The sequence below is a fragment of the Actinospica durhamensis genome (assembly GCF_018139695.1).
Taxonomy (GTDB): domain Bacteria; phylum Actinomycetota; class Actinomycetes; order Streptomycetales; family Catenulisporaceae; genus Actinospica; species Actinospica durhamensis.
The window spans coordinates 1-40488 of the sequence record NZ_JAGSOG010000050.1 but is presented as its reverse complement, the minus strand read 5'-3'; the positions used below and the strand labels follow the sequence as shown (position 1 = coordinate 40488).

Annotated in this window: 24 protein-coding genes and 1 tRNA gene; 15 read left to right on the top strand and 10 right to left on the bottom strand. The window is 70.7% G+C overall.

The annotated features are described in order from the left end of the window. Positions 1-186 precede the first annotated feature (186 nt). Positions 187-381, top strand: a complete 195-nt coding sequence (locus KDL01_RS13020; protein WP_212528708.1) for a hypothetical protein — start codon at positions 187-189, stop codon at positions 379-381. Positions 382-396: 15 nt separating this feature from the next. Here KDL01_RS13020 and KDL01_RS13015 read toward each other — a convergent pair. After that, positions 397-468, bottom strand: a tRNA-Cys gene (locus KDL01_RS13015). Positions 469-494: 26 nt separating this feature from the next. Here KDL01_RS13015 and KDL01_RS46770 point away from each other — a divergent pair. Then, positions 495-680 (top strand): hypothetical protein, encoded by a 186-nt coding sequence (locus KDL01_RS46770; RefSeq protein ID WP_212528707.1) that lies wholly within the window; start codon positions 495-497, stop codon positions 678-680. Between the two features lie 213 nt (positions 681-893). On the opposite strand, the gene ppgK is transcribed toward KDL01_RS46770, so the two are convergent. The 4 genes from ppgK to KDL01_RS12990 all read right to left on the bottom strand — a co-directional run bounded on the left by ppgK (position 894) and on the right by KDL01_RS12990 (position 3893). Continuing rightward, positions 894-1709 (bottom strand): polyphosphate--glucose phosphotransferase, encoded by an 816-nt coding sequence (ppgK, locus tag KDL01_RS13005; protein WP_212528706.1) that lies wholly within the window; start codon positions 1707-1709, stop codon positions 894-896. Between the two features lie 94 nt (positions 1710-1803). Continuing rightward, positions 1804-2379, bottom strand: a complete 576-nt coding sequence (locus KDL01_RS13000; protein ID WP_212528705.1) for a hypothetical protein — start codon at positions 2377-2379, stop codon at positions 1804-1806. A 52-nt stretch (positions 2380-2431) separates the two neighbouring features. Continuing rightward, positions 2432-3304, bottom strand: a complete 873-nt coding sequence (locus KDL01_RS12995) for a tetratricopeptide repeat protein (protein WP_212528704.1) — start codon at positions 3302-3304, stop codon at positions 2432-2434. A gap of 163 nt (positions 3305-3467) precedes the next feature. Then, positions 3468-3893 (bottom strand): hypothetical protein, encoded by a 426-nt coding sequence (locus KDL01_RS12990; protein ID WP_212528703.1) that lies wholly within the window; start codon positions 3891-3893, stop codon positions 3468-3470. Positions 3894-4105: 212 nt separating this feature from the next. Between KDL01_RS12990 and KDL01_RS12985 the strand changes: the two genes are divergently transcribed. Continuing rightward, positions 4106-7027 carry an AfsR/SARP family transcriptional regulator gene (locus tag KDL01_RS12985; protein ID WP_212528702.1) on the top strand — a complete coding sequence of 974 codons (2922 nt, stop codon included), beginning with the start codon at positions 4106-4108 and terminating at the stop codon, positions 7025-7027. 93 nt (positions 7028-7120) lie between these two features. On the opposite strand, the gene KDL01_RS12980 is transcribed toward KDL01_RS12985, so the two are convergent. Continuing rightward, the gene (locus KDL01_RS12980; protein WP_212528701.1) at positions 7121-8638 is read right to left on the bottom strand and encodes a glycosyl hydrolase family 28-related protein; all 1518 of its coding nucleotides are present in this window, start codon (positions 8636-8638) and stop codon (positions 7121-7123) included. Between the two features lie 520 nt (positions 8639-9158). Between KDL01_RS12980 and KDL01_RS12975 the strand changes: the two genes are divergently transcribed. Genes KDL01_RS12975 through KDL01_RS12965 form a run of 3 tightly spaced genes read left to right on the top strand, consistent with a single transcriptional unit; the run spans position 9159 to position 27485 of the window. Beyond that, on the top strand, positions 9159-10088 hold the full coding sequence (locus KDL01_RS12975; protein ID WP_212528700.1) for a hypothetical protein: 930 nt from the start codon (positions 9159-9161) through the stop codon (positions 10086-10088). A 30-nt stretch (positions 10089-10118) separates the two neighbouring features. Further along, on the top strand, positions 10119-19634 hold the full coding sequence (locus tag KDL01_RS12970; protein ID WP_212528699.1) for a Tc toxin subunit A-related protein: 9516 nt from the start codon (positions 10119-10121) through the stop codon (positions 19632-19634). A gap of 6 nt (positions 19635-19640) precedes the next feature. After that, positions 19641-27485, top strand: coding sequence for a SpvB/TcaC N-terminal domain-containing protein (locus tag KDL01_RS12965; protein ID WP_212528698.1), 7845 nt, complete (start codon positions 19641-19643; stop codon positions 27483-27485). Positions 27486-27512: 27 nt separating this feature from the next. Here KDL01_RS12965 and KDL01_RS12960 read toward each other — a convergent pair whose 3' ends face one another. Further along, positions 27513-27854, bottom strand: a complete 342-nt coding sequence (locus KDL01_RS12960) for a DUF5713 family protein (RefSeq protein WP_212528697.1) — start codon at positions 27852-27854, stop codon at positions 27513-27515. Between KDL01_RS12960 and KDL01_RS45895 the strand changes: the two genes are divergently transcribed. The 4 genes from KDL01_RS45895 (at position 27805) to KDL01_RS12940 (ending at position 34263) form a co-directional block, all read left to right on the top strand. Then, entirely contained in the window at positions 27805-28587 is a 783-nt protein-coding gene (locus KDL01_RS45895; RefSeq protein ID WP_368861556.1) for an SET domain-containing protein, read from the top strand. The genes KDL01_RS12960 and KDL01_RS45895 overlap by 50 nt on opposite strands. 104 nt (positions 28588-28691) lie before the next feature. Continuing rightward, positions 28692-29192: a zinc ribbon-containing protein gene (locus tag KDL01_RS12950; protein ID WP_212528695.1), complete on the top strand. Its 501-nt coding sequence runs from the start codon at positions 28692-28694 to the stop codon at positions 29190-29192. A gap of 122 nt (positions 29193-29314) precedes the next feature. After that, positions 29315-33292, top strand: coding sequence for a P-loop domain-containing protein (locus tag KDL01_RS12945; RefSeq protein WP_212528694.1), 3978 nt, complete (start codon positions 29315-29317; stop codon positions 33290-33292). A gap of 41 nt (positions 33293-33333) precedes the next feature. Continuing rightward, a complete protein-coding gene (locus KDL01_RS12940) occupies positions 33334-34263 on the top strand; it encodes a hypothetical protein (protein WP_212528693.1) in 930 nt (309 codons plus the stop codon). Between the two features lie 14 nt (positions 34264-34277). Here the strand turns inward: KDL01_RS12940 and KDL01_RS12935 are convergent, their stop codons facing one another. Then, complete coding sequence (locus tag KDL01_RS12935) at positions 34278-35543, bottom strand: permease (protein ID WP_212528692.1); 1266 nt, start codon at positions 35541-35543, stop codon at positions 34278-34280. A gap of 192 nt (positions 35544-35735) precedes the next feature. On the opposite strand from KDL01_RS12935, the gene KDL01_RS12930 reads away from it, so the two are divergent. From KDL01_RS12930 to KDL01_RS12920, 3 genes are all read left to right on the top strand, one after another. Next, positions 35736-36098, top strand: coding sequence for a PadR family transcriptional regulator (locus KDL01_RS12930; protein ID WP_212528691.1), 363 nt, complete (start codon positions 35736-35738; stop codon positions 36096-36098). Continuing rightward, positions 36095-36745 (top strand): hypothetical protein, encoded by a 651-nt coding sequence (locus KDL01_RS12925; RefSeq protein WP_212528690.1) that lies wholly within the window; start codon positions 36095-36097, stop codon positions 36743-36745. Before KDL01_RS12930 ends, KDL01_RS12925 begins: the two co-directional genes overlap by 4 nt. A 63-nt stretch (positions 36746-36808) precedes the next feature. Beyond that, on the top strand, positions 36809-37057 hold the full coding sequence (locus tag KDL01_RS12920; protein ID WP_212528689.1) for a hypothetical protein: 249 nt from the start codon (positions 36809-36811) through the stop codon (positions 37055-37057). Between the two features lie 43 nt (positions 37058-37100). Here KDL01_RS12920 and KDL01_RS12915 read toward each other — a convergent pair whose 3' ends face one another. Continuing rightward, positions 37101-37706, bottom strand: a complete 606-nt coding sequence (locus KDL01_RS12915; RefSeq protein WP_212528688.1) for a hypothetical protein — start codon at positions 37704-37706, stop codon at positions 37101-37103. Between the two features lie 307 nt (positions 37707-38013). Here KDL01_RS12915 and KDL01_RS12910 point away from each other — a divergent pair, with 307 nt between their 5' ends. Next, complete coding sequence (locus KDL01_RS12910; RefSeq protein WP_212528687.1) at positions 38014-38763, top strand: class I SAM-dependent methyltransferase; 750 nt, start codon at positions 38014-38016, stop codon at positions 38761-38763. A gap of 138 nt (positions 38764-38901) precedes the next feature. Here KDL01_RS12910 and KDL01_RS12905 read toward each other — a convergent pair whose 3' ends face one another. Further along, positions 38902-39636 carry an alpha/beta hydrolase gene (locus KDL01_RS12905; protein WP_212528686.1) on the bottom strand — a complete coding sequence of 245 codons (735 nt, stop codon included), beginning with the start codon at positions 39634-39636 and terminating at the stop codon, positions 38902-38904. 153 nt (positions 39637-39789) lie between these two features. Between KDL01_RS12905 and KDL01_RS12900 the strand changes: the two genes are divergently transcribed. Further along, entirely contained in the window at positions 39790-40182 is a 393-nt protein-coding gene (locus tag KDL01_RS12900) for a hypothetical protein (protein ID WP_212528685.1), read from the top strand. Positions 40183-40488: the final 306 nt, after the last annotated feature.

The window sequence follows — 40488 nt, the reverse complement described above, 5'->3', positions numbered from 1 at the left end:
CGACCGGTCACCCCGACCACCTCCCGCGAGAATCAGACACCACCCTTCGGCAGCGTCCACCCGCTGACCGGCAACGTCACGCGAACGCCACCCTTCGCTCGGCGGTCCGAGGCGTAAGCCTCTTTAGTCGAGAGCGGGGAAACGCAGGAGAGGCGTCGACTGGGCCTGGGTGACACCTTCGACCACGTGCAGATTGACGTCGAGGTGACCGACTCCGTGATCTTGTTCAGTCTCCACCCCTACTCTGGGGAATCCGATTGGCACGAAGCATCCGTCGGCAAGGAAGAGTTCCTCGCCGTCTGGAGACAAGCCGCGGCACGTATCGAGACGATCCTTGCCATGGCGGCCCCGGAGGCCGGGAACCCCGTTGCGGGGTCATGAAGAAGGTAACGGGTGAGGCGGAGGCGGGAATCGAACCCGCGTGCGAGGCTTTGCAGGCCCCGTCCTAAGCCACTCGGACACTCCGCCGTGCGCGCATCAGCAGGTGGATACGCGTGGGCACGATGCGCAGGCTGCTTGTTTTCTCAGCAGCAGGGCGCAAGAGCGAGGGCTTCGGTACACAGAGCGCTGGCCTGCCGTCGCAGATCGACGTGCAGGCGCTCGGTGAAGCGCTCGTGGCGGGCCATGCCGTCACTCTGGCAGATCGTCGTTCCGAGTGTCAACGCGTGTCTTTAGAGTGAGACGGGCCGATCGGGACGGCGCACCAGGCCATCAGTTCGCGCACATGGCGCACCTGAACTCGCGCGGAACCAACAGCTATCTGCTCGTCGCCGGCCGCTCGCCGCCGCTGACGGCGCCATCACCTGGGGCATGTGCATCAATGTCGCCAGCACGCGCCTTGCTTGAGGAACGCTGTGGCGGGCGCCGTACAGGTCGAGTGTCCGTTTCTGCCCTCAGGCGTGCAACGACGGCACAGCTCCGGCGGCCGCGAATGCGGCACCGATGATGCCCGCGTTGTTCGCCATCTGTGCCGGAACCATGTGGGCGTGCATACGAAGCAGCGGAAGGAACTTGTCCGGGTGCTTCGACACGCCGCCGCCGAAGACGACGAGGTCGGGCGTGAAGAGCATCTCGACCATTTCGAGGTACTCCTGCAGGCGCTTGGCCCACTTGGCCCAGCTGAGGTTCTTGTCCTCCTTCACCTTCGCCGAGGCTCGGCGCTCCGCGTCCTTGCCGCGCACGCGCAGGTGGCCGAGTTCCGTGTTGGGCACCAGATGCCCGTCGGTGAACAGGGCGGAGCCGATGCCGGTGCCGAGGGTCAGCATCAGCACCACGCCGTTCTGCCCCAGCGCCGCACCGTGCGTGATCTCGGCCAGGCCCGCCGCGTCCGCGTCGTTGATCACGAAGGGCGCCTGCGCACCGGAGCCGAGGGCCGGGCCGAAGACCTCGGCCGCCGACAGGCCGACCCACTCCTTGCTCACGTTCGCCGCGGTGTGGATGATCCCGTTGGAGACCACGCCGGGGAAGGTCACGCCGATCGGCCCGGACCAGTCGAAGTGGCCGACGATCTGGCCGACCACCTCGGCCACGGCCTTGGGCCGCGCGGGCTGCGGCGTGGGCACCCGGAAGCGCTCCTCCTTCAGCGTGCCGGTCTTCAGGTCCACCGGCGCGCCCTTGATCCCGGTGCCGCCGATGTCGATGCCGAGGGCCACGCCACCGGAGTGGGCCAGGTGGCGTGCCGGAGATGTGTGGAGCGAGGGTACGGCCATGATTGCCAGGTTGCCACCGGAGGCCGGAACATGCGCGTTCGTTGGGCCACCCGCGTGAACACCCCCGCGTGAAAACCCCGGCGAGAACCGCGCCTCATCCGGCAGTGTGTCCACTTCGGCCGAAGTCATAGGCGTCGCCTCGCAGCGGCAGTGCCTCGAGGGGGTTGCCTCCGCCGAGTGTGAGGAGCCAGATGAGTGTCTGGGCGATGTCGTTGCCCACGGTGGGCATCTCGCCGACCAGTCCGAAGGTGTCCCAGCTCGTCAGGTAGCAGTGTCCGGCGCGGTCTGGGTGGAGATCGACTACGACGTGGAAGCCCGCGGCGGTGCAGCTGGCGTCCGTGGCGAGGACGTAGCAGCCGTTCGTCAGATCTTCCGGCGATTCGGCGTGTATCTGTGATGCGGTGGGTTCCCCGAGCAGGACGGGGCCGGCGTGGACCAGGCTGGTGTGTACGACCCAGCCGTGCTCGCTCTCGGTGTGGAGCCTGATTCGGCTGCATGCTGCGCGCAGCTCGCGCAGTTGGGCAGGCTCGACCAAGTCGGCCTGGGGTTGGAAGCCGGTGTGGGACCGCGCAGCGGTGACTTCGCAGCCTGGCGACGCGGAGATCGCTGCGATGACGTGGGTCATGAGGGTCATGTGGGTCACCGCGTCGGTCGGGCCTCCCGTGTTCATTTCGTGCAGAGTAGTGTTCGAATGATCGCTGCTCCACTCGTGCGCAGAGAGCTCAAGAACCCTTGCGGTCACGGTTCCTGGTGAGAGTGGCGACCGTGGTTTCGGCCTCGACCGGGTGTCCCGAGAGCCGTCCCGCCTCGCGGATCTGTTCGTCGGTCATGAGCTCGCCGAGCTGGTGGATTGCGTGCACCGCGTCCATGTTCGGCTTCGCGGTCAGCGGCAGGAGCCAGCGCAGCGCCTGGACGTTGTCGACGGGCGTGCCGATGCAGTCGCGGTACCAGGAGCCCGCCGCGTTCATCGCCCCGTCGTGGCCGCGCTCGGCGGCCCACACGAGCCAGGTCAGGGCCTCTTCATCGCGGTCGACCGCGGCGAGCTCGTCGGCGAGCCGCGCGCCGGCCGGGACGATCCCGCTGTCCGCGGCCTGTGTCAGTAGACGGATGCATTCGTCGTGGGTGGTGAACTTGACCTGGGCCGAGCGGGCGAGCACGCCGAGGTTGAACGCCGCGTAACCGTCGCCCTTCTCCGCGGCGGCCTGGTAGAGCTCGATGGCGCGCGCTTCGTTCGCTTTCTGGCCCATGCCGTTCTGGACCATGAACCCGTAGGTGCGGAGCCCGGCGGGATGCCCGGCCTTGGCGGCGGCCTTCGCGTAGCCGATCGCCGTCGGCAGCGCGTCCGCGGCGTAGTAGTCCATCAGGATCCCGGCGATGAGCGCCTGGGCGTCGATGTCGCCGGTATCCGCCAAGGACCTGATGTGCGGGGCCGCGACCCGGCTGACCGCGTTCGCGCCGTCGAGGCTGCCCAGCTTCGCGGCCTCGATCCACGCCGAGCCGGCGGCCACCCACGAACCCGCTTCGGCCGCATCCTGGCCCGCGACGAGGAACTCTTGTATTTGTGCGGAGCGCGCGTCGGGCGTGCCGGAGGTCAAGGGTGGCTCCTGGATGGTGTCGGACGAGTGTGGTCGCCCATTCAACCAGCGGATGTCCTTGTGTGCTGTCGGTGGATCACGTGGCGGGCAAAGAGCGGGTCCGGGCGGCCCGCGGGCCCCGCACGCTCGCGCGTGCGGGGCCCGCGGAAGTGTCGGCGCGGCATCATCCAGGGTTGTTGGTGAAGCCGCAGACTACTGTGACGGACCAGCCGTTGGAGTCCTGCGCGGCGGTGGTGACGTAGTGGTCGTAGACCCACCCGTAGTTCCACCCGCCGTTGAAGTAGGCCTCGACGTAGTCCCAGGTCTTGCTGTACAGGCCGTCGTAGGGGTCGGTGCTGCCGTTGTTGCGCTGGCAGAGCACCCCGACCGGCGCCCCGTTCGGGATCCCGCCGATCACGTTGTTGACGCCGTCGGTGTTCTGCACGGCCAGGTTTCCGGTGCTGCCGGAGACCGTGTACCATCCCGGCTCGCTGCAGCCGCCGTGCCCGTCCGGGCAGTTGCCGGTGGCCGCCGAGGCCGCGCCGGTGGAAAAGGTCGCGATGGCGCCGGCCGCGGCCAGAGTGACCGCGACTGCGGTGATCCTGCGCATGTGATTCGCTCCTTGGGTCGGGGAGACTTCTCGCTCCGGCTGACCGGTGCTTTTCTCCGTACCGACCACTGTTCTCCGCGCTGTCCTCACGGCGCTCTCACCGCTCTCTCACCCCGCCCGGCTCCGGCTTGCGCACGGCGGGGGCATGCGAGCACTGCCTGCAGTATTCTGATAACCGGGACTGCCGACGGCCGATCCTTGGGGGTCTCGGATTGCTGATCTATCGGATCCTCGGCGAACTGGCCGTGCACGGCGCGGCGACGCCCGTGGCGCTGTCCGGGCCGCGGGAGCAGCGATTCCTGGCCGCGCTGCTGCTCAATCCGGGCGCTGCCGTCTCCGACGGGCAGTTGGTCGACGCGGTGTGGGGCGAGGCTCCTCCGGCCGGTGCGGACAGCCAACTGCACAACGTCGCCTATCGGCTGCGCCGCTCGCTCGCGCCGGCCTCGGGGCCCGCGGCGGTCGCCCGCACCAGCGGCGGCTATCGGATCGCGGTGGGGGAGGACGAGCTGGACGCCGCCGTGTTCGCCTCGTTGACCGACGAAGCGCGGCGGGAGAAGGCCGCGGGCCGCGTCGCCCAAGCGGCGCAGACGCTCGATCAGGCGCTGCGCTTGTGGCGCGGCCCGGCGCTGGCCGGTTTGACCGGGCCGCCGTTCGAGTCGGCGGCCGTGCAGTGGAACGAGCGGCGGCTGATGGCGACCGCGCTGCGGGCGTCCTGCCTGATGCGCTGCGGGCAGCCGGATCTGGCCGCGGCCGAGCTCGCCGCGCCGGTCGAGGCCCAGCCGGAGCGCGAGGATCTCGTCAGCCTGCTGATGACGGCGCTGTATCGGACCGGCCGTCAGTCGCAGGCGCTGGCGCTGTTCGACCGCACGCGACGGTACCTGGCCGAGGAGATCGGCGTCAGCCCCGGCGAGGCCCTGCGCGAGGTGCATCGCCGGATCCTGACCGACACGCTGGAGCCGGAACCAAGGCCCGAGCCGGAGACGGAGCCGGCGCCTGAGCCGGACGTCGCGGCTGCCACCGGCTCCGACTCCGGTGCGGGTCCTGGCACGCCCGCGTCGTCGGCTTCGTCGTCTTCATCTGCTTCGTCGTCGTCCGCGGACGGCCCGGGCGCCGCGGGGCGCCCGCCGTTCCAGCTGCCGCCCGCCGCGGTCGGGCTGCGTGGCCGTCAGGTGGAGCTGGATCTGCTCAGCGACCTGGCCACCAGTGTGCCCGGCAGTGTCCTGCTGATCACCGGCCCGGCCGGCGTCGGCAAGAGCGCGCTGGCCTTCCACTGGGCCAGGCGTAACGCCGCGCTCTACCCCGACGGGGTGCTAATGGCCGACCTGCGCGGGTTCGACCCGGCCGGGCAGGCGGCCGATCCCGGCGAGCTGCTCGAGGCGATGCTGCGCTCGCTCGCCGTGGCCCAGGAGGCGATCCCGCGCGCGCAGGACGAGCGCACCGCGCTGCTGCGCACCAGTCTGACCGGCCGCCGCGTGCTGATCGTCCTGGACAACGCGGCCGGGCCCGGCCAGGTGCGGCCGCTGCTGGCCGGCGCCGACGGCTGCCAGACCCTGGTCACCAGCCGGGACGCGCTGTCCGGTCTCGTGGTGCGCGACGGTGCGCGGCGGCTGGCGCTCTCGCCGCTGCCTCGCGAGGCCGGTCTTGCGCTGCTGGCCGACGCGATCGGGCCGAGCCGGCTGGCCCGGGAGCCGTCGACGGCCGAGACGGTGCTGGCCGCCTGCGGCGGGCTGCCGCTGGCGTTGCGGATCGCCGCCGAGCGGCTGGCCCGGCTGCCCGGCCCGGCGCCGGCCGACCTGGCCGAGCGGCTGGCCCCGGGCACGGCGGTACTGGACTTCCTGTCCATCGACGGCGATCAGGCCTCGAGCATGCGCTCGATCCTGTCCTGGTCCTACGAGGCCCTTCCGGCCGCGGCGGCCCGGATGCTGCGTCTTGCCGCGCTGTGTGAACTGCCGGAGCTGGGCGTCCCGGCCGCGGCGGCGCTGAGCACGGCCCCGACCGCGCAGGTTCGGGCACTGCTGGACGAGCTCTGCGACGCGCATCTGGTGCAGTGCGTGGGCCCCGAACGGTACGGGATGCACGATCTGGTGCGTGCCTTCGCCCGGGACCGCGCGGAGGCCGAGGAGCCGCAGGAGGCCCGGGCGAAGGCGGTGGCCCGACTGGCCGGATGGTACGCCCATGCGGTGGCCGCGGCCGACAGCGTGCTGATGCCGCAGCGCCGTAACGTCGACCCGGGGCCGGTGCCGGACGCCGGGGAGCCGGCTCGCTTCGCCGAGCCGGCGGCGGCCATGGCCTGGTGCGAGGTGGAACGGGCCAACTTCGCACCTCTGCTGCGCACCGTCGTTCGCTACGACAGACCCGACGCGGCCTGGCGCCTGGCCGCGCTGCTCAACGGGTTCTATCTGCAGGCCAAGTACTGGACCGAGTGGGAGGCGGTGTGCCGGGCGGGCCTGTCCGCGGCGGCCGCGGACGGCGCCGGGACCGGGCAGGCCCTGCTGGCCAACAGTCTGGGCATGGTGTGCGGCGAGACGCACCGCCAGGACGACGCGCTGGAGTATTTCGCGCTGGCCGCCGGGCTGGCCCAGGCCGCCGGCGACCGGGAGCTGGAGGCCAAGGCCGCCGCGAACGTCGCGGTGATCCACCATCTGCGCGGCGAGTACGACAAGGCCGTGGAGCAGCTCGTCGACGTGCTCGCGATCCACCGGGCCCGGGGTTCCTCCTTCAGTGAGGCGCTGACCCTGCTGAACATGGGGGCGGCGCTGATGGAGCTGGGGCGGCACGATGAGGCGCTGGCGGATCTGCAGGGAGCCGTGGCCCTGATGCGCCCGCTGGACAACGTCTACGTCTTGGGCATGAGTCTGGACACATTGGGCAAGCTGCTGCAGGCGATGGGCCGGCCGAGCGACGCGCTCGAGCTGCACCGCGAGGCGCTGGGCATGTTCCGTGCGGCCGGCGACGGATTCAACGAGGCCGGCACGCTGCACCTGATCGGCACGGCACTGCTCAAGGCCGGCGAGCCGCAGGAGGCGCGCCAGGCGCTGGCCGCGGCGTTGGCCCTGTTCGAGCGCATCGGCGCGGGCGACGCCACCGAGGCGCGGCAGGTGCGCTCACTGCTGCAGCCGCCCACGCTCGGGTAACGGGCGGCGGGGCAGCGCACAGTCTGCGCACTGTCGGCAGAGGCCTGATCCCGAGCGCCGCGCCGACGCCGCGCTCGGGACCGGACCGCTCGCTCAGCTGGTCGCCTGCCAGTAGAACCCGTAGTGGGTGTTGGCCTGATTCGCCGTCGGGGCGCTGCCGGCGAACAGGCTGAAGCCCGTCGTGGACACGGACTCCACGGCGCACAGCAGGCCGGCCGTCGGGCCGTTGGCCGGGGTGATCATCACGGTGGGGGCGACGGCGAACGGCGTGCCGAACGTCACCTGCACCAGTCCGCCCGTCGTGGGCGCGGCGCCGGTGCCGAAGGTGACCAGGCCGGAGCGGTCGTTGGACCCGGTGGCCACGGGTGTGCCCGCCGGGCTGCCGGCTCCGGCCAGCGCCGTCGCCGCGGTCGTGGTCGCCGTGCCGTAGACCTTCATGTAGGCGGAGCCGCCGATGATGGTCGGGGTGGTGCTGCCGCCCAGATTGATCAGCGCCCCCTTGGAGGGGTGGACGATCGTGGTGTGCACGGTGGTCGCGTCCAGGCTGATGTCGTAGGCCGGGACGGCGGGGGCCACCGCGTGCGGGTAGTCGGATGCGGCCGTGGGCCCGCCGATGATCAGCGTGTCGGTGCAGACGCCGCCGACGACGGCGGTGCCCTTCACGGGGTCGGTGCCGCTGTAGCGCTCGATGGAGATGAGCGAGTTGGCGATCCCGTTGTACGAATCCCAGGCCATGCACATCTGGATGCGGGTCCGGGTGGCGGACTGCAGGTGGATCATGCCGCCGAGAGGATGCTCGAACGTGACGTTGTCCCAGGTGTTCGCCTCGTTGGTCGCGTTCGCCCCGGAAGCGGTCACCTCGTACCAGTACTGGGTGTCGTCCGCCACGACGGTGCCGTCCGGTTCCACGACGCCGTTCCAGCACACGTTGTCGCGCCACGTGGCGACGTTGATCCCGCCCGCCGCCGCGTTCAGGGCCCAGGCCGGGTTGGTCCGGGTCGCCCCGATGGCGAACTCGAGGTTGCGCTCGAAGACGCACTCGAGGAGCAGCTTCGCCCGGCGGTCCTCGCCGGTGGTCGCGTCGTAGTCGGCGAACCAGATCGAGTGGTTCGGCGAGTCCTGTCGCAACTGGCAGTCGTGCAGGTACAGCGCCTTCAGGTCGGCGCCCGTGATCAGGTGCGTCTGGGCCGGGGTGAAGGTCGGATCCGCGGTGTACGTGTCCAGAGACGCGTGCAGGGTCAGGTAACCGATCTCCATGCCGCTGATGAAGGAACCGTCCATCAGGAGCACCGGCGTGGAAGCGCTGTTGGTCAGGATCGCGGACGACGAGGAGTGTGCCCCCAGCAGGCGCACGCCGGAAGCGCCCTGCAGCGGCGTCAGGACGCGGTAGGTCCCCGGCGGGAAGTAGACCACGCCCCCGCCCGCGGTGGCCGCATCGGTCATCGCGGCCTGGATGGCCGCCGAGTCGTCCGCGCCGGAGTTCGTGGCTCCGTCCCCCTTGGCGCCGTACGTCGTCACGTCGTACCACCCGGCCGTCCCGGTGGCCGCCGCCGACGCCCTCTCGACCGACGCGATCGTCGCTGCCGCCGCGATCCCTCCCGCGCCGACCACGGACCTCAATACTGCTCTCCGCGAAGACTCCATCGTGTTGTGCTCCCCGTTGTCCACGTTAGTCCATCATGCTTCTTGCATCGACGGGCACGGTATCAGATTTCGTAGGAGAGCACTTATTAAATACACTGATATGTATTGGATGTCGAACTCCGGCTCAGGTGGTGCGGCCCTCGCGACTGTCAAGTCTGCTTGACAGCCCGAGGGCGGGCTGCGGCGCGGTGGCTGCCGGAATGTGTGATCGACCCTGATCGAGAACGGAACTCCACAGCTCACGGCTTGATTCATCCAAGCCGGGCGGCATTGTCCCATGAGTGGGTGATCATATCTCTGCCACGGGGGTTTCCGGTCCTCCGATTGCGGCCAAGACCATTAAGGATGGGGGAGTGCGTATCGGAGATCACTGTGAGACGATGCCGCTCATCGGCTCTGGGGTGGATCCGCTTTCGAAAACGCGGGAGGGCACGTGAGCACTGGTGTGGCGCTTGTGGTGGTATTGCATCCACCGAAGGTGATCGGGTTGGGGACCGACTTCGAGAATTACCTTCACGAGCTGACGGTGACGGCGTATCAGGTGGATTTCTCCAGTCCCGACACCCTCGCCGCGCCGCCGCATCAGGAAATCGGATCAGCGGTCTACAAGTCGGCCAATGATCCGACGAACACGATCTATCAGCTGACCGACGCGTTCGAGACGACGCTCTATTCGGTGGCGGCCGCGGTCATCGACGTCGACCCCTCGATCCTCGCCAAGTACACCGCTCCGCAGAGCCTGGTGAACGTCGTGCTGTCGGTGACGCGCAACGGCCGGCAGTTGCGCGAGGACGACCTCGACTACGACGTGCAGCTGTGGGGGACGCCGGGGACGCCCTACGCCGTGCCCCACACCGTCGCGGATGGCATCGCGGGCGCCTACCTGACCTTGGACGGGTCGCAGACGGGCGGCGTCGTCGGGCTCTACCTGCCCTTGGCCGATCCCGCGTTCGACGCCGGTTCCGGCGAAACCTACCTGGTGCCCTCCTCGGACGGCAGCCCGCCGGACTTCACCGACCTGGGCACCGCGGTGAACGCGATCCTGGCCGAGGATCCCACCGGCACCTCGAATCCGACCGACCTCACCGCGCCGCAGTGCCTGCACATCGCGCGCGAGCTGGTCGGCAATCGGTACGCCGACCCGCTGCCGACGCCGTCGAGCCAGGTGGCGACCCTCTACACCACCGGCAGCGACGACGACCGCCAGCACTTCGAGTCGGCGCTGCAGGCCTACTACGCGAAGCTCGAGGCCGAGGCGACCCGGCTCGCGGGCTACATCTACGCCTGGTCGGCCGCGTTGGCGTGCAAGGCGCTGACCGAGGCGGCGGCGCAGGCGGCACTGACGTTCCCGGTGCGGGTCACCTCGGCGCCGGGTGTGGGGCAGGCCGCGCAGGCCACCGTCATCGTGCACAACTGACCGGCATTTCCACGTGGGGGAGATCATTCCATGGCAGGGCTGACGCCTGGCTTCGTTGTTCCCGCAGAGTACTTCTACGCCCTCGGCGCCGCGATGCCCATGTCGATCGACGCGGCCACCCGGCTGACGATCGCGGGCGGCCAGTCGGAGTCGGCGCTCACCGCGCAGATGCAGCAGGCGCTCGACGCCGGCACGATCGCGTCGGCCGGCCTGATCACGCCGCTCCAGGCGGCCCGGCGCATCCTGGCGGTCACCGCGGTCAAGGGCACCGAGCCGCCGTGCCGGATCGGTCCGTCCGACGACGCGTCCACGCTCGTCACCGACTGGCTGGCCGGCACCGACCCGGACGACAAACTGTGGTCGAACCTGCTGACCACGGGCTCGGCCTCGGCCAAGGCCAAGCACCGCCGCGGGCAGTTGAAGCTCATCCTGTGCGCGCTGACCGGGTTCGACGACACCTCGGCCTCGACCGTGCTCAGCGACCTGGTCGCGGCCGTGCAGCAGCCGCTGGGCAGCCCGCCCGGCAGCACCGGGCTCGGGGTCTCCGACGCCGACGGCCTCGCCCAGGTCACGGCCGACGCGTGGACCGCGTTCCTCACCGCGCACCCGCAGTTCCTCGCGCCGTTCACCAACCCGCCCGGCGCGTACACGTCCACGACCGACCGGATCCGCGCGTTCCTGCGCAGCGTGCAGCACTTCTACACCACCGGCACCGCCACGCCCGCGGACCTGACCCTGGCGCCCGGCAGCGCGCCGATGCTCGACCGCTACGGCTTCGACCCGCTGCAGTCCTTCCTCGTCGAGTACTACGACGCGACCGGCGTCGCCTTCACCTTCGGCACCAGCGCCGCGGCCGACGCCTCCGCGCAGGCCGCGATCGCCGCCGTGTTCCCCACCGACGCGGCCGCGGCCGCCTGGCTCACGCTCGCCGTGGCGGCGATCAGCGACCTCGCCGCGGTGACCGCGGGCCTGGTTCCGGCGGCGTCGAAGAACGCGGCGAGCCTCGAGTTCTCGATCATCGAGGCCTTGTACGCACGCGGCTTCACCTCGAAGAGCGCCATCGCGGCGCTCGACCAGGCGGACTTCGGCGCGGCCGTCGCCGGGTCCGTCGCCTTCCAGTGGGCCGCCGCGATCTGGACCAACGCCGGCGGCGTCGCCGGCGGATCCGGCGGCCAGCCGGGCCCGTTCGTCCCGGTCAATCCGGACGGCACGCTGACCGACTGCATCCCGCCGGAGCAGCTCTCCCCGCTGGGCCCCGTCGCGTACCTCAGTGAGCTGTTGAGCGCCGGACCGGACTCGACCTGCGACGCGGTGCGCTCGCCCTCGGGCAACGACTTCGCCTCCGCCCTGCTCGACCGGCGCGGCGACCTCGGCGGCCTGCTCGCGACGGCGGCCAACCTCAGCACGCGGCTTCCGGTCGTGGACCTGGTCAACGAGTGCCTGGAGAACATGGCGAGCGCGGTGGCCACGAGCGCCGGCCCGGTCTGCGGCAAGGAGTACGAGACCGCGGGTGACGCGGTGGGCGACCATCGGCTCGCGCCCCCCGGCAGCGACGGCGAGCCCGGCGCGGCGCCGGGCGACCCGTACCGGCACGGCCCGGCCGCGCTCTTCGCCGCGCTGCCCGAGCATTCCTCCCCGGCGAGCCCGGTGGCCGCGCCCGGCGGTTACGCGGCCCTGGCCGCCGACTTCTCCAGCCCGCTGCTGCCGTACAGCCAGCCGCTGGACGTCTCCCGTTCCAGCCTGCGCGCGGCGGGATCGAGCCGGTTCGCGTTGCTGCGCCACTTCCGGGCTTCGATCACCGAGTTCGTCCTCGATGTCACCGATCCCGCCGGCTTCGACACCACCCTGTGGCGCCTTCCGGTCCGGCGCGACATCGCGATCGAGTACCTCGGCCTGGATCCGGCCGAGTACCAGCAGCTGTTCGCGACGCCGATCGCCACCGCGACTCCGGTCCCGGCGGGCGAACTCGCGGCCTGGACCCTGTACGGATTCGCGCAGAACGCCGACCAGGACGTCGACTGGACCTCGACCGCGCTCACGCTCAGCGAATTCCTCGCGCGGACCGGGCTGGACTACTGCGAGTTCGTCGAACTCTGGCGCTCGGGGTTCGTCCCGTTCCACCGCCTGCCGTCGGACGACGGGAACCGCCAGGGTGACGGCAAGGGCGACGGGGGCTCGCGGAGCACCGACTTCGGCGACTGCCCGCCGTGCGACCTGAGTCGGGAGCGGATCGTGTTCGGGCAGCCGGGCACGGACGGCTCGGACGGCTCGGACGTGCCGACCGTGGCGACGCAGCTGGTGCAGCTCGCCGTCTTCATCCGCCTGTGGCGCAAGCTGCGCACGCGGGGGTGCGAGGGCTACACCTTCACTCAGCTCGCTGATATCTGCACGGTGCTCGGTCTGTTCACGGGCGGCGGCGACTCAGTCGATGCAGGTTTCCCGGCCCAGCTCGCCGCGTTCCAGATGCTGCGCGACGACCTGTGCCTGCCGCTCGGCTTCGTCGAGGATCCCTCGGCGTCGGTCTCGGGGGCCGGACGTACGAGGCTGCTCGCGCTGTGGGCACCGGACCCGGCCGCGGTGCAGGACGCGTGGACCTGGGCACTGGCCCAGGTCATGTCGCGCCTGCAGGCGTACGCGGCGGAGCGCCACGCCTGCGAACGCCGGGCGCCCGAGTTCCTCAAGGTCCTGACGGACAACCTGGATCCGCTCTCCGTGCTGGCCGGCTTCGACCCGGCCACGCCGACGGACACGTGGCACGCCTCGCCGACGCGTACGCAGCGGATGGTCGAGGTGCTGGCCAAGGTGTACGCGTCGCCGTTCACGGTGGGCGACCTCGAGCTGTTGTTCTCGGGCACGCACGTGACCGGGGAGGACGCGTTCCCGCTGCAGACCGAAGGGGACGCGATCGACGATCCGCTGGAGCTGCCCGACGACGAGCACGAGCACTCGTTGTGGGTGTTGCGCAGGCGGCTGCTCGACGCGGAATCAGACCTCGATGAGGACGAGCTGCCGCGGTGGACGTGGCCGCGGATCCAGTCCTCCTTCAGCGAAGAGTTCGGATACGCACCGTCGAGTGGCACGGACCCTCTCACCGCGTTGGCCGAGCACGCGTTCCCGAACGTGCTCGAACGCGAAGGACAGTCCGTACCGCCGGTCGCCCGCCGCTATCGCAGCCCGCTGAGCGCGGCGGCCACGACACCCGGGATGTGGAACGGCGATCCGGACGGCGCGTTCCACTACGACGCCGCGACCGAGTACCTGTGGAGTGAACTGCCGCTCTCCGACGAGCGGGTGCTGCAGAGCCTGGCCCGGCTGCGGCAGCTCAAGGGCGGCGCGGCCGGCGCCAGCGAACTGCTCGCGGTGCAGGAGGTCTACTGGCAGGCCAGGCAGCAGCTCGCCGCGCTGGGCTTGCTCTTCCCCGACCTCGCCGAGGCCGACCGCCAGCTGCTCCAGCACGGCGACGAGGAGGCACGCTGGCACTACTTCCGGCGCGCGTTCGTGCTGGCCCGCCGACGCTGCCTGATCATCGCGGAGCACCTTGCCCGGCACGCCGACCCGGCCGCCCGGGCGGATGCGGACAGGGACGGCGATCACGACCGGCACGAGCACGACCGGCACGAGCACCGGCACGATCACGATCGGCACGAGCACCGGCACGATCACGATCGGCAGGAGCGGGCCTGGCTGGTGCTGCGTACCCTGCACGCCGACGAGAACTTCGCCGCCGGCTCGTGGGAGCAAGCCGACGGCTCGGCGCCGCCGCTTACCTGGGCGCAGCCGACCGGCGGCGCCTTCGCCGCGCTGCTCGGGCTGTGCGGCACCGGCCTGCTCACCGAGTACGCCGCGGCGGGCGCGGCGCCGCTCTGGCGTGAGACCTCGGGCGCGCTCGACGCGTTCGGCGCGGACCGGAGCCACTGGAACGCCCCGGTGCCGACGCTGCTGCCCGCGCTCGACACGCCGACCCCGGCCGGGGGAGAAGTCACCGTCCAGAACGGGATCGCGCGCTCCGACGAGCGTGACGTGCGGCTCGGCGGCGCGCAGGGCTTCACCGTCACCTGGACCGGAGTGCTGTTGATCGAGCGCCCCGGACGGCATCGCTTCGCCGCTGGTGCCCCAGCCCCGCGCGGGCACCGCCCCGACCTCGAACGGGCCGAGCGGTGCGCGTGGCGGATCCGGCTGAGCCGGGGGCAGCGTTCCTGGGTGCTGCTGAGCCACGGCTGGAGCGGGCCGGGGCCCGACACCGCGCCTGAGACGGAACTCGACCTCAAGCGCGGCGCGTACACGCTGACCATCGAGCTCGAGCGCCCGACTCCGGCCTACCATCAGCCGGACGACGTCCGCGGGCAGCACGCCGGGTTCGAGCTCGCATATGCCGGCCCGGACACGGACGGCGAGCTGATCCCGATCCCGCGCACCCGGCTGTACCTGGCCGAGAAGACGGCGAGCCTGGGGGACCGGATCGAGCTGGCCTCGCCCAGCGCCCAAGCCGCCCTCGTCGGGCGGTACCCGGGTTCCCTGCGCGACATCCGGCGCACGTATCAGCGTGCGTATCTGGCGCTTCGGCTCGTCAGCCGGTTCAGCCTCTCCGCCCGGCGGCACGAGGACGGGCAGTCGGAGCTCGGCTATCTGCTCGCCCATCCGGATCGGTTCGCCGGCACCGCGTTCCACCGCTCCAGCAGCGGCTTCGTGCAGTCAGCGGCCCACTTCGACCTCGATTTCCTCCCGGTGACCGACACGTACCTGCCGCCGACCGCGACCCAGGACCTCCGGGCCGCGCCGACGGTGCCCCGTCAGGCGGCGCTGTTCGACTGCTGGGAGCGGCTGTTCGACTACACCGGGCTGCGGCTGAAGGACCGTCATGCCCCGCGCCGGGGCGTGTGGCGGCTGTTCCAGACCGCCGACGAGGCGAATCCGGGCGACGTGCTGCAACTGGCCCCGCATCTGGACGTCGAGCTCGACCACAACGACCTCGTGCAGCAGTTCGACGGGCTCCAGGCGCTGCTGGGCAAGGGCGAACTGACCGCGCAGAACCTGACCGACGAGCGGTGGCCCATCCGCTGCCTGCACGCCGAGCGGTGGATCCGGCGGCTCGAGGCCGCGTGCGCGCACGCGCCGATCGCCGAAGCCCGCCCGGCGCTGTGGGCGGCCGAGGACCCCGGCGCGGGCACCCCGTCCGGGAACGACTCGCTCACGGCGTTCCTCCAGGACGCGATGCTCGAGAGCGGCGCGCCGCGGCGCTACCGCGATCTGCGCGACTTGGACGACGGCCTGCGCGAGCGGGCGCGGCGGGCGCTGCTCGCGTATCTGTGCGCGATGGACCGGGTGCCGCTGCCCGGACCCACGGCCACGTGGGCGGGGCGACCGCGGGATCTGAGCGATCTGCTGCTGCTCGACGTCGAGGCCGGCCTGGGCGAGCGGTCCAGCCGGATCGAGGACGCGGTCAGCGCCGTCCAGGCGTTCGTGCGCCGGGCCCGGCTGCACCTGGAGTACGGGGTGACGCTGCCCGCCGCCTTCCTGTCCCTGTGGGACGGGCGATTCGCGAGTTTCCGCTGCTGGCAGGCCTGCAAGCGGCGTGAGCTCTACCCGGAGAACTCGATCGAGTGGACCGAGCTGGAGCACGCGCGACGGGACGAGGGCTTCCGCTTCCTGGAGAGCGAGCTGCGTACTCGGGCGCTGACGATCCCTGTCCCCGCGGGCATCGAGCACTGGACCGCACCGGCCGTGCCGGCGCACGCCGGACTTACGGTCATCCAGGCACAGCAGCCCTCGACGCTGCATCTCCCGGTCGCCCCGCAGACGGCCGGGCCCGCGGACGCCGCCGTGCCGACCGAGGCCTTCGGGCTGCTCGGCCGACCCGAACGCGCCGCCCAGCCCTCGTGGCTGGCGTTGCTGACCACCGACTCGCCCCCGTCGCCGACCGGCGGGAACCAGATCGGCGGCCAACCACGCGCGGCGGCCGATACGCAGCCCACTGATGTGTCGTCTGCGCCCACGGCCTCGACGCCGCCGCCGAACGCGGTCCACGGTGACGAGCCGTCATCCGTCGTGGTGCCGCCGCCTCTGCCCGCGGCCCGCCTGCCGTACTGGATCGAGGCCGCGGTCGGTCTCGGCGTGCGCTTCCTGCGGGTGGCGGCCTCGGGCGAGCCCGTCGGCTCCAGCGTGCTCGTCGGGGAGGGCACCGGGCGGGACTGCTGCGCGGACTGCGGTGCGATCCACCCGCCGAACGTCGACGAGTACTACTTCTGGCTCGCGGACTCCCGCTTCTACGACCTGCCCGACCCGCAGGACGCCGACCGCTACGGGAGCACCGACGACGACTCCGACTGGGAGAATCCGGCGCAGTTCCCGAAGCTGCTGCAGTGGGACTCGCAGCCGATGGTGCACCTGCACTGGTGCCGCGTGCACAACGGCGAGTTCGGCGAACTGCGGCGCTCGAGCGAGGGTGTGGCGCTCGACGGCTCGCAGCCCCTCGACCCCGCGGGCCCGCCGACCCTGGAACTGCGCGGCCGGCGGGGCGACTCCCTGGTGTTCCGCGTCGACGACGGCTCGGGCGGCGCCGGCACGATCGCGCAGTCCTCGGGCGGATCCGGCTTCACCTGGCAGCCCCCGTACACCGGCTGGAACGCCGAGACCGGCTGGCGCTACGACCTCGCCGCCGACGACGCGGTCCTGCTGCCGCTCGTCGTGACCGCGCCGGACCCGGAGCTGCTCGCGCCGCCGATGCCCGGCACCGAGAGCTTCGGCGGCCTCGCCGCCTACCCCTTCTTCGCGTACTTCCGGCCCGGCGCGCCGCTGCTCCCGCTCTCGGCCTTCGCCCCGGCCCTCGCCGTCGCCGACACGCTGCGGGCGCACTGCCGCTACGAGGACGCGCTGAACTGGTACCGCACCTACTACGACCCCTTCGCCGGGGACAACACGTGGGATCCGGGCAACCCGCCGACTCCCGCGGTCGCGCGGCAACGGGCGAGCCTGCTCGCCCAGACCGAGACCCTGGTCGCCTGGGGTGACGCGCTGCTGGGGACGCACTGCGGCTGCGGCGGACAGAGCGAGGGGGCGCCGGAGTCCTACGCGATGGCGCGGACCGTCCTCGACGCGGCCCGCACCGTCCTCGGCCCGACTCCGCGGACGGTCGTGCAGGGCCCGCCGTCCGGCACCGCTCCCACCGTCTCCGGATTCAGCCCCCTGACGCCTCGGCTCAACCCGCGCCTGATGTCGGTGTACGAGCGCGTCCAGGACCGGCTGACCCTGATCCACGAGCGAGACGACCGGCGACGCCGCCGCTACGGCGAGCCGACGTCGTACTGGGGCGCGGATCCGGTCCGCGACGGCTGGCGGACCGCCGAGGGACACTGCTGCGACGAGGGCTGCTGCCCGCCGAACCCGTACCGCTTCGTGTTCCTTCTCGCCAAGGCGCTGGAGCTGGCCGGGCAGGTGCGTTCCTTCGGCTCGGCACTGCTCTCGGCCTACGAGAAGGGCGACGGCGAGCATCTCGCGGCGCTGCGGGCGAGCCACGAGCGCCAGATGCACCACCTCACCCTGGCGGTCCGTCAGGACCAGTGGCGCGACTCCGACTGGCAGGTCCAGGCGCTCAAGCAGGCCAAGCTCAGCGCGCACAACCAGCTCTCCTACTACACCGGCCTGGTCGACGGCGGGCTCAACTCGAACGAGAACCTCTCCGCCGACCTGACCGGCGTGGGCATCGGCCTGCAGGTCGCCGCGCAGGTCTTCGAGATGATCGCCCAGCTCGGCGGCGTCATCCCGGACGCGTACGTCGGGACCATGGACTTCGTCAAGATCCCGATGACCGGGTCCAGTTTCACCAACTTCTTCAACTCCGCGGGCAAGGCGCTCGGCTACCTCGCCCAGGACGTCCACGCCGGCGCCGGCCTCGCGCTGACCGAGGGCGGCTGGGACCGGCGGCTGGCCGAATGGCAGCACCAGGTGGACATCTACACCATCGAGATCGAGAAGCTGATGCGCGAGATCCTCGGCGCGGAACGCCGCTCCGACGCCGCGCTGCGCGAACTCAACAACCAGCAGCGGGCGGCGGAGGCGAGCACCGAGGTCGAACAGTTCCTGCGGGACAAGTTCACCAACCGCGCGCTCTACCTCTACCACCAGCGCGAGACGGCGGCTCTGCACCGCCGCGCCTACGAGTTGGCGCTCGAGACCGCGCGGCAGGCCGAGCGGGCGTTCAACCACGAGCGCGGGGAGAAGGCGCAGTCCTTCGTCGACGGCGAACTCTGGGACGACCTGCACGAGGGCCTGCTCGCCGGAGAGCGCCTGGAGTTCGCGCTGCGCCGGATGGAGAAGGCGTACCTCGACCGCAACCGGCGCGAATACGAGCTGACCAAGCACGTCTCGCTGCGCCGCGACTTCCCGCTGGCCCTGCTGCGGCTCAAGAACGAGGGCGTCTGCGAGATCGAGATCCCCGAGTGGATGTTCGACCTCGACTACCCCGGGCAGTACCTGCGCCGGCTCAAGAACGTGACGCTGACCATCCCCTGCGTCGTCGGGCCCTACACCGGGGTGCACTGCCGGCTGACCCTGCTCGGCGGCGTCACGCGCGTGGACCCGCGGCTGCTCGGCCCGGTCGCGCGCTGCTGCGGACGGCCGGTCCGGGAGTGTGCCTGCCCCGGCGAGATCCGGGACGGGGACGCGCAGGGGTACCGGGCGATCCCGGGCGACCCGCGGATCGTGCGCTCCTTCGCCGCGACCGACGCGATCGCCACCTCCAGCGCGCAGCACGACGGCGGGATGTTCGAACTCAACTTCCGCGACGAGCGCTACCTCCCGTTCGAGTTCGCCGGGGCGGTCAGCCGGTGGCGGATCGAACTGCCGCGGGAGAACAACCAGTTCGACTTCGACTCGATCTCCGACCTGGTGCTGCACCTGAACTACACCGCGCGCGAAGGCGGCGACGCCCTGCGCCGCGCGGCCGCGACCGAATCCGCCGGACGGCTGCCCGGAAACGGGATGCGGCTGTTCGACGTGCGCTATGACTTCCCCGACGCCTGGGCGGCGCTGCGGCCGGGCCGCGAACACCGGCCCGGCCATCCCAGGGTGCTGCGGCCGGAGCTGAGCAGCGCGCTCTTCCCGTTCGTGCAGGGCAGGCGCGTGCGTGAGGTCGGCAAGCTGCTGCTCTTCTTCGCCGCTCCGGACGCCGAGCCGGGCCGGCACCATCTCGTACGCTTCCGGCCGGTGGAGCAGGAGCAGGAGCAGGAGCAGGAGCAGGAGCGGGACGGGGACGGGCGCGGCGGGGACGGACGCGACTGGGACGGGCGCGACGGCCGGGACCTGGTCCAGGACGTCACGTGCGTCGCCACGGCGGCCTGGCCGGGGCTCTTCTGCGGCGTGGTCGACCTGGCCGAGACTCCGCTGCGCCCCTTGCCCGAAGAGCTCGCGCAGGCGCTGTTCACGTTCGAGTTCCCGGACTCCGTCGGCGAGATCTGCGGCGTCTACCTGCTGGCCGGATACGAGGCCGCCTGCCGGCCGCGGTGCGGGGACGAGCCGGCGCGCCCGTGCTCCTGCGGCTGCGGTCGGTGAGGCGGGGTGGAGCAGCAGGCGCCGGCCCAGCCGGAACCACCGCACAAGGACGCCGCGCCGCCGATCTCGCTGCCCAAGGGCGGCGGCGCCGTCCGCGGCATCGATGAGACCTTCGGCGTCAACCAGTCGCACGGCACCGCCTCGCTCACCGTCCCCCTCCCGGTCTCGGCGGGGCGCGACGGCTGGACCCCGCAGCACTCGCTGACCTACGACTCCGGCGGCGGCAACGGGCCCTTCGGCCTCGGCTGGACCCTGGACGTGCCGGCGATCACCCGGCGCACCGACAAGGGCCTGCCCCGGTACGACGACGCGAACGAGTCAGACATCTTCGTCCTCACCGGCGCGGACGACCTCGTGCCGGAGACGGACGCCACCGGATGCCGGATCTCGCGGCGCAGGATTGTGCACGGGATCGCGTACACGGTCTATCCGTACCGGCCGAGGATCGAGGGCCTGTACGCACGGATCGAGCGCTGGACGGACGGCGGCGGCCGCAGCCACTGGCGCACGATCAGCTCGGACGGGATCACGGCGCTGTTCGGCTACGACCCCGGCAGCACCGTCGAGAGCCACGAGGAGACCGCGCGGGAGGCCGGTGCGCCGAGCCGGATCTACTCCTATCTGCTCTGTCGCCGCTTCGACCTGCGCGGGCACCTGACCGTCTACGAACACCGCGCCGAGAGCGGCCAGGGCGTGGACACCGCCGCCGCGCACGAGGCCAAGCGCACCCCGGCCCAGCGCGCGGCGCAGCGGTACCTGCACGCCGTCCGCTACGGCAACATCGAGCCCTGGCACGCCGAGTGGTCGGAGCACGGCCCGGAACCCGCACTGCCCGGCGCGGACGGATTCCACTTCGCACTGGTCCTGGACTACGGCGAGTACGACGCCGCGGTGCCGTCCCCGGGCGACGAAGGCCCCCGCGCGGTGCGGCCAGACCCGTTCTCCACCTACCGCGCGGGCTTCGAGATCCGGACGTATCGCCGCTGCCTGCGTGCCCTGATGTTCCATCACTTCCCGGACGAGCCGACCTGCGGGCCGCACCGCCTCGTGCGCGCCCTCGAACTGCGCTACACCGACCAGATCGAGACACCGGACCCGGCCGCGCCCGTCTACACGACGATCGCCGAGGTCGTCGACGCCGGATACGGTGACGACCCTGGCGCCGCCGGCTCTGCGCACCCCCGCCGCCTGCTGCGCCGTGCCCTGCCGCCGTTGGAGTTCGAGTACAGCCGCGCCGTCGTCGACCCGACCATCAGGCAACTGCCTCGGGAGAGCACGCGCAACCTGCCGCAAGGGTTCGTCGACTCCGCCCTGGAATGGGTCGACCTGCACGCCGAAGGCCTGCCCGGCGCGCTCTACCGCGGCCGCGACGCCTGGTGGTACAAGCGGAACCTGAGCCCGCTCGAACCGGCCTCGGGCGCGCGCCTGGGCGAACTGGAACGGGTAGCGGGCCTTCCGGCCGGCACCGACGTGCGGCTGCTCGACCTGACCGGCGGAGGCCACCTCGACGCGGTCACCTTCGAGCGCGGATTCGCCGGCTACAGCGAGCGCGTCGGATCCGAGGGCTGGACGCCCTGGCAGTCCTTCGCCACGATGCCCACGGTTCCGGCACAGGGCCCGCGGCAGCGCATGCTCGACCTCACCGGCAACGGCACCCCGGACCTGCTGCTCGCCGAGGACGAGGTCTGGCTCGCCTACCCGTCGCTGGGCCGCGCGGGCTACGACAGCGCCCTGCCGAACCGCGCGCCCTGGGACGAGGGGACCGGCACGACGCTGGTCCTGTCCGACGAGGCCGAGAGCCTGCACCTGGCCGACATGACCGGCGACGGGCTGAGCGACCTGGTGCGCACCCGCAACGGCGAGGTCGCCTACTGGCCCAACCTCGGCTACGGCCGCTTCGGCCGCAAGGTCACCATGGACCGCGCGCCCCGGCTCGCCGCCGAGGGCGAGTTCGACCCGGCCCGGGTGCGCCTGGCAGACATCGACGGCACCGGAACCGCCGACCTGCTCTACCTCGGCGTCGACGGCGTGCTCGTCTGCTTTAACCAGTCCGGCAACGCGTGGTCGCGGCCGCGGCGCCTCGCGGTCTTCCCCGGAGCCTCGCGCGAGACCGCCGTCCAGGTCCTCGATCTGCGCGGCACCGGCACGAGCTGCCTGGTCTGGTCCTCCTCTTTGCCGGCGGAGGCCGGAGCCACGCTGCGCTACATCGACCTGATGAGCGCCGGCAAACCCCACCTGCTCGTTCGGGCCCGCAACAACGTCGGCGGCGAGACCCGGCTCACCTATGCGCCCTCGACCCGCTTCTGCCTGGCCGACCGGGAGCGCGGCGAGCCCTGGGTGACGACGCTGCCGTTCCCGGTGCAGGTGGTCGAGCGCGCGGAGGTCTTCGACTGGGTGACGCGCAGCCGCTTCGTCACCCGCTACGCCTACCACCACGGCTACTACGACGGACTGGAGCGCGAGTTCCGCGGCTTCGCCGTCGTCGACCGCTGGGACACCGAGGAACACCGCGGGGACACCGCCTTCCCGGAGGCGGAGAACTGGGACGCGGCCTCCTGGTCGCCGCCGACGCGCACCCGCAGCTGGTTCCACACCGGAGCCTTCGAACTCGGCGAGGACGTCTCCCGGACCCTGCGCGCCGGCTACTGGAGGGAGCCGCACGAGCCCGGGTGCGCGGACACGACACCGCGGCTGAGCCACCCCGTGCTCGACGACGGCTCGGCCCCGGGCGCCGGACCGCTCAGCCCGGCAGACCTGCGCGAGGCGGCGCGCTCGCTGAAGGGCTCAGTCCTGCGCACCGAGACCTATGCCGAGGACGGCTCGCCGCGCGCTTCGGTGCCTTACACGATCGAGGAGCACACGTACCAAGTCCGTTGTCTGCAGCGCATCGGCGGCCAGCGGCACGGCGTCTTCTTCTCCCGCAAGCGCGAGAGCGTGTCCGCGTTCTACGACCGGATCGCGCACGATCCGCGCGTCGAGCACGATGTCCTGCTCGAAGCCGACGACTTCGGGCAGCCGCTGCGAGCCGTGGCGATCACCTACGGCCGCCGTCGGAACCGGCCCGCACCGGAGCCCGCCCTGCCGCGGGAGATCCAGGCCCGGCTGGCGTACGACCAGTCCCGGCTGCATCTGCGCGCCACGCGGACGTCGTGGACGAATCCGGTGCTGGAGGCCGACGCCCACCTGCTGCCCCTCGTTGCGGAGGTCGTCACCTGGGAGATCACCGGAGCACGGCCCGCCGCGTCCGGCCCCGAGGGCGCGGGCCTTTTCACCCCCGCCGAACTCGACTCCCTGTGGGCCGCGGTGGACCGGCCCTCGGCGACCGTGCCCTATGAGCAGGCAGTGGCATCAGACGTCGATGGCGCCCTCGATCCCGACGCGCCCGATGCGGCGCCGCTCCGCCGCGAGGTCGCGCACCACCGCACCCACTACCGCCGCGACGACCTGACCGGGCTGCTCGAACTCGGCCGGGCGGAGCCGATGGGCCTGCCGGGCCAGGAGTTCCGGCTCGCCTTCACCCCGGGCCTGCTCGCCCGCGCGTACGGCAGCGCCAAGGCGGCTGCGGCCGGAGTCGCCGTCACCAGTGAGGACCTGATCGAGGGCGGATACGTCCGCCGCGACGGACACGACGGCTGGTGGATCCCGGGCGAGGAGAACCGCTACTCGGCCGGAGACGGCGATACGGCGGCGACGGAGCTGGCCCGGGCCAGAGCGCACTTCTACCGGGTACGGCGCGTGCTCGACCCCTTCGGTGTGCGGCGCGACGACTACGACCGCTACGACCTGGGCGCGGTGCGGGCCGTGGACCAGGTGGGCAACGTGCACAGCGCCGCGATCGACTACCGCACGCTGGCTCCCCGGGAGGTGACCGACCCCAACGGAAACCGCGCCCGGGTGCTCTTCGACGCGCTCGGCATGGTGACCGCGAGCGCCGTGCAGGGCAAGGAGGACGAGGATCTCGGGGACAACCTCGACGGCGTCGTCGCGGACCTCGACCCGGCGGCCGCGGCGCGCCATCTGGCCGACCCCTTGGCCGATCCGCTGGCGGTGTTGGGAAATGCCAGCAGCCGCATCGTCTACGACCTCGACGCCTTCCGGCGCACCCGCGACGACGCGCAGCCGAAGCCGGTCGTGGCCTGGACCATCGACCGCGAGACGCACCTGTCGGATCTCCGCGCGGGGGAGCGGACCCGCTGTCGGCACACGCTCGTCTACTCGGACGGCTCGGGCCACGAGGCGCAGCACAAGACGCAGGCCGAACCAGGACCCCTGGCCGAATCCGGGCCCCGGCTCGCCGAGCGCTGGGTCGGATCCGGCTGGACGGTGCGCGACAACAAGGGGCGGCCGGTCCGCACCTATCAGAAGTTCTTCTCCGCGACCCCGGGCTTCGAATTCGCGGTTCGGCGCGGCGTCAGCACGGTGCGTCTCTACGACCCGCCCGGGCGCACCGCGGCGATGCTCCACCCCGACGGTACCTGGACGAAGACGGTCAGCACGCCCTGGTCGCGCATCGCCTTCGACCAGGGGGACACCGCCTCATTCCCGGATCCGCGGGAAGACCCCGACGTCGGCGGGTATTTCACCCGGCTGCTCGGCGCCGGCCCATTCCGGTCCTGGGTTGCGCGCCGGGCCGACGGCGACTACGGCGAGACGGCCGCAGACCGCTCGGCCAACCAGGACGCCGCGGTCAAGACGACCGCCTACGCCGACACCCCGGCGGTCGAGCACCTCGACTCGGCCGGCCGGACCTGCCTGACCGTCACGGACCTCGGACCGGGCGGGCGCCACGGCGTCCGGCACGCCTACGACTGCCTGGGCGAAACCATCGCGGTGCTCGACCCGGCCGGGCGGCGGCTGCTGGAGTACCTGGAGCGCGAGGCACGTCCGGACGGCACGACCGCGTACGTACTCGGACGTGACCTGGCCGACCGCGAAATGCTCCACCACCACATGGATTCCGGCGGCCGGTGGATGCTCGTCGACATCGGCGCGCGCCCCATCCGGGGCTGGGACGAGCGGGGCTTCGCCACCCGGACGCGCTACGACGCGGCCCGCCGCCCGACCCATCGGTACGTCACCGCCCCGGGCGGCGGCGAGCGGCTGCAGCAGCGCACGGTCTACGGCGAGGGCATGCCCGCGGCGAACCTGTGCGGCGAGGTGTTCCGGCACTACGACGCCGGCGGCTTCACCGCCAACGACTCGTGCGACTTCAAGGGCAACCTCGTCGACCGGTCGCGGCGGCTCTCGGTCAGCTACCGCAGCGACGTGGACTGGGCTCCGATCACCGAGCTCGACCACACCGCGCCGGCCGAGCTCGCCGCGGCACTCGACGCCGCCACCGCCGGCCTGCTGGAGCCTGAGCTGTTCCAGGGCCGCGCGCTGCACGACGCGCTGAACCGGCCGGTGCTCGCCGTCGCGCCGCACGTCGACGGCGCCCCCCGCGACATCGTCATGGCCTGCTACAACGAAGCGGGCCTCGTCGGCCGGGTCGACCTCTGGGAACAGGCCACCGACACCCCGGACCACCTGCTCGACCCCGACACCGCCTCGACCCATCCGGTGCGCGCCATCGACTACGACGCGGAAGGCCAGCGTCTGCGCGTCGTCCACGGCAACGGCACGGTGACGACGAGGTCTTACAACCGCCGGACCCTCGCGCTGACGCGGCTGACGACGACCCGGCCGAGCGGCTACCCGGCCGATGCCCGTACCGTGCAGGACCTCGCCTACACGTACGATCCGCTCGGCAACGTCACCCGGCTGCGGGACGACGCGGACATCCACGACGTGGTCTTCTTCCGCAACCAGCGGGTCGACCCCACGGCGGACTACACGTACGACCCCGGATACCGCCTCGTGCGCGCGACCGGGCGCGAGCATTTGGGCCAGGCCGGCGTCGCGGCCCAGGTCACCGACAACGACCGCTCGCGCATCCGGCTGCCCAACCCCGGCGACGGCCGGGCGATGGCCAACTACGCCGAGACCTACGACTACGACCCCGTCGGCAACCTGCTGGCCATGGCACACCGTGTCGCGGGCACGGGCTGGACCCGGCGCTACCGGTACGCGGAGGCCTCCAGGATCGAACCCGGCGTCACCGGCGACCGGCTCTCGGCCACCAGCCTGCCGGGGGACCCGGCGCACGGCCCGTACTCGGCCCGCTACGGCTACGACGCGCACGGCAACACGACGTCGATGCCGCACCTGGCCGCGCTGGCCTGGGACGAGCAGAATCAGCTCACTGCCACAACGCGCACGGTCGTGCACGAAGGCACCGGCGAGACGACCTTCTACGTCTACGACTCCGGCGGCGTCCGGATCCGCAAGGTAGTGGAGGCGCCGTCCGGCCGCGGCGACGGCGGTACTGGAGGCGGCGGCACCGGAGACGGCGGTACGGGGACCGGCGGCACGGGATCCGGCGGGCGGCGGCTGCGTGAGCGCATCTATCTCGGCTCGGCCGAGTACTACCGCGAATACGACCTCGACGGCGAGAGCGTCACCCTCGAGCGTACGCAGCTGGCGGTGGCCGCCGACCGCCGGTCGGTGGCGCTGCTGGAGCGGCGCACGATCGGGACCGACCCGGCGCCGGCGCGTCAGCTGCGGTATCAGTACCCCAACCACCTGCCGACCGTGTGCCTGGAGCTCGACGAAGCGGCCGCAGTCCTGAGCTACGAGGAGTACTTCCCGTACGGCAGCACCTCGTATCAGGCCGTGGACGCGCAGACCGAGTTGCCGAAGCGGTATCGCTGGAGCGGCAAGGAACGCGACGAGGAGAACGGCTTCTCCTACCACTCCGCGCGCTACTACGCCCCCTGGCTCGGCCGCTGGACCAGCGCCGACCCGGAGCATCTGGCGGACGGCCCGAACGTCTACGCCTACGCGAGACAGAACCCGGTCACCGTGATCGACCCGACCGGCACGGTCGGCCTCGCCATCGGCGCCGGCGCCGTGGCCCTCGAGGCCGGCGGGCTCGAGCTGCTCGGGGGCGGCACCCTGGCCCTGACCGAGGGCGTCGGCGGCGGCAGCCTGCTGGCCGGCGGAACCGTGACCGAGGGGCTGCTCGGCAGCACGGCGGTGCGCTGGGGCGGCGCGCTGCTGCTGGGCGGACTGGGTATGGCCATCACCACCTACCGGCCCACCGCGCGGCCCGAGGTGCACCCGTACGCCGGGCCGTATCCGGTGCCCTCTCCCGCGCCTCCCGTGCCCATTCCGGTGCCGCCGCCCCCGGTGCCGGACCCCAAACCCGTGAACCCGGTCCCGGTGGCACCGCCGGTTCCGGTCGTGCCGCCGGTGCCCATCCCGGTGCCGCCGATCCCGATCCCGGTACCGCCGGTGCCGATCCCGGCGCCGCACGCGACGCCCAGGCCGCGGGCCGTTCCGCGCACCAGGTCGACCACCGACGTGCTGCCGCGCACCTGGGACATCCCCCGCACCCGGCAGCGCCGCAAGCGGGCTCTGCGCTACCTGACGTACACGAAGGTGAACCCGAAGAACGGCCGCACCTACGTGGGCTACACGAGCGGCTACGGCACGGTCGCCGAGCTGCTCAAGTGGCGCGACGCCTACCACCACATGAACCTGCTCGGCTACGGCAAGGCGCGCCTCGACAAGGTGGTCGACGCGACGCTGCCCTACGCCGAGTTCCGCCTCGACCCGTCCTACTGGGCGATCCGCGGCCGGGAACAGCAGATGATCGACAAGTTCGGAGGTGCGATCCGGGAGAAGGGCCTGGCACACACGAGGTCCGGCAACGACATCCGCGGCGTCGGCAAACGCAACCGCGAGGGCAAGCTCTACGACGCCGCGGCCACGGCCGCCTTCGGCCGCGTGGCGCCGTACACCGGCAAGTAGCGGCGAGCCGGCGGTGGCGCCCGGTCGCTACCAGTCCCTGGCCGCGATCAGCTCCTCGACGTCTGCGTCGTCGAATCCGTACGCCTTGGCGATCGCCGAGAAGTCCTCGGCGATCGCCTCGCGGGCCACCGTCTCGATCGCGCTGCCGGCCGCCGCGAGCTCGACTTGCAGTGCGTTGAGCTCGTCCGTCGCGTCCTGGGTCAGCGCGTAGAGCTCCTCCAGGTCGGCAGGATGCTCCGCCTCGATCCGCTCGCACGCGCCCCGCAGGATCGCCGCGGCCTTGTCCACCAGGTGGTCCGGGAAGTAAGGATCCTGGTACATGGCAGCGAGGAAGCGGTGTGCCGCCATTTCGGGGTTCGCGATCGCCATCACGCCTCCGGTGCCTACTCTGTGCCTACTCCATATGTTCCGCCATGAGTGTAGAAGCCGCTCGGTCGCCCGGACGGCGCGGCGTGCCGGTCGCGCCGGTGAACTCGGGCCAGCCGGGAGTCGCACCGGCGCCTACCATGGCCTCCACAGCCCGCACCGAACAAAGGAAGCACACCACGTTTTGGTAACCGCTCCCGAACCAGACTGCTGGCTCCACCTCGACGTCGAGGTCCGCATCTCGCACATCGAGGGTAGAGGCCTGTTCGCCCTCGCCCCCATCCCCGCCGGAACACCGGTATCCCGGATGGGCGGAACACTGGCCACCGGCGCTCAACTACAAGCCGCCTTCGACGCCGCAGCCCTCGACCCCGCCCACCCGTATATCGACACGTACACCGTGGACGACGACCTGCACCTGATCCTTCCGCCGAGGCGCCCCAACGGATACGGCAACCACAGCTGCGACCCGAACCTGTGGTGGATCGACGCCTACACCCAAGCGGCCCGCCACGACATCGCACCCGGCGACGAACTCACCAACGACTACGCCACCTCCACCGCAATCCCCGAATTCCGCATGGCCTGCGCCTGCGGATCACCCCTGTGCCGCAGAACGATCACCGGAAACGACTGGCAACGCCCGGACCTCCAGCGCCGCTATGCCGATCACTGGACCCCAGGCCTACTCAAACGCATCCGGGGTTCGAGCACGCCGACCGCGGCGCAGCCCTGACCTCGGAAGTCATCAGTCCGCATGGGTCCGGCGGATCAGCCCCATTCGCCGGTGTGGTGGGGGATGATGTGAGTGGTCGGCTGGCTCAGGGAGGGGTAGGTCGAATGGTGATCGAGGCCGGGGTAGCGGTCGGTTACATGGTCGCGTGGGCGGTGCGTAAAGGCCGCCGGGTGGCCGGTGGTGTGGACGGCGAGGTCGACGAGGTCATCGACGCCGGATTGGAGAAGCTGCACAGCGCGGTGGCCGCCAAGCTCGACCGGCATCCCGCGCTCGAGGATCTGGCCGAGGAGGTCGAGAGCGCAGGCCAGGTCAGTGAGCTGACCAGGCAGCAGGTGGAACTGGCGGTGACCGCCGCGGCGCGCAAGGACGAGGAGTTCGGCCAGACGGTGACCGATCTGATCGGCCGGCTGCGGGCCGCCGAGCAGGAACGTGGTATCTCGGTGGTGGCCGGGGCCGGGTCGAGAGTGTTCACCGGGGACGTCCACGCCGAGGCCCGCGACGGTGGTGTCGCCTTCGGCCAGGTCGCCGGGGATGTACACGTGGATCGTGGTGTGGCGGGCGGGGAGCGGCCGGACCCTTCGGAGCCGAGCCGGTCGCGCCCCTGACCGTGCCCGGCGCGACGGCGACAGGGCAGAGCCTGGGGCGTGATGGGGGCGACACCTCGTTCGGGGTGGTTCTGGGCCGGGACGGCGGGGCCGGCTTCGGATATGTCGCAGGGAACGTCGATGTGACGATCCATCATCACGAGGCCGCTCCCGGGCCGGTGCCGGGGACGGTGTATTCGGCCTATCGGCTGCAGGTGGAGCAGATCGCGCCGCCGCAGCTGCTGGACCGGGACGCCGAACTGGCCGAGTTGGCCGGATTCTGCCTGGAGCAGGCGCGCGGTCCATACGTGTGGTGGCGGGCGGGGCCGTGGGCGGGCAAGTCCGCGCTGCTGTCCACCTTCGTGCTGGACCCGCCCGCGCCGGTGACCGCGGCCGGGGTGGTGTTGGTGTCGTTCTTCGTCACCGCCCGGCTGACCGCGCAGGACACCCGGGAGGCGTTCACGACCGCGCTGATCGAGCAGTTGTGCGCCCGGCTCGGCACGGACCTGCCGGTCAGTGTGGATGAGGGCTCGAGGGAAGCCGTGTTGCTGGGCCTGTTGGCCGATGCCGCGACGAAGTGCGAGCGGGCGGGTGGCCGACTGGTGCTGGTAGTCGACGGGCTCGATGAGGACCGCGGGGTCACCACGGGGCCGGGGGCGCACAGTATCGCCGGGCTGCTTCCAGGCCGACCGCCGGCGGGGATGCGGGTGATCATCGCGGGCCGGGCCAACCCGCCGATCCCCGACGACGTGCCCGACTGGCATCCGTTGCGCGATCCGGGCGTCGTCCGCCTGCTCGCCGACTCCCCACATGCGCGGAGTCTGGAGCGTCTCGGACAGTCCGAACTCACCCGCCTGCTGAAAGGCACCCACATCGAGCAGCAGCTCCTCGGCCTGCTCACGGCGGCCCGCGGCGGCCTTTCCGGGCCGGACCTGCGCGAGCTGACCGGTGCGGATCTGGTGGAGGTGGAAGAGATCCTGCACACCGTGGCCGGGCGCGCCTTCACCCGCCGGCCCTCCCGCTGGGCACCTGAGACAGCCCCCCAGGTGTACCTCCTCGGCCACGAGGAACTGCACCACGCCGCCTGCCACTACATCGGGCCCAGCCACCTGGCCGATTACCGGGACCGGATACACGCCTGGGCCGAGGACTACCGCCACCCGGCCGACGGTAGTGCGCCATGGCCGGCACACACTCCGGAGTACCTGCTCACCGGCTATCCCCGCATGCTCGCCGCCGCCAAGGACACCGACCGGCTCACCGTCCTGGCCATCGACCCGGCACGCCACGACCGGATGCTGCAGGTGACCGGCGGCGACACCGCGGCCCTCGCCGAAGTCACCGCCTGCCAGGATCTCCTGCTCGAGCGTGCGCAGCCAGACTTCTATGCCCTGGGCATGCTCTCCCGCCGCCGTGACCGGCTCCAGACCCGCAACGCGCACATTCCCGTCGGGCTTCCCGCCGTGTGGGCGGCCCTCGGCCACCTTGTCCGCGCCGAGGAACTCGCTTGCGCCATCACCGGCCTGGACCAGCAGGTGCGAGCACTGACCAAAGTGGCCAAGGTCATGGCTACTGCGGGTGAACGCGTGCAGACCCTTCGTCTCGCCACCCACGCCGAACAGCTCGCCCGCGCCATCACCGACGTGGACAAGCAGGAATGGGCGCTGGTCGAGGTAATCGACGCGTTGATCGCCGCAGGTGAGCTCGACCGCGCCGAGCAGCTCGCTCGCAGTCTCGGCGGCTGGGGCTGGCAGGCCACGGCATTGGCCGAGATGGCGATGGCGATGGTCGCCCGGGGCGAGTTCGCCGATGCGGAGCGCCTCGCCGACAGCATCGACGACCCGGCTCGGCAGGCGCGGGCACTGGCCGAAATGGCCAGGCCGCTGGCCGCTGCGGGTGAACACGTGCAGGCCCGCCGTCTGGCTACCCGCGCCGAACAGCTGATCGGCCGCATCATCGTCCGCCCCGTCATCGATCCGGGCGGGCAGGCGTCGGCGTGGAGGTGGGCTCTGGGGCCGACGCTGGCCGAAGTGGTCAAGGCGATGGTCGCTGTGGGTGAACACGTGCAGGCCCTTCGTCTCGTCACCGGCGCCGAACAGTTCGCCCGCGCCATCACCGACCCGGTCGAGCAGGCATGGGCGCTGGCTACGGTGGCCACTCTGATGGTTGCCGCAGGCGAATACGACCGCGCCGAGCAGCTTGTCCACAGCGATACGAGAAGCTGGGGCGCGCGAGCGTGGGGGTTGGCCGGCGTGGCCGCGGAAATGGTCGCAGCAGGCGAGTTCGCCCGGGCCGAGCAGCTCGCTCGCACCGTCACAGATCGGGACGAGCGAGCACAGGTGCTGGCTGCGGCGGCGAAGGCGATGGTCGACGCGGGGGAACGCGAGCAGGCCCTGCGGCTCGCGAACTGTGCCGCGCAGCTGGCCGGTACTGTCGGGAGCGGTTCGTCCCCACGGGCATGTACGCTGGCCCGGGTAGCCGCGGCGTTGGTCGCCGTAGGCGAACACGAACATGCCGAACAGCTCGCCCTCACGATCTCCGGCCCGCACGACATGTTTTGGCAGCTAGGCGACGTGGCTGCGGCGATGGTCGCTGCGGGCGAGCATGACCGCGCCCACAGGCTCGCCACCGCCATCACCGGCCCACAGCACCAGGCGCAAGCGCTGACTGACGTCGCGTCGGCGATGGTCGCCGTAGGCGAGCACGACCACGCACGTCAACTCGCCATCCGATCCGAGCAGCTCGCCCGGACCCTGGCCAACCCATATCGGGAGGCGTGGGCACTGGCCCGAGCGGCAGTGACGATGGTCGCCGTAGGCGAATATCACAGTGCTGAGCAGCTTGCCGGCACCATCGCCGACCCGGACAGCCATCCGTGGGAGCTGGCCGCAGTGGCGAAGGCGATGGTCGCTGCGGGCGAGCTCGCGCGTGCCGAGAAAATCGTTCACACCATCACAGACCCGGACGAGCGGGCACAGGTACTGGCCGAGGTGGCCAAGGCGATGGTCGTCGCGGGTCAACACACACAGGCCCGTCTGTTCGCCACCCAAGCCGAGCAACTCGCCCGCACGCTCACCGACCCGGACCGACAGGCTCAGGTCCTTGCCGAAGTGGTCACGGCGATGGTCGCCGCCGGGGACCACGACCGCGCTCGTCTGCTCGCCTCCCGTGCCGAGCAGCTCGCTCGCGGCATCGCCGACCCGGACCGGCAAGCGGGGGTGCTGGCCGCAGCGGCCAGGGAACTGGTTGCCGCAGGCGATTACGACCGCGCCGAACGACTTGCCCGCGCGGCCGCCCTGGGCCGCCAATCGTGGGTGCTGGCCGAAGTGGCAGAGGCGATGGCCGCCGCAGGTCAGCTCACCCGTGCCGAGCAACTCGCCCACGCCGTCAGCGACCCGGACCAGCGGGCAATGGTGCTGGTCAAAGCAGCAGCGGCGCCCGCTGCGGGCGAGTTCGCCCGCGCTGAGCAGCTCGCTCGCGGCATCGCCGACCCGTACGATCAGGCCGGGGCGTTGGCCAACGTGGTGATGGCGATGGTTGCCGCGGGCGAACACGACCGCGCCGAGCAGCTCGCCCGCACCATCACCGACCCGGATCGACAGGTGCGGGTGCTGACCGAAGTGGCCAAGGCGATAGCCGCCGCGGGCGAACACGATCGAGCCTGTCTGCTCGCCGCCCACGCCGAGCATCTCGCCGACGCGTTCACCGACCGGAACCAGCGGGCGGTGGCACTGGACCGCGTAGCCACGACGCTGGTCGTCGCCGGAGAGCACGACCGTGCCGAGCAGCTCGCCCGGACCATCACCGACCCCGACCGACAGGCAGAAGTCCTCGTCGACGTGGTTACAGCGATGGTCGCCGCAGGCGAGCTCGCCCGCGCCGAGCAACTTGCTCGAACCATCACCGACCCGGACCAGCAGGCGTCGGCATTGACCGAAGTAGCCAAGCGAGCCGGCCTACCGCGAGCCGGCAACCTGCTGGCACGCGCATTCGCACTGGGATGGTGGCTGACACCGTTCCCCGTCTTGGCATGGCTGTACCCGCACCAAGCAGCCCGGATCGCCGACGCGGCGTATACAGAGTTCGAAGGCAACCTGGAGCAGACGGCTGAACCCGTCTGATGCCGTGCCGTGCAGCCGCGTGACGAAAAGGAGAGCGAGAAGTGCTGTCGGTTTCGCTGAGCGTCCCCATGACGGGCGAGGCTCCGCGGTTCGCGTTCGCCTACGCTGCGGAGACGCTGCTCGAAGCGGTGTTGACGACGGAGGGGGGCCGTATTCGCCCGAAGCATTCCGCACCCGCCGGAATGAAGTGGTGGATCAGTACCAGCGCCGCGTCGCTGAACACGGAAGTGGCGCAAGAGCAGGATCCCGACTTCAACATCGACGCGGCGTACGCGGAGTTCGCCCGGGCATCGTGGGACGGGTTTCTCGATTTCCTCTCGGGAATGCCCTACACGGAGGCGCTCTTCATCGTTCGCCTCAGTGAGGCCACAAAGAAGCGTATCGAGTCATATGCGCAGCTGAGGATGATTTACGGGACGCACGGGCTTGCCGGGCCGGGGATCGAGGCGCGTCCCGGGTCCGGGTTCCACACCTTCGACCTTTCCTACGACGGCGAGGGCCGGCCGACCGAGGTGTTCGACCTGGGCGCCGATGCGGGGTGGGCGGCCGGCTTCGTCGCCGCGATGGCGCAGCGGTTCCCGGTGACGTTCGCGTCGATCCTCGACGAGGAGCCCTCCTACGGCTCGACGGGTTGGGACGCGGCCTGCGGGATCATGAGGCACGACTCCCTCGCGCAGAGCCGGGAGTACCTGCGCGGGTACGAGTGGATCACCTATGTCCCAGCGCTGCTGCTCGACAAGATCGGCGGCATGACGGCGGCTTCGGCGAGCGGCGTGTTCCACAGCGTGTGTGAGCTACCCGGTGGCCTGGTGGAGTTGCGGGCCACCGAGGAGCCGGCGGCCTACGGCCTCAGACAGGTCCGCGCTGTGCACGAGTATCTCGCCCCGCTCCTGCCTCCCGGCGAGCCGCAGCCCCCTTATCGGCCGCGGCGCACCCACTTCATCCCGCAGGCCGCGCATCTGTGGGACTAAGGGCCGCTCCTGCGCTACTCGCCCTCGGATTGGGTGGTGCGCCCGTGCCCATGCTCGTGGCCGCTCCCGTGCTCATGGCCGCTCCCATGCTCGTGCTCGTGGCCGTGCTCGTGCTCGTGGCCGTGCTCATGCTCGTGCCCGGGTGCGGCCTCGGGTGCGCCGCCCATCATCTTGAGCATCATCATCCCGCCGGTGCGTAGGAAGCGGACGACCAGGACCGCGGCGAGGAGCAGGAAGGCGATATTCAGAAAGGTGGTGTAGTCCCAGCTCACACCGCCCTCCGGGATCTTCGCCTCGGCCTGCGACGGGATCAGGCCGAGGCCGCCGAAGACGAGTTCGACCACGTATCCGGCGAGGACCATCGCCACATAGAACGTGGCGGCGAGGAACGCGGCCATCCGCAGGCCGTAGTACTTGCGGTAGATCGAGAGGATCGGTGCGATCAGCAGGTCGGCGAAGATGAACGCGACCACGCCGCCGAAGCTGATGCCGCCCTTCCACAACACCACCGCCAGCGGCACGTTGCCGATCGAGCAGACGAACGAGACGACCGCGACCAGTGGCCCGATCAACGGCCCCCACAGCTTCGCCGCGAGCGGGTGGCCGGCGAAGAAGAAGCCGCGCCAGAAGGAGTCCGGCACCCATGCCGCGATCGCCCCGGCGATCAGCAGGCCGCCGACCAGGTCGCGCAGGATCGCGGCCCATTCCATCACGAACACGTGCGACACCGAGGTCAGGCCCTTGCCGGAGAACAGTCGCCGGGTGAACGGCCCGTCGCCGCCGACCGACATGTCCATGGCCGCGTGCCCCTCCATGGAACCCGCCACACCGCGCTCGGCCTGGGTGCGCGCGTCGCGCAAGAGCCGGTCTCGCAGGAGCAGCCGGAACAGCACTGCGAGGACCACGATCATGATCGGGCCGCCGGTGAACTCAGCGAGAGTGAACTGCCAGCCCATCAGCAGCGCCAGGATCACCCCGAGTTCGACCACGAGATTGGTCGAGGCGATCTCGAACGCCATCGCCGCCGTGAAGTTCGCCCCCTTGCGAAACAGCGAGCGCGCCAGCGCCACCGCCGCGTACGAGCACGAGGACGACGCCGCGCCCAGCGCCGAGGCGATCGCGAGGGTACGAGGCCGGTCATCGCCCAGCACGCGGGCCACGGTGGACTTGCGCACCACCGCCTGCACGACGGCCGACAGGGCGAAGCCGAGAATCAGCGCCCAGGTGATCTGCCAGGTCATCGACCCGGTGATGGCCAGCGCATGCCCAATCGCGTGCATGGGCGCACTCCCTTCCCAACGGCAAATTCGACAGCCATCGCCGTAATCTTATACCCCTCAGGGGTATTTCATCGAAATGATCGCCCGTCACATCAGCAACACTGCCCCGAAACGTCGCACCCGCAGTGCTCAGACATGTCAATCTTCGATGAGCCTCTTCACCGTCTATCTCTATACAGATAGAATAGGGCTGTGGAGCCCATCTCTCGCATGACGGATGCGACCCTGGATGTGCTTGAGGCGCTGATGGGGCCGGACGATCAGTTATACGGACTGAAGATCGCTCAGCAAGCCGGGCGAAAGACCGGCGTGGTCTACCCTGTTCTGGCGCGACTCGAGGATGCCGGCTGGGTGACCAGCGAATGGGAGTTGGACACACGCGGCGAACGCGGTCCCCGGCGACGCTTCTACCGGCTCAGTCCCGACGGCCTCGGGGCGGCGCGTGCCGCGCTGGCCGAGCGTCGTGGCGCTGCGTCCCAACGTCCTGAGCGCGTGTCGAGACGTCGGCCGGTTCTGCCGTTTGTTGCCCTCGAGGGTTTGCGAGGGCAGCGATGAACGCGGCTGAAGTGGCGGGCTTCGTGGTCGTCGTCGTGATTCTGCCGGTGGCCCTGAACGAGAGCGCGGAGCTTTCGGGCTGGCTTGCGAAACGGCTTGTGCGCTGGGGAGCCCGCCGCCTCGGTGCGCCCGAAGAGATCGCGCGATATGAAGAGGAATGGCTTGCCGATCTCGCCCAGGTTCCCGGGAAGATCACCAAGGTGGGTTATGCCTGTGGCGTGCTGATGTGGAGCGTGCCCCGCCTGCGGTCGCAGGTGCGTCGCCGGGCCGCGAAGCAGGCCAAGCCGGCCGAGAAGGCTCGCCGGGCCGAGAGCGTGGCAGAGGTTTTCCCTCCGATGCTGCATAAATTGCTGGTGGCGGTGATTTCTGGTGGTCTCAGCCTGGGGACTGCGCTGCTGTCGCCGGACTCCTCGATGATCGAGGCGTTGATGATCTCGATCATCATCAGCGGTGTAGCCCTTATCGTCGACTACTTGCGAGAAGTCGATGATCGGCTGGCGTCGATCTCGAGTCTGATGCGCGGCGTTCCGGGTTCGGTGGAAGTACGCGCGGAGGTCGTGGAGGCTTCGGGTCCGATTGCGGCTGAATCCACCTCTGCTGCACTGCGGAGCTCTGATCGCGGACGGCCCCCGCGCGGTGAGCGCTGAGGGAACGCGGTCGGAAAGATGTCATCGCGCAGCGTAAGGCTGGGGCGGAGGGTCGCGCTGTCCGTGCCGGTCGGAGTACTGAGCTTCGAGTGCACGCTGATATTTTCGAATACATCCTTAATTCAGGCACTGATCATCTCGCTGGTGATCGGCGGCGCCGTGGTGGTCTCGGCTTACGTGCGGGAGTTCAACGGCCGGCTGGCGTCCCTGGCAGACTTGGTGAGCGGGGAGCAGCTCGCGGCGGAGGAGCGCGAGGATGCCGCAGGCCTGAAGGATTCTTCGGCACGCGACTCGAGCGCACAATCGGACTGAAGTGGCTTTATTGCAAAAGTACTGAGCGTGGCCCAGGCGCTCATTAACCCCGCACTTCCAGCCCGATCGCACCCAGCCCGTCGGCCAGGACCGACACATCCGCTCCCGGGTTGAGCCGCGCGATGACCTCGGGTGTGAGCTGCTTGAGCCCGTAGACCTGCTGCACGGCCTCGACGTCGATCTCCGCCCGGTAATTGTCCCGGGCGAACGCGCCGTACCCCTCGGCGCCTCCGCACAGGACCTCGAACAGCCAGCCGGCCCCGCCGTCCTCGCCCGGTCGAGTCGGCGCCATCGGCGCCCCACATGCCCAACCGGCGGCCCCCCGCTCGCGCCAGAAGCACACCGTCGCACGCATCGTCGGCCCGTCCGGGTCGCAGAACGCCGGTTCGTCAACGAGGGCGCGGAACGCCTCGGGCATCCCGTCGAGCAGGCCTGGCCACAACGCGAGCGGATCGCACCGGTACGGGCTCATCTCAGACTCGTGATCGAAGCCGAACGCCCAGGCCCCGTCCGGCGTGAAGACGATCGAGTACTCATCGCCCGCGCCGTTCAACATCGAAGCCCTCTGCCACGACGGCCCCCACGTGGCCTCGAAGGCGAACTGCCGCCCCCACCTGCCCGGGTTCAGGATCACCTCGAGCGCGGCCATCGCTCGGCACCGGTCTCGGACCACGTCGATGTCCGGAAGGCGGGCAATCAGATCATGGACTGACACGCCGTACATCCAATCAGCTCAGGACGGAACACCGCTGCTACTTCACGGCAGAGCGGCCACCGAATCCAGATGGTGCTACCGCTGCCCCAGCGCCACCCGGCTGTCCGGGGTTGGCGGCGCATTGTCGACACGCGGGCGAAACCCCCTCGCGAACCCCCTCGCAGCTGCAGCATACTTCGATGACGTAAATCAGCAGTCCACCATCGCCAACTGCGGATGAGTCGGAAGAAGGAGGCGCTGCATGAGCGAAGCGTTCTACTCGCGTGCGCGGCTGTACGACCTCATGTTCCCGGGCGGCGGGCCCGCCGTCGACTTCTACCGAGCCGGCGCCGATCGGCAAGGGGGGCGCGTGTTGGAACTCGGGTGCGGTACCGGGCACAAGCTGATCCCCATCGCGTCCGACGGGCATCCGTGCGTCGGCCTGGACCTCTCGCCAGACATGCTGGCCGAGGCTCGGCGCAAGGCGGACGAGCGCGGTGTGGCCGTGGAATGGATGCAGGGCGACATGCGGGCCTTCGACCTGGGCCGCACCTTCGATTACGTGTTCATCGCGGCCAATTCCCTGCTGCATCTGCACGAGGCCGAGGATCTGGTGAGCTGCTTCCAGTCGGTACGAAGGCACCTGGCACCTGGAGCGCGGTTCGTCTTCGACGTGTTCAACCCGAGCGTGCGCATACTCGCCGATGCGGATGGCGTGCGGCGCACCCGGGAGTCGTTGTCGTTCGTGGATCCTGAGCGTGGCAACGTGAGCGTCGATGTCGCTGGAATCTACGATGTGCCCGCGCAGGTCATACACGAGACCTGGTATCTCTCGACTGACTCCGAGCCCGATTTCGTCGTCGCGCCGCTCGAAGCCAGGAGCATCTTCCCGCAGGAGCTGCCGCTGCTCCTCTCGCTCGGCGGCCTTCGGCTTATCGAGCGGTTCGGCGACTGGTCGGGTCGACCATTTGCCGTGGGATCGCCGCTTCAACTCTGTATCTGCGAGGCGTGACGGTAGTGCGTCTGGACACACGCTGCCCCGACCGGCCGGTACCGCTGCGATCAATACCGCAGCGATCGGTACCGCCGCGATCGGGGCGAGCGTGCATCTGACGGGCCTACCGTCCGTCGTCGGCCTTACGCCCTGGCCTCACTTGAGGTGCCGGGCGAAGAAGGCGGCGCCGGATTCAGCCGCTGACTGCGGAACGCCGGTGTGGCCCCCCATGTTGGCGCACAGGGTCTTCTCCTTGGACCCGAAGGCGTCGAACAGGTCCAGGGCCGTCTGCCGGTCATTGCCCTCGTCGTCCCACTGCAACAGGACGTGCAGCGGAACGGTGATCTGGCGGGCCTCCTCGAACGTGGCCCGGGGCACATAGCTCCCGGCGAACAAGTCGGCCGCCACGATGCGCGGGTCGAGCACCGCCAGCCGGATGCCCACGGCGATCAGACCGCCCGCGAACCCGACCGGGCCGCCGACCTCCGGCAGCACGAGCAGGGCGTCCAGGGTGGTCTGCCATTCCGGGACGGCCTGCTCGACCAGCGGCAGGACAAGCCGGTCGACGATGTCGTCACTGACGGATTCGCCCGCGGCCAAGGCCTGCCGCAAGTCGGCGCGCGCCTGGGCGACACCGTCGAGACTGGGCCGATCTCCGTTCCCGGGGAGCTCGATGGTGGCCGCAGCGAACCCGTTCGCCGCGGCGGACCGGGCCCGGGCCGCCAGCCGCGGGTACATCCTGTCCAACCCCAGTCCACCGGGGTTGCCGAGCAGGATCAGCGGCGTCGGCATCGGCGATGCTGGCGTCCACAGGATGCCGGGGATCTCGTCGAGGGTGAAGCGGCGTTCGAGGATGTCGCCGTCAAGATGCTGTTCAGAGGTGAACTGCATGGTCGTGCCTTTCGGGAGTGCAAGGATGGCGCTCCCGGACGACCTATCGCCCGACCGTGACCCCGGAGGAGAGCACCCACGTCGATATCGCGTTCACGGGTACCACCTCCTCATCATCTCGCACGGTCTCCCGAACTCTAGCAGCGACCGCCCGTGGACGCCGAACGGGTCCCTGCCGCTGGCCACTGGTCACGATGCCGGGAATCGAATCGAGCCACACGGTTCCTGTTCCCCTATCAGGACGACGAGGACATGCCCTTCTGCGAGCTCGGGATCGCATCCGGGCCGCTGGAAGCGCTCGAGATGGCGGAGTCGCTGACCGGGGCGGTCCGCAGCAGATGGATGAACCGCGGCCTCGGCATGGACGAGCCCACCCGCGCTCACGATCCAGAAACGCAGCGCGGCCTGTTCGTGGGCGATCGGGTGCGCTGCTCTCAGCCGTTGAAACCGAGCCTCCAGGAGAAGCACCCTCATCCGGTGCTTCTCCTGGAGTGCCGCCGTCACCCACCACGTCTGAAACGTCGAGCCAGCGGAACGTCGAGCTAGCAGGACATCAAGCTAGCGGGAGGTCGAGCTAGCGGTAGTTTGTTAACTCGGGAGGTAGAGGTGCATGCCGTGGCCCGCGGTGACGGCTTCTATCAGTGCTTGTAGTTGCGGGGGTGGTGGCGCGTTAGACCAGGCCTGCCACCAGCGTTGGAGCGTGATCGAGGGGGTGAGCCAGGCGCGTACCTGTCTCAGCGCTCTGGGCCAGGAGACGGTGCGCGCCGGTACGGGAGTGTGGCTCCCCCCTCTCCTCGTCCTGGGTTTCCGGCGGGTCCGCCTCGGACCGCGGTGCATCCTCGGGTGCCGGTT

Excerpts from the sequence above, each read along its gene's own strand:
- KDL01_RS12915 (WP_212528688.1), bottom strand. The coding sequence starts at position 37,706 with ATGGCCGCGCTCGAGGTGATCCTGAACCCGGGCAGGTGGGGGCGGCAG.
- KDL01_RS45895 (WP_368861556.1), top strand. The coding sequence starts at position 27,805 with ATGGCAGCGAGGAAGCGGTGTGCCGCCATTTCGGGGTTCGCGATCGCC.
- KDL01_RS12960 (WP_212528697.1), bottom strand. The coding sequence starts at position 27,854 with ATGGCGATCGCGAACCCCGAAATGGCGGCACACCGCTTCCTCGCTGCC.
- KDL01_RS12935 (WP_212528692.1), bottom strand. The coding sequence starts at position 35,543 with ATGCACGCGATTGGGCATGCGCTGGCCATCACCGGGTCGATGACCTGG.
- KDL01_RS12905 (WP_212528686.1), bottom strand. The coding sequence starts at position 39,636 with ATGCAGTTCACCTCTGAACAGCATCTTGACGGCGACATCCTCGAACGC.
- KDL01_RS12910 (WP_212528687.1), top strand. The coding sequence starts at position 38,014 with ATGAGCGAAGCGTTCTACTCGCGTGCGCGGCTGTACGACCTCATGTTC.
- ppgK (WP_212528706.1), bottom strand. The coding sequence starts at position 1,709 with ATGGCCGTACCCTCGCTCCACACATCTCCGGCACGCCACCTGGCCCAC.
- KDL01_RS12970 (WP_212528699.1), top strand. The coding sequence starts at position 10,119 with ATGGCAGGGCTGACGCCTGGCTTCGTTGTTCCCGCAGAGTACTTCTAC.
- KDL01_RS12925 (WP_212528690.1), top strand. The coding sequence starts at position 36,095 with ATGAACGCGGCTGAAGTGGCGGGCTTCGTGGTCGTCGTCGTGATTCTG.
- KDL01_RS12950 (WP_212528695.1), top strand. The coding sequence starts at position 28,692 with ATGGTGATCGAGGCCGGGGTAGCGGTCGGTTACATGGTCGCGTGGGCG.
- KDL01_RS12990 (WP_212528703.1), bottom strand. The coding sequence starts at position 3,893 with ATGCGCAGGATCACCGCAGTCGCGGTCACTCTGGCCGCGGCCGGCGCC.
- KDL01_RS13000 (WP_212528705.1), bottom strand. The coding sequence starts at position 2,379 with ATGAACACGGGAGGCCCGACCGACGCGGTGACCCACATGACCCTCATG.